This is a genomic window from Pseudomonas sp. 18173 (assembly GCF_050432945.1).
Taxonomy (GTDB): Bacteria; Pseudomonadota; Gammaproteobacteria; order Pseudomonadales; family Pseudomonadaceae; genus Aquipseudomonas.
Genome location: NZ_JBKFTN010000017.1, coordinates 1 through 56,696 on the forward strand (window position 1 = coordinate 1; position 56,696 = coordinate 56,696).

Here is a 56,696-nt window from a genome sequence, read left to right on the forward strand (position 1 = left end):
AAAGTGAGTCGCCGTAAGGGCGAAACCCTAAGTAGCCGTTACCAAAATAATGGATATGTACCCAGTCAGGCCGCCTTCGCGAGCAAGCCCGCTCCCACAGTAAATTAGGTACACCCACCAAATTCCGGTCGATTATCGCCCAACAAAAATGCCCCGATCTCTCGACCGGGGCATTGGATGTCAGTGCAACTTATATATAAAACCTTGAAGCCTTAGTGCGAAACAGCCCCACTCGCCCCCAACCCGGTCTGCGAACGAACAAACTGCGGGAAGAACAACGCCCGCTCATTGTCAGCCGCCGTGGACTTGTCGGTAACCGAGAAGAACCAGATCCCGACAAAGGCAATCATCATCGAGAACAACGCCGGATACTCATACGGGAAGATGGCTTTCTCGTGATGCATGATCTGCACCCAGATGGTTGGACCAAGGATCATCAGCCCTACCGCACTGATCAGCCCCATCCAGCCGCCGATCATCGCACCGCGAGTGGTCAGCTTTTTCCAGTACATCGAAAGCAGCAGCACCGGGAAGTTGCAGCTCGCCGCGATGGAGAACGCCAGGCCCACCATGAACGCAATGTTCTGGCTTTCGAACAGGATGCCCAGAATGATGGCCAGCACACCCAGGGCAACAGTGGTGATCTTCGAAATACGAATCTCATCCTTCTCGTTGGCCTTGCCCTTCTTGATCACGCTGGCATACAGGTCATGGGACACCGCCGAAGCACCGGCCAGGGTCAGGCCGGCCACTACCGCCAGAATGGTCGCGAACGCCACCGCCGAGATGAAGCCCAGGAAAATGCTGCCACCGACCGCATTGGCCAGGTGCACCGCCGCCATGTTGTTACCACCGAGCAACGCGCCGGCCGCGTCTTTGAAGGCCGGGTTGGTGCTGACCAGCAGGATCGCGCCGAAACCGATGATGAAGGTCAGGATGTAGAAGTAGCCAATGAAGCCGGTTGCGTACAGCACGCTCTTGCGAGCTTCCTTCGCGTCACTCACGGTGAAGAAGCGCATCAGGATATGTGGCAGACCCGCAGTACCGAACATCAGGGCCAGGCCCAGGGAGAACGCTGAAACCGGATCCTTCACCAGGCCGCCCGGGCTCATGATCGCCTCACCTTTAGGGTGAACCTTGATCGCCTCGGAAAACAGGACGTTGAAGTCGAAGTTGACGTGCTTCATCACCATCAGCGCCATGAAGGAAGCGCCGGACAGCAACAGGACAGCCTTGATGATCTGCACCCAGGTGGTCGCCAGCATGCCGCCGAACAACACGTAAAGGCACATCAGCACGCCCACCAGGATCACCGCAACGTGATAATCAAGGCCGAACAGCAACTGGATCAGCTTGCCGGCACCAACCATCTGGGCGATCAGGTAGAACGCCACCACCACCAGCGAACCGCAGGCGGACAGCGTACGGATCTGGGTTTGCCCCAGGCGATAGGACGCCACGTCGGCAAAGGTGTATTTACCCAGGTTACGCAGGCGCTCGGCGATCAGGAACAGAATGATCGGCCAGCCCACCAGGAAGCCGATCGAATAGATCAGCCCGTCATAGCCCGAAGCGAACACCAGCGCGGAAATCCCCAGGAACGAGGCAGCCGACATGTAGTCGCCGGCAATCGCCAGACCGTTCTGGAACCCGGTGATCTTGCCACCGGCCGCATAGTAGTCGGCAGCCGACTTGTTGCGCTTGGAGGCCCAGTAGGTAATGCACAGGGTGGCCCCCACGAACACAACGAACATCAGGATCGCGGCGACGTTGAGAGGTTGTTTATGCACTTCACCGGTCAGGGCGTCAGCCGCCCAGGCGCCCGGTGCAAAAGCCGCGATGCTCAATAGAGCCAGTAGACGCCGGATCATTGCTGAGCCTCCTTGAGAATCGCATTGTTCAGGTCGTCGAACTCGCCATTGGCACGTCGTACGTAGATACCGGTCAGGACGAAGGCCGAAACAATCAGCCCGACGCCAATCGGTATGCCCCAGGTAATCGAAGACTCGGGACTGATTTTCGTCCCCAGCACTTGCGGCCCATAGGCGATCAAAAGGATGAATGCGGAGTAAAGCCCAAGCATGATCGCCGAAAGAATCCAGGCGAATCGCTCCCTCTTGCTCACCAGCTCCTTGAAGCGCGGGCTGTTTTGTATAGAGAGGTAAATGCTGTCGTTCATTGTTTTTATCCTCGCAGCACAGATTTAGTTGGAACGGTATCCACTCTATGCGGCTGCGGGGCAGGTTCCAGACGACCTTAGTCTTAGAACCACATGGTGTTTTCGCCAATCTCCAGCACACCATAAACAAGTGTGGGAGCGAGCCTGCTCGCGAAGGGGCCATAACATTCAACAACATTGTTGTCTGTTACACCGCCATCGCGACCAGGCTCGCTCCCACAGGGTCAAGCACGCTCTTTGCTATTACTTGGTCCAGTCAGCAACACGCTCAGGGTGTTTGGCAACCCAATCCTTCGCAGCGGCTTCAGGCTTGGCACCGTCCTGAATCGCCAGCATGACCTGACCGATTTCGTCCTTGGATTCCCATTGGAAGTTCTTCAGGAACTTCGCCACTTCCGGCGCCTTGGCCTCCAGGCCTTTGCTGCCGATGTTGTTCACGGTTTCAGCCGCGCCGTACACGCCTTTCGGGTCTTCGAGGAAGCGCAGTTTCCACTTGGCGAACATCCAGTGCGGCACCCAACCGGTCACGGCGATGGATTCGTTTTTCTTCTCGGCACGGGTCAGCTCGGCGATCATGCCGGCGCCGGAACTGGCCTTGTTTTGATACCCGGTCAAGTCATAGTCCTTGATGGCCTGGTCGGTCTTGATCATCACACCTGAACCGGCGTCGATGCCAACGATGCGTTTCTTGAAGCTGTCGTCGGTTTTCAGGTCCTCGATGGACTTGGCTTTAACGTACTCCGGCACGATCAGGCCGATTTTCGCGTCCTTGAAGTTCGGGCCGTAGTCGACGACCTGATCCTTGTTCTTCGTCCAGTATTCGCCATGGGTAACCGGCAGCCAGGCCGACAGCATGGCGTCAAGTTTGCCGGTGGCCACGCCCTGCCACATGATCCCGGTAGCGACCGCTTGCAGCTTCACGTCGTAACCGAGTTTCTGCCGGATCACCTCTGCGGCCACGTTGGTCGTGGCGACGCTGTCCGACCAGCCGTCGACATAACCGATAGTCACTTCCTTACCGGCGGCACTGGCCACGGTAGCGCTGATCGCCAGCACCAAAGCGGCACCTGCGCCCAAGAGTCGTCGCATCTTCATCGTTACTTCCCCGAAAGTGCTGCGCTCGACGGATGCCGAGTCGCTTAAACGTATTGTTATGGTGCACAGCGCCCCCATCACGCCGACCGCAAACTCGTTCGTTCATCAGCGGAGTACTGACGCCTCCGATAATCAACCTGACGCTCATCGCGACCTGCTCTATCAGCGACCTCAATCCATCGAGAAACGACATCAGAAAGCCATTAATCTTCAACGCGACCAACGCACCGCAGGTTCCGCCCGAACTTTGCATGTCAAAATCATGCAGGCCACCAAGCACAGGGTAAATGCAGGTAACATGCGCCGCTTTGTTCCCACACGGCCTGACCATGTCCGCGACATCACGCTTTCCATTTCCTGCTTATCTATTCGCCTGCCTGCTGGGGCTTTTTGCCCTCTGCGGTTTCTGGTACGGCATTGGCAAACCGGTGATCCTGCCGGATGTCGCCAGCGCCACGCACAAGCTGCAATGCGCGTCCTACACGCCGTTCGACAAGGACCAATCGCCGTTCGACGTGCCATTCAACTTGCGCCCCGAACGCATGGACGCCGACCTCGCGCTGCTGTCCAAAAGCTTCGAATGCATCCGCACCTATTCCATGACCGGCCTCGAAGCCCTGCCGGACCTGGCGCGCAAGCATGGCTTGAAGCTGATGATCGGCGCCTGGGTCAACAGCAACCCGGTGGACACCGAAAAAGAAGTCGACCTGCTGATCGCCTCGGCCAACGCCAACGCGGATGTGGTGAGCGCGGTGATCGTCGGCAATGAAACCCTGTTACGCAAGGAAGTCACCGGTGCGCAATTGGCGAAGCTGATCAACAAGGTCAAAAGCCACGTCAAACAGCCTGTCACCTATGCCGACGTCTGGGAGTTCTGGCTCAAGCATCCGGAAATCGCCCCCGCCGTGGATTTCCTGACCATCCATTTGCTGCCGTATTGGGAAGATGATCCATCGAACATCGACGCAGCCCTTCAACATGTGGCCGAAGTACGCCAGGTGTTCGGCAACAAGTTTGCGCCCAAGGATGTACTGATCGGTGAAACCGGCTGGCCAAGCGAAGGTCGCCAGCGCGAAACGGCCCTGCCGAGCCGGGTCAACGAAGCCAGGTTCATTCGTGGTTTTGTCGCCATGGCCGAGCAACAGGGCTGGCACTACAACCTTATCGAAGCCTTCGACCAGCCATGGAAACGCGCCAGCGAAGGTGCGGTCGGAGGTTACTGGGGACTGTTCGATGCCGATCGCCAGGACAAGGGCGTGCTGGCCGGGCCAGTGACAAACGTACCCTACTGGTCGCAATGGCTGGCGGTGGGCGGATTGATCTTCATCGGCACGTTGCTGCTTGGCGGCCGGGTTCGCACGACGCGCTCGGCGCTGGTGCTGCCCCTGCTCGGTGCATTGGCGGCGTGCTCGATTGGCGCCTGGGGTGACCTGGCACGGGTCACCACGCGTTTTACCAGTGAGTGGTTGTGGGTCGCATTGCTGACTGCGCTGAATCTGCTCGTGCTGGCCCATGCCGCGCTGTCATTGAGTGCTCGTAGCGGTTGGCGCGGACAGGCTTTCAACTTGCTCGAACGCCGTGCTGGCTGGCTGGTCGCAACAGCCGGTTTCGCGGCAGCCGTGATGATGCTGGAACTGGTGTTCGACCCGCGCTACCGCAGCTTCCCGAGTGTCGCATTCATCGTGCCGGCGCTGGTGTATCTGTGCCGCCCGGTGAATGTGCCGCGCCGCGAGATTGCGTTGCTGACTTTCATCATCGGCGCCGGCATTGCGCCGCAACTGTTCCGTGAAGGCCTGCAGAATCAGCAGGCCTGGGGCTGGGCGCTGGCGAGTGGGTTGATGGTGGCGGCGTTGTGGCGTTGCTTGCGGGTTCGCAGGGCTTGATTTTGCATTGACTTGACTGGCCTCTTCGCGAGCAAGCCCGCTCCCACAGGTTCTTCGGCGAACATCTACTTTGTGTTCGACAACGATCAAATGTGGGAGCGGGCTTGCTCGCGAAGACGGACTTTTAAACGCCGCGAGACTCCCTGACCAACCGCAACCCCGCTATCACCACTGCGAACACCGCCAGCGTCGTGTTGTACAACGCCAGCGCCGGAAACCCGAACACCAGCGCCAGCACCGCCAGCCACCAGCCGGCCCGGCCCGGTACGACAAAGCCCAGGATCGCCGCGCCCAGCGCAGCCCAGCCCGGAATCGCGAAGTGGATCATCAGCCCCAGGTTCGAACGCACCTGGCATTCCCAGCGGCTTGCTTCATCCACGCAAATGCCGACCCACTGCGCATCCTCCATGAAGCCATAACGCGCGCCATAACTGGCGGCCAGCCAAACCGGCAGCAACACAAGCAGCAAAATCACGGGCAAACGGCGGGACATGTAACACTCCAATAGGCGAAAAACGGCGGCCAGCTTAATCGCACGACAGCCTTAGGCAAGCACTAACAACTGTTAACTGGTCATTCAATCGCTGCAAAGTGTATCGTCCAGCTACTATTACTTCGAAATCAGGCCAGTTTGGTGTCGATGCGTGGCACTTTGGCGCAATTGCAGCGGTCATAGCCTGCGAAATTCATTCGGCACCTTCCTCTAAGGGATTTAGTCATGCTCCGTTCCTTGCGCTTCGCCGCCCTGTTTGGCGGCCTTATATTGAGTGCGTCCGCACTGGCGGTCGAGATTGACGCCGCCAGTTATGGCTACCCCCTGACCAACCCGTTCGAGGCGACCATCGCGACCACGCCGCCGGACCTGCGTCCGGAGCTGCCCCTGGACGATGACATCGATCAGGCGGTGCGCAGCGTCACCTTGCGTCCGGAACGGGAATTCGATTTGCCGGACAATTTCTGGGCGGTCAAGAAACTCGACTACCGCATTGCCACGCAGGATCACGCCGCGCCGCTGATTTTCCTGATCGCCGGCACCGGTGCGCGCTATGACGCCAGCCTGAACGAATACCTGAAGAAGCTCTATTACAAAGCCGGCTACCACGTGGTGCAGCTGTCATCGCCCACCAGCTATGACTTCATGAGTGCCGCATCGCGCTTCGCCACGCCGGGCATTTCCAAGGAAGACGCCGAAGACTTGTACCGGGTAATGCAGGCCGTGCGGGCGCAAAACCCGAAAGTGCCGGTCACCGATTACTACCTGACCGGGTACAGCCTGGGCGCACTGGATGCCGCTTTCGTTTCGCACCTGGATGAAACCCGCCGCAGCTTCAACTTCAAGAAAGTCCTGCTGCTCAACCCGCCGGTCAACCTCTATACCTCGATCACCAACCTCGACAAGCTGGTCCAGACCGAGGTCAAGGGCATCAACAACAGCACCACATTCTATGAACTGGTGCTGAACAAACTGACCCGCTACTTCCAGCAAAAGGGCTACATCGACCTCAACGATGCCCTGGTCTACGACTTCCAGCAGTCCAAACAGCAGCTGAGCAACGAACAGATGGCCATGCTGATCGGCACCTCGTTCCGCTTTTCGGCGGCCGACATCGCCTTCACTTCGGACTTGATCAACCGTCGCGGCCTGATCACCCCGCCCAAGTTCCCGATTACCGAGGGCACCAGCCTCACGCCATTCCTCAAGCGCGCATTGCAATGCGACTTCGACTGCTACATCACCGAACAGGTGATCCCGATGTGGCGTGCCCGCACCGACGGCGGCAGCCTGCTGCAACTGATTGACCAGGTGAGCCTGTACGCACTGAAGGACTATCTGCACGAAAGCCCGAAAATCGCCGTGATGCACAACGCCGACGACGTGATCCTCGGCCCTGGCGACCTTGGCTTCCTGCGCAGGACCTTCGGTGATCGCCTGACTGTTTACCCGCTCGGTGGCCACTGCGGCAACATTAACTACCGCGTCAACAGCGACGCCATGCTGGAGTTCTTCCGTGGCTAAATATCTCCTGCTTATCGCAGCGCTACTCTGTGCAGGCGTCGCCAATGCCGACAACAGCAAGGCCAACGCTCCCGTGGTCGTCGACAGTGACGGCTTCAAGGAACCGCTGAGCAAACTCAAATTCAACCCGGGCCTGGATCAGCGCGAGTTCGAGCGTTCGACGCTCAGCGCACTGGCGGTCTACGACCCGCTGGAAGAGTGGAACCGGCGCGTGTATCACTTCAACTACCGCTTCGACCAATGGGTGTTCCTGCCGGTGGTCAACGGTTACCGCTACGTCACCCCAAGCTTCCTGCGTACCGGCGTCAGCAACTTCTTCAACAACCTGGGTGACGTCCCCAACCTGTTGAACAGCCTGCTGCAACTCAAGGGCCAGCGCTCGCTGGAAACCACCGGGCGACTGCTGCTCAACACCACGATCGGCATCGCCGGCCTGTGGGATCCGGCCACCGCCATGGGCCTGCCGCGCCAAAGCGAAGACTTCGGCCAGACCCTGGGCTTCTACGGTGTGCCGGGCGGCGCTTACTTCGTCCTGCCGATCCTCGGTCCGTCCAACCTGCGTGATACCGGCGGCCTGGCGGTGGATTTCACTGCCGAGAATGCAATCAACTTCCTCAACGTGGCCGAGGTCAGCTCCAACCATCCGGAAGTCTGGATCCTGCGCAGCATCGACAAGCGCCACCAGACCAGCTTCCGCTATGGCCAGCTGAACTCACCGTTCGAGTACGAGAAAGTGCGCTACGTGTACACCGAAGCGCGCAAGTTGCAGATCGCCGAGTAAACAGTCCCCAAAAAACACTGTAGGAGCGAGCTTGCTCGCGATGGACTCGAGAGCGCCGCGTTTAACCAGTAAAGGCGCGTCATCGTTAACGACCATCGCGAGCAAGCTCGCTCCTGCAGTTGTTATATGTTGGCTTTAGCCTTTGAGCGCTTTCCAGATTTTGCCGGCAGCCAAAACCCCAACCAGCACCACCGCCCCCGCCACAATCCCCGCCACCCCATTAAGCAACGTCGGCACGATAAACCCGGCACCGCCTGCCGCCGCACCGACACTTTCGATCCAGTGATGCACCACCGGCACGCCGTGGGTCAGGATGCCGCCGCCGACCAGGAACATCGCCGCGGTGCCGATCACCGACAGGCTTTTCATCATGTACGGAGCCGCACGCAAAATCCCGCCGCCGATGCTCCTGGCCATCTGGCCAGGCTTCTGGGTCAGCCACAGCCCCAGATCATCGAGCTTGACGATGCCCGCGACCAACCCGTAGACACCGATGGTCATGACGATGGCGATCCCCGACAGCACGATGACTTGCTGGCTCAGCGCCGACTCAGCCACGACACCGAGGGTGATGGCAATGATTTCTGCCGAGAGAATGAAGTCGGTGCGGATCGCGCCCTTGATCTTGTCCTTTTCAAACGCCACCAGATCTACCGCCGGGTCTGCTACTGCTTCGACCAATTCGGCATGTTCAGCCTGATCTTCTGCCTTGCTGTGCAGGAATTTGTGGGCGAGCTTTTCGAACCCTTCGAAGCACAGATAGGCGCCACCGAGCATCAACAGCGGCGTGACCAGCCACGGAATGAACGCACTGATGGCCAGCGCCGACGGCACCAGGATCAATTTATTGATGAACGAACCCTTGGCGACCGCCCAGACCACCGGGATTTCCCGCTCGGCCCGCACACCGCTGACTTGCTGGGCATTGAGTGCCAGGTCGTCACCGAGTACGCCGGCCGTTTTCTTGGCGGCCATTTTGGTCATCAACGACACGTCGTCCAGCACGGCCGCGATGTCGTCGATCAGCACCAGCAAACTGCTTCCTGCCATGAATCGGGTTTCCTTCTGTAATGAATGCGCAGCAGCATAGCGCGGCATCAAGGGCTGCGGTGCATTCTTGAGCGCCGCGCGAGGCCGGTGATACCATGCGCAACCGCCAGAACAGGCAAGGAATCACCTGGGTTATGAGCACTATCCGCGAGCGCAACAAACAACTGATCCTGCGTGCCGCCAGTGAGGAATTTGCCGACAAAGGCTTCGCTGCGACCAAAACCAGTGACATCGCAGCCAAGGCGGGATTGCCCAAGCCCAACGTCTACTACTACTTCAAATCCAAGGAAAACCTCTACCGCGAGGTTCTGGAAAGTATCATCGAGCCAATCCTGCAGGCTTCGACACCGTTCAATCCGGACGGCGAGCCCGGTGAAGTGCTCAGCGGCTACATTCGCTCGAAAATCCGCATCTCCCGCGACCTGCCTTTCGCCTCCAAGGTGTTCGCCAGCGAAATCATGCACGGCGCGCCCCACCTGAGCAGCGACCTGGTCGAACAGCTCAATGGCCAGGCCAAGCACAATATCGAGTGCATCCAGACCTGGATCGACCGCGGGCAAATCGCCCCCATCGACCCCAACCACCTGATGTTCAGCATCTGGGCCGCGACCCAGACCTACGCCGACTTCGACTGGCAGATCACCGCCATCACCGGCAAGGCCCGGCTGGATGAAGAGGATTACGAAGCGGCGGCGCAGACGATCATCCGGTTGGTGCTCAAGGGGTGTGAGCCGGGTTGAAAGACCGCAGCGCGGCTATTCGCGAGCAAGCCCGCTCCCACAGGGGATCGGTGGGCGCTGAAGATCCATTGTGGGAGCGGGCTTGCTCGCGAATGGCGACAACCCGGTTTTAGATCAAACCCAGATCGCATCCCACAACGGATAGTCTCCAATCTTCTCGACCAGCCCCGCCCGCAATGGGTTAGCAACAACATACCGAGCCAGCTTCACCAGATCTTCTTCTTTTCTTAAAGCATGGTCATGGAAACCTTGCTGCCAGAGGCTACCTGTTCTTCCAGTAGCCGCATTGAATGTTCGGGTACTCAAGGATTTGGTTTGGCACATCAACTGGCCCAATGAGCCTTTGTTCAACTGAATCAACCAATGAAAATGATCGGGCATGACTACCCAGGCCAAGGAATCGGCGAAGCCATCACTCTGCGCTTGCCTGAATTGATGGACCACCAAGCGACCCAAGGTGTAATCCCTGAAAACAGGTTCTCGCTTCAGGGTATTGGCAGTCAGCAGGTAGATGCGATTTTGCTCGGCATAACGGCCGATGCGCAGGCGGTGTGAAGCTGACAGTTCAGGCATTCCCTTGCCCTCTCTCATGATGAAATCATCAAAAGGCTAGACCGGGGAATATGGGAGAGTGGGCCAGACTTTTAGCTGGATGTGTCTGAGAAATTGCCTTCGCGAGCAAGCCCGCTCCCACAGGGGACTGGTGGGCGCTGAGGATCCAATGTGGGAGCGGGCTTGCTCGCGAAAGCGGTTAATCTGTCGCTACATCATCAAGCAGCCACCCCCGCATCCGCCACCAACCCCAACGCCTCGATCGCATTGATCGCGCACTGCTCATCGACATCCGACAAATCGCCGCTGATCCCCACCGCCCCCAGCACGTTCCCGTCCTGATCCCGAACCAGCACACCACCCGGTGCCGGCACGACGCTGCCCTGCCCCAGGCTGTTCAACGCGGCGATGAATGCCGGGCGCTGCTGGGCGTCCAGCGCCAGCAGGCGTGAGCCCTTGCCCAGTGCTATGGCGCCCCAGGCCTTGCCGATGGCGACGTGCGGGCGCAACAGGCTGGCGCCGTCTTCGCGCTGCAGGGTGATCAGATGCCCGCCGGCATCCAGTACCGCAATGGTCAAGGGCGCTGCCGAGATGGCCCGCCCTGCACTGATGGCCTCGTTGACCAGGTTGACTGCGACTTTCAAGGTTAAAGCGCTCATGGTGCCGTCCTCATTTTGTTTTTCGGAAAGCCGTTGGGCTGCGCCGTTGTGCCGCAGCCCGATACAACAAATAGAACACAATGAATTATTTTTTTGTATACAATAATTCTCGAAAGGCGCCACATGCGACGAAAAGCCACAGTAGATTGGGCTTCCGACGAATGAAACGAGCGCTTGAGAAAATGGATTGACCTGCGCCGTCCGCCGTGAATACACTCTGCGCAAAGCCACTTGTATACAATTACAAAACGTAAAGAGGCACAAAACCATGAGCAAAATGAGAGCAATCGAAGCCGCCGTTCTGGTGATGCGCCGTGAAGGGGTCGATACCGCTTTTGGCATCCCGGGTGCCGCCATCAACCCGCTGTACTCCGCCCTGCAAAAGGTTGGCGGCATCGATCACGTACTCGCTCGCCACGTTGAAGGCGCCTCGCACATGGCCGAGGGCTACACCCGCACCAAGGCTGGCAACATTGGTGTGTGCATCGGCACTTCCGGCCCTGCCGGCACCGACATGGTCACCGGGCTCTACAGCGCCTCGGCCGACTCGATCCCGATCCTCTGCATTACCGGCCAGGCACCCCGCGCCCGTATGCACAAGGAAGACTTCCAGGCTGTCGACATCACCAGCATCGTCAAGCCAGTGACCAAGTGGGCAACCACCGTTCTGGAACCGGGCCAGGTGCCTTACGCGTTCCAGAAGGCCTTCTATGAAATGCGCTCCGGCCGCCCAGGCCCGGTGCTGATCGACCTGCCGTTCGACGTGCAGATGGCCGAAATCGAATTCGACATCGACGCCTACCAGCCACTGCCGCTGGCCAAGCCGAGCGCTACCCGCGTGCAGGTTGAAAAGGCCCTGGCCATGCTGGATCAGGCCGAGCGCCCATTGCTGGTGGCCGGTGGCGGCATCATCAATGCCGACGCCAGCGATCTGTTGGTGGAGTTCGCCGAGCTGACCGGTATCCCGGTGATCCCGACCCTGATGGGCTGGGGCACCATTCCCGACGATCACCCGCTGATGGTGGGCATGGTTGGCTTGCAGACCTCGCACCGCTACGGCAACGCGACCATGCTCAAGTCCGACGTTGTGCTCGGCGTGGGCAACCGCTGGGCCAACCGTCACACCGGTTCCGTTGACGTGTACACCGAAGGCCGCAAGTTCATTCACGTTGATATCGAACCGACCCAGATCGGCCGCGTGTTCACTCCGGACCTGGGCATCGTGTCCGACGCCGCTGCCGCGCTGACCGTGTTCATCGAAGTTGCTCGCGAATGGCAAGCCGCCGGCAAGCTGAAGAACCGCAGCGCCTGGCTGCAAGACTGCCAGCAGCGTAAAGCCAGCCTGCAGCGCAAGACTCACTTCGACAACGTGCCGGTCAAGCCGCAACGCGTCTACGAAGAGATGAACCAGGTGTTCGGTAAAGACACCTGCTACGTCAGCACCATCGGTCTGTCGCAGATTGCCGGCGCGCAGTTCCTGCACGTCTACAAGCCGCGTCACTGGATCAACTGCGGTCAGGCCGGCCCGTTGGGCTGGACCATTCCGGCAGCGCTGGGCGTGGTCAAGGCTGATCCGAACCGTAAAGTCGTGGCCCTGTCGGGGGACTATGACTTCCAGTTCATGATCGAGGAATTGGCGGTGGGCGCGCAGTTCAAGCTGCCGTACATTCATGTTGTGGTGAACAACTCGTACCTGGGTCTGATCCGTCAGGCACAGCGCGGTTTCGACATGGACTACTGCGTGCAGCTGTCCTTCGATAACCTCAACGCTCCGGAGCTCAACGGTTACGGTGTCGACCACGTCGCGGTGGCCGAAGGCCTCGGCTGCAAGGCGCTGCGTGTGTTCGAACCGGCTCAGATCCAGCCTGCCCTGCGCAAGGCCCAGGAACTGATCGAGGAGTTCAAGGTTCCAGTGATCGTCGAGATTATCCTGGAGCGCGTGACCAACATTTCCATGGGTACCGAGATCAACGCCGTCAACGAATTCGAAGACCTGGCGCTGGTCGGCGACGACGCACCGACTGCGATTTCGCTGCTTGATTGATAGCTGACCGCTCCTGCTGTGGGAGCGGGCTTGCTCGCGAAGAGGGAGTGTCAGTCGATAACAATGCTGACTGAACCACCGCCTTCGCGAGCAAGCCCGCTCCCACAGGGGACCTCAAACACATACGGGAGACCACCATGCCGCGTTTCGCAGCCAACCTGTCCATGCTGTTCACCGAACAGGACTTTCTTGCCCGTTTCGAAGCGGCCGCCAAAGCCGGCTTCAGTGGTGTCGAATACCTGTTTCCGTACGACTTCAGCTCCGCCGAAATCAAGGCCCAGCTCGACGCCAACGGCCTGACCCAAGTGCTGTTCAACCTGCCGGCCGGTGACTGGGCCAAGGGCGAACGCGGTATCGCGTGCCTGCCGGACCGGGTTGAAGAGTTCCGTGCCGGTGTCGACCTGGCCATCGCTTACGCACAAGTGCTGGGCAACACCCAGGTCAACTGCCTGGCCGGTATTCGTCCGCAGGGTTTTGACGATGCCACCGTGGAGAAAACCTTCGTCGCCAACCTCAAGTACGCGGCCGACAAGCTGCAAGCGGCGGGTATCAAACTGGTGATGGAAGCGATCAACACCCGTGACATTCCAGGTTTCTACCTGAACAACACGGCGCAAGCCCTGTCGATTCGCGAGCAGGTCGGCAGCGCCAACCTGTTCCTGCAATACGACATCTACCACATGCAAATCATGGAAGGCGACCTGGCCCGCACCCTGCAATCGCACCTGGGCGAGATCAACCATGTGCAGCTCGCGGACAACCCGGGGCGCAACGAACCAGGTACCGGTGAAATCAACTACCGCTTCCTGTTCGAACACCTGGACCGCATCGGTTACCAGGGCTGGGTCGGTTGCGAATACAAGCCGCTGACCACGACTGAAGCGGGCCTGGGCTGGCTCAAGACCCATAACGCTATTTAACGCAGCTCCCTATGTAGGAGCGAGCTTGCTCGCGATAAGCGTCAACGATAACGCGTACTGCCTGGATGGACGCGGCGCCAAATCGTTCATCGCGAGCAAGCTCGCTCCTACAAAAGACAAAAACAAGAGGATTTTCTCATGGCTAAAATCGGATTTATCGGCACCGGCATCATGGGCCACCCAATGGCAGCGAACCTGCAGAAAGCCGGTCACAGCCTGTTCCTGTCGGCGCACCACGACCCTGCGCCTGCCGACCTGGTCGCCGCTGGCGCCGTTGCCCTGGCGAACCCGAAGGAAGTGGCTCAGGAAGCCGAATTCATCATCGTCATGGTCCCGGATACCCCGCAGGTCGATGACGTGCTGTTCCGCGCTGACGGCGTTGCTGCCGGTGTTGGCAAAGGCAAAGTGGTGATCGACATGAGCTCGATCTCGCCGACCGCCACCAAGGCTTTCGCGGCAAAGATCAACGAAAAAGGCGCGCAATACCTCGACGCCCCGGTCTCCGGCGGTGAAGTCGGCGCCAAGGCTGCGACCCTGAGCATCATGGTCGGCGGCGATGCCGACGCCTTCGAACGCGCCCTGCCGCTGTTCCAGGCCATGGGCAAGAACATCACCCTGGTCGGTGGCAACGGCGACGGTCAAACCGCCAAGGTGGCCAACCAGATCATCGTGGCCCTGAACATCCAGGCCGTGGCTGAAGCCCTGCTGTTCGCTTCGAAAAACGGTGCTGACCCTGCCAAGGTGCGTGAAGCACTGATGGGCGGTTTCGCCTCCTCGAAGATCCTCGAAGTGCACGGCGAGCGCATGATCAAGGGCACCTTCGATCCGGGCTTCCGCATCAGCCTGCACCAGAAGGACCTGAACCTGGCCCTGCAAGGCGCCAAGGAGCTGAACATCAATCTGCCGAACACCGCCAACACCCAGCAAGTGTTCAGCACCTGCGCGGCCATCGGTGGCAGCAACTGGGACCACTCGGCGCTGATCAAGGGCCTGGAACACATGGCGAACTTCTCGATTCGCGACAAGAAGTAAGCCCTGCCCCAAACCGGTTCAAACCTGTGGGAGCAGGCCTGTGGCGAGGGGGCTTGCCCCCGTTGGGTTGCGAAGCAGCCCCAAAATCTGTGATGCACTGAAGATCTTGTGAGTGCTGCGCACTCAAACGGGGGCAAGCCCCCTCGCCACAGAGTCGCTCCCACTGGGTCCGCGACAAACCCAATAACAAGAATTCCGGGAGCCCGCCATGTCGGTCGATCCGCAACAATTGCTGCGCGAGCTGTTTGCCACAGCCATCGACGCGGCGCATCCGCAACAAGTGCTCGAAGCCCATCTGCCTGCCGACCGCAGCGGCCGCGTGATCGTCATTGGTGCCGGCAAAGCTGCAGCCGCCATGGCCCAGGTGGTCGAGCGCTGCTGGCAGGGTGAAGTATCCGGCCTGGTGGTGACCCGTTACGGTCACGGCGCCCCTTGCGAAAAAATCGAAGTGGTCGAAGCCGCGCATCCGGTACCGGACGCTGCCGGCCTGGCCGTGGCCAAACGTGTGCTTGAACTGGTCAGCAATCTCAGCGAAAACGACCGCGTGATCTTCCTGCTCTCCGGTGGCGGCTCTGCCCTGCTGGCATTGCCGGCCGAAGGCATCACCCTGGCCGACAAGCAGTCGATCAACAAAGCCCTGCTCAAGTCCGGCGCCACCATCGGCGAGATGAACTGCGTGCGCAAGCACCTCTCGGCGATCAAGGGCGGCCGCCTGGGCAAAGCCTGCTGGCCTGCCACGGTCTACACCTATGCGATTTCCGATGTACCGGGCGACCTCGCCACGGTCATCGCCTCCGGCCCTACCGTGGCCGACCCGAGCACGTCGGCCGAAGCGCTGGCGATCCTCAAACGCTACGCCATCGAGGTTCCGGCCTCGGTGCGCAACTGGCTGCAAAGCCCTGAATCGGAAACCGTCAAACCCGGTGACCCGAGCCTGGCGCGCAGCCATTTCCAGTTGATTGCCCGCCCGCAACAGTCCCTCGAAGCGGCAGCGGTGAAATGCCGTCAGGCCGGATTCAGTCCGCTGATCCTCGGCGACCTCGAAGGCGAATCCCGCGAGGTGGCGAAAGTCCACGCCGGCATCGCGCGGCAGATCGTGCTGCACGGTCAGCCGCTGGCGGCGCCCTGCGTGATTCTCTCGGGCGGTGAAACCACCGTCACCGTGCGCGGCAATGGCCGTGGCGGGCGCAACGCCGAGTTCCTGCTGAGCCTGACCGACAGCCTCAAGGGCCTGCCCGGCGTCTACGCACTGGCCGGCGACACCGACGGCATCGACGGTTCGGAAGACAACGCCGGCGCAATCATGACCCCGGACAGCTATGCCCGTGCTGCAGCACTGGGCCTGAGCGCCAGCGACGAGTTGGACAACAACAATGGCTACGGCTACTTCGAGGCACTCGACGCCCTGATCGTCACCGAGCCGACCCGTACCAACGTCAATGACTTCCGCGCCATCCTGATCCTTGAGAGCACTAACCATGACGCCTGACAAAAAGGTCAAAATCCTCGCCACCCTGGGTCCGGCCATCGACGGCATCGACGCCATCCGTGAACTGGTGCGGGCCGGGGTCAACATCTTCCGCCTGAACTTCAGCCATGGCGATCACGCCGACCACGCCATGCGTTTTCAATGGATCCGTGAAGTCGAGCGCCAGCTCAATTATCCACTGGGCATTCTGATGGACCTGCAAGGCCCGAAACTGCGGGTCGGCAAGTTCGCCGAAGGCAAGGTGCACCTGATCCGCGGCCAGGCCTTGCGCCTGGACCTCGATGCCACGCCAGGCGATGAGCGCCGGGTCAACCTGCCACACCCGGAAATCATCGCCGCGCTGGAACCGGGCATGGACCTGCTGCTGGACGACGGCAAGCTGCGCCTGCGCGTCGTGACCAAGTACGCCGACGCCATCGACACCACCGTGCTCAATGGCGGCGAACTGTCGGACCGCAAAGGCGTGAACGTGCCGCAAGCGGTACTCGACCTGAGCCCGCTGACCGCCAAGGATCGTCGCGACCTGGCCTTCGGTCTGGAGCTGGGCGTGGACTGGGTGGCGCTGTCGTTCGTACAACGTCCCGATGACATCCGCGAGGCCCGCACCCTGATCGGCGACAAGGCCTTCCTGATGGCCAAGATCGAGAAGCCCTCGGCCGTCGAACAATTGCGCGAGATCGCTGAATTGAGCGATGCGATCATGGTTGCCCGTGGCGACCTGGGTGTGGAAGTGCCGGCCGAAAGCGTGCCGCAGATACAGAAGAACATCATCAGCACCTGCCGCCAGCTCGGCAAACCGGTGGTGGTGGCGACCCAGATGCTGGAGTCGATGCGCTTCTCACCGGCGCCCACCCGCGCCGAAGTCACCGATGTGGCCAACGCCGTGGCCGAAGGTGCGGACGCGGTGATGCTGTCGGCGGAAACCGCGTCCGGCGAATACCCGCTCGAAGCCGTGCAGATGATGAGCAAGATCATCCGCCAGGTGGAAAACGGTCCGGACTATCAGACTCAACTCGACGTCAGCCGACCGAAAGCCGAGGCGACGGTTTCCGACGCGATCAGCTGCGCCATTCGCCGCATCAGTAACGTGCTGCCGGTAGCGGTGCTGGTGAACTACAGCGAGTCCGGCGCATCGAGCCTGCGCGCGGCGCGGGAGCGGCCGACGGTGCCGATCCTCAACCTGACACCGAACCTGCAAACCGCCCGTCGCCTGAGCGTGGCGTGGGGTGTGCACTCGGTGGTCAACGATCGCCTGCGTCAGGTCGATGAAGTCTGCTCGACGGCCCTGGAGATTGCCCAGGCCCAGGGCATGGCGCAGCGCGGCGACACGTTATTGATCACCGCCGGTGTGCCCTTTGGGCAGCCGGGGTCGACTAACTCTTTGCGTATCGAGACATTGATCTAGCGCCTGAACTGGCCTCTTCGCGAGCAAGCCCGCTCCCACACTGGTTTTGTGTCGTTCACAGAACCAGTGTGGGAGCGGGCTTGCTCGCGAAGCAGGCGACACGATTCACTGGATACACCACAGACTTCATCATGCCTGCCAACCATTTCAACACCCACTGCCCTGACTGGGCCGAAGCGTTGCTCAACGGCTTCAGCCAGATCTTTCTCCAGCGCAATCCGCTGTGCGGCCTGCTGTGCCTGCTGGCCATTCTGTTCACGGCGCCCGCCTTGCTCGGCGGCGCTTTGCTCGGCGGTGTCGCCGGGCTGCTCACCGCGCAACGTCGCAACTATGCCAAGGCTGATCGGCAAGCCGGACTGTTCAGCTACAACGGCGTTCTGCTCGGTCTGTTGCTGAGCCTGTATTTCCCCTGGTCGGCGATGATGCCGCTGCTGATTCTGGCCGCCGGAGGCCTGAGCGCGATGATCACCCAGCAGTGGCTCAAGCGCGTCCGGGTCAGCCAATACCTGCCTGCCTACACGGCGCCCTTCGTCGGCTTGGGCTGGTTGCTGCTGTGCTTCGCCACGCCCTCGACACAAGCGCACTTGATCGAAGTCAGCACGCTGAACATGCTCGCCGCCCCCCTCAAAGGCCTCGGCCAGGTGATGTTCCTCGGCCACCCGCTGGCCGGTGCGATGATTGCCGCCGGTTTGCTGATCGCCGATCGCCGCGCATTCGGCTGGGCGTTGCTGGCGTCTGTCGCCGGCATGGGCTGGAGCCTGCTGAACCATGACGTCTACAGCGCATTGCTCGGTCTCGGTGGCTATAACGCCGTACTCGCCGCCCTCGCCTTCAGCTCGCAGCGTCGCCAACCCTGGCTGCCGCTGGTTGGCATCGGTCTGGCGCTGGTGCTGACGCCGGTCTTTGCCGCCATCGGTCTGCCCACACTGACCGCGCCATTCATTCTTGCCTGCTGGCTGATCCGCAGCGTTATGCAAATGCTCGGCAAAGCCGCCGTCGAAAGCGCGCCTTGCGCTACCGGGGAGAATCAACCTAGGCTGCGTTGATTTACGGCCAAGGCGATGGGCATGAACAGCAACGACACGTGGCGTAATCGCCTGTACGTGATTATTTTCCAGACCGACACCTTTGCCGGGCGGCGCTTCGATACCGCCCTGCTGCTGATCATCTTCGCCAGCCTGGTGGTGGTGATCCTCGACAGCATCGATGAAGTCCACCAGAACTACGCCAACTTGCTGGCGCTCATCGAGTGGGGCTTCACGGTGATCTTCCTCGGCGAGTACATCCTGCGCCTGTACTGTTCGCCCAAGCCCCTGCGCTATGCCTTCAGCTTCTATGGCCTGGTGGACCTGCTGGCCATCGTGCCCGGCGTCCTCGCGCTGTACTACAGCGATGCCCAGTACCTGCTGATCATCCGGGTGATCCGGATGCTGCGGATCTTCCGCGTACTCAAACTGGGCCCCTACCTCAAGCAAGCCCATTACCTGCTCGATGCCCTGCGCGGCAGCAAGCAGAAAATCCTCGTGTTCCTGCTCAGCGTCTGCACCCTGGTGACAGTGTTCGGCACCCTGATGTACGTGGTCGAAGGCCCGGAGCATGGCTTCACCAGCATCCCCAAGGGCATTTACTGGGCGATCGTTACCCTCACCACCGTCGGCTACGGCGACATCGTGCCCAAGACCGCACTGGGCCAGGTTATTTCATCGATGGTGATGATCACCGGTTACTCGATCATTGCCGTGCCCACCGGGATCTTCACCGCCGAACTGGCCACGGCCATGCGTGGCGGCCAGTTGCAGCACGACTGCCCGGTGTGTGCGAAAAACAGCCACGAACAGGAAGCGTCGTTCTGTTCCCGTTGCGGCAATGCACTATTCAAAAAAGTGGAATAAGCAAAGAGCTTTTTAATATTTAAAGGACTAAAAGAGCCCGGTTATAGTCGCTGGCAAAATCGTATCGACCGCACCACCTGCAGGAGCGAGTTCACTCGCGAAAAACGCCAGGACAACACGGGCACTTAGACAGCCCGCGTCATCGTTAGCGTCCATCGCGAGCAGGCTCGCTCCTACAGTGTTGGTGCGGCGACTCCTACACAAAGAACAAGGACTGCGCAGTGAAAAAACTCTTTGGCGCCTCACTTCTCGCCGCTGGCCTGGCCCTGGGCAACATCGCCCAGGCTGCACCGACCCTGCTCAACGTTTCCTACGACGTGATGCGCGATTTCTACAAGGACTACAACACTGCGTTCCAGAAACACTGGCAAGCCGAGCACAACGAAAACATCACGCTGCAAATGTCCTTCGGCGGCTCCAGCAAACAGGCACGTTCGGTCATCGACGGCTTGCCGGCTGACGTGATCACCATGAACATGGCCACCGACATCAACGCCCTGGCCGACAACGGCAAACTGGTCCCGGACAACTGGGTCACGCGCCTGCCGAACAACAGCGCGCCATTTACCTCGGCCACCGTGTTCATCGTGCGCAAGGGCAACCCGAAAGCCCTGAAGGACTGGCCGGACCTGCTCAAGGACGGCGTCCAGGTCGTCGTGCCGAACCCGAAGACCTCCGGCAACGGTCGCTACACCTACCTCTCGGCGTGGGGCTACGTGCTGAAAAACGGCGGCGATGAGAACAAGGCGAAGGAATTCGTCGGCAAGCTGTTCAAGCAGGCGCCGGTACTCGACACCGGCGGCCGTGCCGCCACCACTACCTTCATGACCAACCAGATCGGCGACGTGCTGGTGACCTTCGAGAACGAAGCGGAAATGATCGCCCGCGAGTTCGGCCGTGATCAGTTCGAAGTCATCTACCCAAGCGTCTCCGCCGAAGCCGAACCACCGGTGTCGGTGGTCGACAAATCAGTCGACAAGAAAGGCACCCGCGCCGCCGCCGAGGAGTACCTGAAGTACCTGTGGTCGCCGGAAGGCCAGGAGATTGCAGCAGCGAACTACCTGCGCCCGCGTGACCCTGCGGTGCTGGCCAAGTACACCGACCGCTTCCCGAAAGTGGACTTCCTGTCCGTGGAGAAGACCTTCGGTGACTGGCGCACCGTGCAGAAGACCCACTTCAATGATGGCGGGGTTTTCGACCAGATCTACAGCGGTCAGTGATGATCTGAACACTGCAACGCCTGTGGGAGCGGGCTTGCTCGCGAAGAGGCCATCACATTCAACATTGATGTCGACTGTTGCGCCGCCTTCGCGAGCAAGCCCGCTCCCACAGTTTTTTCACCTGCTGTTTCAGCTCAGGTTGCCGCAGAAAATAGCCTGGTGACCATCGGCCGGGTTTTCACGCACCACCAGGGCATAGCCGCCGGCTCGAAGAGTCTCGACGGCGACCGGTGCGCTTTTCCAGAAATACTGGTGCGCCGCCGCCGAATAGAACCGTGCATTGGGTCCGTCGTTCATGTCATAGGCCGGCTTTGCGCCCAGGTTCTCGCAACTGCCGGGGTAGATGTAAGCCAGCAGACGACCCGGTAACGCACTGCCCATGGGCTCGCCACTGACCGCAAACCAGAACACGGTGTCATGCCCACTGGGCATCATGATCGGCCGGCCGATGTTCCCGACATTGGCCGAGGTGCCTTTCAGGGGAACATTGGTGACCTGGTTGTCAGGCACTGTCGAACATCCACAGAGCCCGCCGACTGCTACGACTAACGCCAGCGAAGATACGATTTTCATCGTGATACTCCCGCTTGTAAGGACACATTGAAGTGATCCCCCCTGTAGATTCTAGCTATCGGGGCGCTGCGGGTTTTTCTTCGGATGGTCGGTCGCCACGTACCGGCTACATCGGCGGAGTCACGCCATCCTTGCCCGCCGAGATGGATTGAGCGGTAAGCGTGCCGTCAGCACCCTGCGTCACAAAAGTCACGATCTTCACGCCTGCCTTCAACAGGCTGCGATCGGCTGGCGTCAGGTTGACGATGGGTACGTCCTCGGGCACCAGGATCTTCTGTTGGCCGCCCTTGTAGTTGACGGTCAACACCCGACCATTGCTCACCACCAGGTCGCCGACGCTGCCGTTGGTCATGCTGCTGCCCTTGACCAGGTCAAACGGCCGATGACCGTCGCCACTGCCGGCCAGTTCCGGCGGGAAAACGTGGACCTCCAGGGCCTTGAGAGTGCCATCCTCCTGAGGAATGGCTGCCGAGCCAATGTAGCTGCCGGGCTTGATGTCTTCGATGTTGGCCAAGGTCACGGCGCGGACCTTGGTGTCCTTGGTCAGATTGATCACCACGTTGTCGCCGCTGTTGGCATGGACATTCAGAACGTCCTGGCTGACGCCGGTGATCTCGCCGCGCACACCGATGCGCGTGCCCGGTGCGTCTTCGGCCTGGACCAGGCCTGCGTTGAAGAGGCTGATCAAGGAGACAACTGAAACGCAGCGAATCAGCTGACGGAACATCGCATTCATGGAGCGCCCCTCCGGTTATATGACTTGGAGTGAGAACATAAGCACGCTATCGAACAAGATGTAAGTGAATGTATCATTCACCTTCGATGTTTTGACGCAAGGCACTTCGGCGCACGACACAAGCGTCCGTCAATCATTCCGCAACGGAATGATTACTATCACTCCAATCCCGCTTCCGCCGTTTCAGTCAGCCCATTAGCCTGCGCGCAATCCTTTCCGTACAGCGAGACCCGTTATGAACCCAGCGACCCAGGTACCCCACGGCACCGCGACTATGACCCGAGGCATGGTGCTGCTGTTCGCCTTCTGCTGCGGCGCCATTGTCGCCAACATCTACTACGCCCAGCCGATCATCGGCCTGATCGCTCCGGACATCGGCCTGAGCAATGCCATGGCCAGCCTGATCGTGTCCCTGACTCAGATCGGCTATGCGCTGGGTCTGTTTTTCCTGGTGCCGTTGGGAGACTTGCTGGAGAACCGCCGGTTGATGATCATCACCACGCTGGTGGCGATTGTCAGCCTGCTGGGTGCGGCGTTCACCGATCAACCGAACGTGTTCTTGCTGATTTCGCTGTTGGTGGGGTTCAGTTCGGTTTCGGTGCAAATCCTGATTCCGTTGGCCGCGCATCTGGCGCCGGAGGAAACCCGTGGCCGTGTGGTGGGTGCAATCATGGGCGGTTTGTTGCTTGGCATCCTGCTGGCCCGGCCGGTGTCCAGCGTGGTGGCCGATCACTTCGGCTGGCGGGCGATGTTTGTGATTGCCGCGCTGTTGATGGCGGCCATCAGCATCGTGCTGGCACTGACCATTCCCAAGCGGGAACCTGATCACAGCGCGTCCTATGGCCAATTGCTGGGCTCGCTGTGGACGTTGTTGCGCAAGCAGCCGGTGCTGCGCCAGCGCGCGTTTTACCAGGGCTGCATGTTTGCCACCTTCAGCCTGTTCTGGACCGCCGTGCCGCTGGAGCTGGCGCGCAATCACGGTTTGTCGCAAAGCGAGATCGCGATTTTCGCGCTGGTGGGCGCCATCGGCGCCATTGCCGCCCCGATCGCCGGACGCCTGGCCGATGCCGGGCACACCCGCATCGCGTCATTGCTGGCCCTGCTGTTCGCCAGCCTGAGTTTTCTGCCGGCGTTCATCCATCCGGCCTACAGCGTCATCGGCCTGGCCGTGACCGGCGTGGTGCTCGACTTCTGCGTGCAGATGAACATGGTCCTCGGCCAGCGTGCGGTCTACGCCCTCGACGGCAAAAGCCGCAGCCGCCTGAATGCGCTGTACATGACCAGCATCTTCATCGGCGGCGCCTTTGGCTCTTCGGTGGCCAGCGCGGTGTACGAACACGGTGGCTGGTTGTGGATCGTGATCGTCGGCAGTGCGTTTCCATTGTTGGCACTGCTGCGGTTCCTGAGTGTTTCGCCAAAGGTTTCGCTGGCAACGGCGTAAGCCGCAAAACCCGGTCGGACCGCCGCCTGGAGCAAGCTCGCTTGTATGCCAGGACTTGTAGGGAGGAGGAAGGACTGGGTACTGCTGGGTGTTATTCGTCAATGCAACCCAGCAACCGTTCGACCGTTTGCTCAAGTGGTCCGGAGTTGTCGAGCACGTGCACGGCCGGGTCCTGCGCCAGCAATTGCTCGCTGAATCGGGCATTGCGCGCCAGCCGCTGATCGATCTCGATCGGCGATTCCCGCCCGCGCTCCAGCAAGCGCTGGCGCAGTACCGCCTGATCCACCGTCAACAGCAGCACCAGCGCGTTCGGATAGCGCAGGCGCGTGTTCTGCAAATGCCCGCGAGAGCCATTGACCAGTACGTTTTGCCCGGCGGCCAGCCAATCGTCGATTTCCCGCGGGATGCCATAGGACAAGCCATTGGCGTGCCAGCTCAAGGCAAACGCGCCCAGGGCCTCCATATCGGCGAACTGCTGTGCACTGACGCCCAGCGCCGCTTCTCCCACGGCTTCGGCCGAGCGCGTGATGACCCGCCGAACAATGCGACAGCCGCGTTCGGCCAACCGTGCTCGCGCAGCATCCAGCAGGCTGTCCTTGCCCGAACCTGAAGGCCCGATGAGATAGATCAACCTGCCCGCCATCAAACCCACCTCTTCAATTTTCACCTTGTTTGCCGTAGCCACGGCGACTGTCTGATTGCGCTTGCATCAGATCGGCCCGCAGGCCCGGCGTATGATCCATCACCGATACCGGTTGCACCAGCGGGTTTTCCAGCGGATCACGGTATAGGCAGCGCAGGTCAATCCGATGTCGGGTGTTGGGCGATGTGTTTTTTTCCGGTGTACATATCCGTTTCTTCGGTAACGGCGGCTAGCGGTTCCGCCTTTACGGCGGGTCACTTTGGAAAAGCCTGCGCGGCCCGGCGCAAAGTAACCAAAACGCTCTGCCCCTGACGTTCGGTGCCTCGCCAAGGCTCGGCATTCCCTCGCTCCGGTCCTGCTCCGTGGGCCCGCCGCGATCGGCCATCCATGGCCGTACGCGGCTAACCCGGCATCCATGCCGGGTTGCCCACTGCGCAGAACCGGAACGAAGCCTCTCGAGGGGGCGTACACCTCAAAAGCCAAAGCAAAAGCGAGGCGGCCTGACAGCCGACCTGACCAAAATTGACCGCGCCCCCCTGTAGGAGCGAGCCTGCTCGCGAAAAACGCCGGGACACCGCGGGGATTCAGACAGCCCGCGTCATCGTTGACGACCATCGCGGGCAAGCCCGCTCCCACAGAAGAGCAAAAGCAGAGCAAAAGCAGAGCAAAAGCAGAGCAAAAGCAGAGCAAAGGCAGACCGGCGTACACCCACGCCCTTCACCACTCAACAGGCCGAGCGTTAGCTCGCCTGCCGCTCTTGATCTTGATCCACCCGCCCCCTCGGCAGGCTGAGCGGAGGTGTTCATCCGGGGACTGGCGCGCAGCGCCATTCGGCGCAGCCGAACACATTGCAGGGAGGTGCAGCGAAGCAAACCGTAGGGCAATGCCCCCGGATGAATGCCGGAGCGAAGGAACCCCGAGCCCTGGCGAGGGGCCGGACGTTCGGGGCGAGCGTTTTTTTGCTTACTTTTTTAAGGCGCTTGTTAAAAAAGTGAGTCGCCGTAAGGGCGAAACCCTAAGTCGCCGTTACCCGCAAAATGGATATGTACTCAGTCAGGACGCCTTCGTCGGAACGCCGCCCGGAGCAGGCTCGCTCCCACAGGACCCAACAGCGACCCGTCAATCACCAGCAGGCACAAAAAAGGCGACCCGAAAGTCGCCTTGATCCGTTACTGCCCGAACTGCCGCCCGAGGCCACCCGGCACACCGTGAATGTCCGTCTCTTCCCAGGGCCCCTTCGGACTGATCGACCGGCTCCAGCCGTTATCCCAGCGATAATAGGTACGCTGGCGATAGAAGGTATTGGGCTGATCATCCAGCACATAGACCCCAAGCTTCGGATCCCAGTGACTGTTGCCCCCCGGAGGCGGCGCGAAGCTGGCCGAAGTACGTGGCAACGGTTTCGCCGGCTTGGTCGGCGTGGCTGGCTTGCCCGGCACCGTCGACGGCGCTGGCTTGGTAACCGGCTGCGACGGCGTGATCGGCGGGGGTGCCTCATGTTCCGCTGGTTGCTGGACCGCACAAGCGCTTAACCCCATAACGACGCTGAGCAGGGTGATACGAGCGAATGCGGTCATGATTGCGTTTTCCTGTTATTTGTCCGGGCTGTCGATGGTCAGTGTTTGCGGCGCGGTGGTGCTGCTGGCCAGGGGCTGGCTGCGACCGATCCATTCCCCAGCGGTGGGTTTGCCGGCACGGGAAATACGCGCAACCAGTTGGACTTCAGGGAAGTTCGACAGTTTCAATTGCGGCATCATCGCGTCGGCATCCCCCAGTTCGACGGTCACCGGCAGGTCGGCCACGGTCATGCGCTTGACCGCCAGCGGAGCCGGAGGACCGGAGATCGCACGGGCGAAGATGAACACGCTGTCGCCGGGCTGGACCTTGGCCTTGAGGTCCGCTGCAAGATCAACGCTGACCTTGAGCAACGCCGAGGCCTTGGCCGCCGGTGCCTGCGCAACCTTGCCGCCACTGGCCACCAGCTTCTGCGTGGCCCGGACAATCCCGCCTTGCAGCGCCTCGCGGGACTTGTCGTCCGGCGGCAACTGCGCCAGCAGGCGATTCCAGTAATCGATGGCGTCCTGATAACGCTCGCCCTCAAACGCGGCGATGCCCAGCAGGCCAAGGCTGGTGACTTCGTTCGGATCGGCCTTGAGCGCTTCGTCGGTCAGGGCCTGGAGCTTGTCCGACCACTTCTTGCCATCGGCGAAGTACTGGGCCTGGGCCCATTGACCGAGCAGCTCGGGCTGACGACCGGCCAGGTTCACCGTGCGCTCGAACATCTTCGCCGCATCCGCCGGGCGATCCTGAGCCAGGTAGGTGCGACCGAGGAAGTACGTGCCTTCGGCGGAATCCGGTTGAGCGGCGACCGCACGCTCCAGGCGCTGGGTCATCTCCTCCATCGTCTTCGGGGCCTGGGAGAATTCGCGGGTCAGTTCGACCTTGTCGCTGGCACCGTAATGCATGTACAGCCCAAGGCCCAGCACCGGCACCAGAATGGCCGCCAGCAGCGGCAAGGGTTTGCCCAGGCGCGAGACCTGCGGCGCTTCGACGCCTTCGGTGTCCGCCAGCAACTCACGGGCGGCTTCGGCACGACCGGCGTCCATTTGCGCCGCATCGAGCACGCCCTCTTCCTGCTGAGTCTGCAACTCAGCCACGCGCTCCTGATAGAGCGCGACGTTCAGGGCAGTACGATCCTCTTCACGCTGGGCGCGACGGCTGCGCAGCACCGGGATCAACAGAAAACTCAGGGCAACCAGAAGCAGCAGACCTGCAGCGAGCCAGAAATCAATCATTCTTGGTGTTATCCAACAAGTGGTCGAGGCGCGAGCGCTCCTCGGCAGAAAGCGAGCCCGGGGTGTCGGCACGTTGCACGCGACGACGGCGGACGATCACCGCGATGATCACCACACCGCCCAGCAACAGGCCGGCGGGGCCGAACCAGAGCAAGGCGGTCTTGGCATTCAGCGCCGGTTTGTAGCGGACAAAATCACCGTAGCGATCGACCATGAAGTCGATGATCTGCTGGTTGTCCTTGCCCTCGCCGAGCATGCGGAAAATCTCTTTGCGCAGGTCGGCGGCAATCGGTGCGTTGGAATCGGCGATGTCCTGATTCTGGCACTTGGGGCAACGCAGCTCCTTGGTCAGCTCGCGAAAACGCTCACGATCACCTTCCTTGGCAAACTCGTAGGTGTCGATGGCCGCGTGGGCCACGCCCGACATGCTCAAGCCCAGAACGGCGGCAGCAATCCAGCGCTTCATGGCTTGGCCTCGTCGACCAGCGCCTGGTACTTGGCCGCCAGCTTTTCGCGCCAGACCTGCTCGTCGATCACACCGACGAACTTGTCACGGATGATGCCCTTGGCGTCGATGAAGAAGGTTTCCGGCGCGCCGTAGACACCGAGGTTCAGGCCCAGCGAGCCTTGGTCGTCACGGATATCCAGCACATACGGGTTATGAAAATCCGTCAGCCACTTCAAGGCATCGGCGTTGGTGTCCTTGTAGTTGATGCCGTAGATCACCACGCCCTGTTGGGCCAGCTTGTTCAACACCGGGTGTTCGACCCGGCAGGAAATGCACCAGGTGCCCCAGACGTTGACCAGCGCCGGTTTGCCGAGAATGTCAGCGCGGGTCAAGGTCTTGTCGCCCTGCACCGCCGGCAGGGAAAACTCCGGGAACGGCTTGTTGATCATCGCCGAGGGCAGCTCGGCCGGGTCGAGGTACAACCCGCGATACAGGAAAACAGCAACCACCAGAAAAATCGCCAGTGGCAACAACATCAACCAACGCTTCATGCAGTGGCTCCCGACATGCCCAGTGCTTCGCGCACGCGGCTTTTTACCTTGACCCGATAACGCCGATCCAGCGCCGCCAGCAACCCGCCTGCACCTGTCAGCAAACCACCGAACCAGATCCAGCGCACGAACGGCTTGACGTGCACACGCACCGCCCAGGCGCCGTTACCCAGCGGTTCACCGAGGGCGACGTAGAGGTCGCGGGTAAACCCGGCGTCGATCCCGGCTTCGGTCATCACCGAGTTCTGCACGGTGTACAGGCGTTTTTCCGGATGCAGCACGCTGACTTCCTTGCCGTTGCGGATCACCCGGACGGTGCCCTTGTCGGAAGTGAAGTTCGGGCCTTCGAAGTGTTTGGCACCTTCGAAGATGAAGTGATACCCCGCCAGGTCCATGGACTCGCCCGGCGCCAGGCGCAGGTCACGCTCGGCACTGTTCTGGCTCGACAGCACGACTCCCAGCGCGCACACGGCGATGCCCAGGTGCGCGATCTGCATGCCCCAGTAGCTGCGGGTCAGGGTTGGCAGGCCTTTGATCAGGCCCTTGTGTCGGGTCTTGTCGACGATGTCGCGCGCGCCGGCCAGCAGTACCCAGGCAGCGAGCATGAAGGTCGCGAGCACTGCCCAGTTGAAATCGCCGTACGCGACGCCAGCCACCACGGCCATGGCGGCGCTGCCCAGCAACACCGGAGTCAGCATGCTCACCAGCCATTTCACCGGGGTGTCTTTCCAGCGCACGATCACGCCGACCGCCATCACCACCATCAGCAATGCCATCAACGGAATGAACAGCGCGTTGAAGTACGGCGGGCCGACCGACAGCTTGGCGCCGGTCATGGCGTCCAGAATCAGCGGGTACAAGGTGCCGAGCAGAATCATCGACGCCGCCACCACCAGCACCAGGTTGTTGCCCAGCAACAGCGTTTCCCGGGACCAGAGGTTGAAGCCCACCTGGCTCTTGACCACCGGCGCGCGCAGGGCGAACAGGGTCAATGAACCACCGACCACGAACAGCAGGAAAATCAGGATGAACACCCCGCGCTCCGGATCGGAGGCAAAGGCGTGCACCGACGTCAGCACGCCGGAACGCACCAGGAATGTACCCAACAGGCTCAGCGAGAACGCAGCGATGGCCAGCAACACGGTCCAGCTCTTGAACACGCCACGTTTTTCCGTGACCGCCAACGAGTGAATCAGTGCGGTGCCCACCAGCCATGGCATGAACGAGGCGTTTTCCACCGGGTCCCAGAACCACCAGCCACCCCAGCCGAGTTCGTAGTACGCCCACCACGAACCCAAGGTAATGCCGATGCCGAGGAACGCCCAGGCGACAATGGTCCACGGACGCGACCAGCGCGCCCACGCCGCATCCAGGCGACCGCCCATCAGCGCAGCGATGGCGAAGGCGAAGGCCACCGAGAAACCGACGTAGCCCATGTACAGCATCGGCGGGTGCACGATCAGGCCGATGTCCTGCAGCAACGGGTTGAGGTCGGCACCGTCGCCGGGCACTTGCGGCAGGATGCGCTTGAACGGGTTGGAGGTCATGATCAGGAACAGCAGGAAACCGGTGCTGATCATGCCCATCACCGCCAGCACACGGGCCAGCATGACCTGCGGCAGCTGCCGGGAAAACACCGACACCGCGAAGGTCCAGCCACCGAGAATCAAGGCCCACAACAGCAAGGAACCTTCGTGGGCACCCCACACGGCGCTGAACTTGTAGTACCACGGCAACGCGCTGTTGGAGTTGTTGGCCACATAGGCCACGGAGAAGTCATCGACCATGAAGGCGTAGGTCAGGCAACCGAAGGCAAAGACCAGAAAGGTGAACTGCCCCCACGCGGCCGGCTGGGCCAGGCTCATCCACAGGCGATCATTGCGCCACGCACCGAGCAGCGGCACCACGGCCTGGGCCAGGGCGAAGCACAGGGCCAGGATCATCGCCAGATGACCCAGTTCGGGAATAAAGATGCCGGATGTCATGGATCAACCCTCCTTCGCGGGCGTTGGAGCCGATTGACCGCTGTCTTTCAACGCCTTGGTCACTTCCGGCGGCATGTACTTCTCATCGTGTTTGGCCAGCACTTCATCGGCCACCACCACACCATCGGCATTGAGCTTGCCCAGGGCGACGATGCCCTGCCCTTCGCGGAACAGGTCCGGAAGGATGCCACGATAGGTGATGGTCACGGACTTGTTGAAGTCGGTGACAACGAACTTGACGTCCAGGGAATCGCTGGAACGCTCCAGCGAGCCTTTCTCGACCATACCGCCGGCGCGAATGCGCGTGTCCAGCGGGGCTTCGCCGTTGGCGATCTGGGTCGGTGTGTAAAACAGATTGATGTTCTGCTGCAGCGCGCTCAGGGCCAGGCCGACGGCAGCGCCGACCCCGACCAGGATCGCGAGAATGATGATAAGACGCTTTTTGCGCAGCGGATTCACTTGCCGTTCTCCCGGCGCAAACGACGCGCCTCTTGTTGCAGATACCGCTTGCGGGCCAGGATCGGCGCCGCCACGTTGAGGGCCAGTACCGCCAGGCAGATGCCATAGGCTGACCAGACATACAGGCCATGATGACCCATGGCGATGAAATCGCCGAATGAAGCAAAACTCATCGAGCGACCTCCAGGCTGTTTTCCACTTCGGCCTTGACCCAACTGGCCCGGGCCTCGCGCTTGAGCACTTCAAGACGCATGCGCAGCAGCAACACCGCGCCGAAGAAACAATAGAAGCCCAACACCGTCAGCAGCAATGGCAGCCACATTTCGGCGGGCATCGCCGGTTTTTCGGTGAGGGTGAAGGTCGCGCCCTGGTGCAGGGTGTTCCACCACTCCACCGAGTACTTGATGATCGGGATGTTGATCACGCCGACGATCGCCAGTACCGCGCAGGCCTTGGCCGCGCTGTCACGATTGCTGATCGCGTTGCCCAGCGCAATCAGACCGAAGTACAGGAACAGCAGGATCAGCATAGACGTAAGGCGTGCATCCCAGACCCACCACGAGCCCCAGGTCGGCTTGCCCCAGATCGCACCGGTGACCAATGCTACGGCGGTCATCCAGGCGCCAATCGGGGCGGCGCATTGCAGGGCAACGTCGGCCAGTTTCATTTTCCACACCAGCCCGACGATGCCGCACACCGCCAGCATCACGTAGATGGACTGCGCCAGCATGGCGGCCGGGACGTGGATATAGATGATGCGAAAGCTGTTGCCCTGCTGGTAGTCCGGCGGCGCGAAGGCCAGGCCCCAGACCACGCCAACGCTGATCAGCAGCAACGCCGCAACGCTCAGCCAGGGCAACATTTTGCCGCTGATGCCGTAAAACCATTTGGGCGAGCCAAGCTTGTGAAACCACGTCCAGTTCATACTGTTTCCATCACGGTTGCTCTTTACTGTGAAGAGCCAGGGTCTTTACTGGTCATTTTTTAACCAGACCTCATTATTCGCCGACGCTGATCTTCAGGCCAGCAGCTATTGCAAAAGGTGTCAGGGTTATCGCCAGGGCGGTCAGGCTACCAAGCCACAGGAGATAACCGGTCGCCGGCATGCCCTGCAAGGCCGCCTGCAAGGCGCCACTGCCAAGGATCAATACCGGGATGTACAACGGCAGAATCAGCAGTGCCAGTAACAGGCCACCACGCTTCAAACCCACCGTCAGTGCCGCACCCACCGCACCGAGCAGGCTCAGTACCGGTGTACCGAGCAGCAGCGAAAGCAGCAACACCGGCAGACAGGCGGCAGGCAAACCGAGCATCAGCGCCAGCAAGGGTGCGAGCAAAACCAGTGCCAGGCCGGAAAAAGCCCAGTGTGCCAGCACTTTGGCCAAAACCAGAAGAGCCAGGGGGTGCGGCGAAAGGACCCACTGCTCAAGGGATCCGTCCTCGAAATCACTGCGAAAAAGCCCGTCCAGCGAGAGCAAAACCGATAAAAGTGCCGCGACCCAGACCAACCCCGGAGACAAGGTTTGCAACAATTGAGACTCAGGGCCGACCGCCAACGGGAACAGGGAAACCACGATGGCAAAAAACACCAGCGGATTGGCTAGCTCCGCGGGACGGCGGAACAGCAGACGGGCCTCACGGGCGACCAACAGGCCAAAGACACTCATACGGCCCAATTCCCCAGGTCGATGTCGCGATAAGCGGCCGGCATCCGGCCCAGCGTGTGGTGGGTGGTCAACACCACCATGCCGCCACGTTCGCAGTGAGCGGCCAGGTGTTCTTCGAGTTGCGCCACGCCCTGCTTGTCGAGGGCGGTAAAGGGTTCATCGAGGATCCACAGCGGCGGGCTGTCCAGATACAAGCGCGCCAGTGCGACGCGACGCCGCTGGCCAGCGGACAGGGTGTGGCAGGGAACGTCTTCGAAACCGCGCAATCCGACCGCTGCCAGGGCTTGCCAGATCGCTTCATGGGAGGCCGGTTGATGCAGGGCGCAGAGCCAGCTCAGGTTCTCTTCCGGTGTCAGCAAATCCTTGATTCCCGCCGCATGGCCGATCCACAGCAGGTTGCGCGCCAGCTCGGTGCGCTGCTCATCAAGGGGCTTGCCATTGAGCAACACTTGACCGGCGGTCGGGTGCATCAAACCTGAAAGCAGGCGCAGCAGGCTGGTCTTGCCACTGCCGTTGGGGCCGCTGATTTGCACCATTTCGCCACTGGCCAGTCTCAAATCGAGATTTTCGAAGAGCAGCCGAAGGTCTCGCTCACAGGCAAGGGCAACGGTTTGCAGGACTGGACTGGTCAAGGGTTCACGGGCCTTATACGGTTCAAGTCGGCACTGGCGCGGCCGTTAAAGAGATGCAGCATAGATGCAATGACGTCTTGTTCTAGAGAGCTGCGTCAAACAATTGCAAAATTTTCGCCATTTTTGGATACAACGGCGCGGCATTATACATGCCAGACCTTACTCTAAAGAGTGCATTTTCCTCAGGTTGTGACCGCGTATGACAGGCGAAATGAACATCCTCCCGCTACCGCAAACCGTCCCGGTGGCTTCGCGTGTGCAAGTGATCAGCGGTGAGTTGCTCAAATTGCTGACGCCGGTGGAGGGGTTGATCAGCGTCGGTCAAACCGCCCAGGCCGAAGTGTTGTCGCTCAAGCAGGCGGATCAGACTTTCCAGATGCTGCTCAAGGTCACCCTCGACAGCGGCCGCCAGACCACGGTCCAGACCACCGGCAATCAACCGCTGGCCCAGGGCACCACGCTGGTGGTCAGCCAACCCTCGGCCGGTAACCTGGCGGTGACGGTGCAACAGGCCATTGCCTCCAGCGTCGCCACCCTCACCCGCCTCGACACCGCGCAATTGCCCGCTGGCACCCTGCTGCAGGGCAAGGTATTGACCTCGCAGGTTCTGCCGCAGGTACCCGGCCAGCCGTTGGTGTTCCGCTCGATGGTGAGCCTGCTCAATACCGCACTGAGCGGCAGTACCCTGAGCATCGACAGTCCCCAGCCCTTGCGCATCGGCACCTTGTTGAGCGCGCAGGTGCAGGACGCCCAGACCCTGAGTTTCGTGCCACTGAGCAACCGCCAGGAACAACTGGCCGTGACCCGGCAACTGGTCGACCAGCAAAGCCGCCAGGGCTCGCTGGACGGCTTGCTCAAGGTCCTGCAGGACTTGCCGGCCTCGGACCAGACTTCCGTTGAATTGCGCAGCGCCGCTACCCGGCTGCTCGCCGGCCTGCCGGATGTCCAGCAACTGAGCACCCCCAAGGGCCTGGCCCAGGCGTTGGCCAGCAGCGGCGTGTTTCTCGAAAGCAAGCTGCTGACCGGGCAAAACCCGACACTCGCACCGGACATCAAAGGCGACCTGCTCAAACTGGTTGCACAACTGAGTCAGGGGTTGCCGGCCAATACCAGCCTCGGCGCGATCATCGCCGCCAATACCCTGGTCCAGGCCATGCCGAATTTTGTCCGCAATGCCTTGGGCATGCTCGGTCAGGTCAGTGCCAAACCGTCGCCAACCGGATTCCCGCTGCCTGAACGCCTGTTGCAAAGCGCGGAAGGCGAAGACGATCTTGAGCACCTGCTGCGTTTGGCCGCCGCTGCGGTTTCACGCCTGCAAAGCCACCAGCTGTCGAGCCTGGAACAAACCGGCGTCACCGCCGACGGACGGCTGATGAGCACCTGGCAGCTGGAAATCCCGATGCGCAACATGCAGGACATCGTGCCATTGCAGGTCAAGTTCCAGCGTGAGGATGCGCCCGAAAAAGAACAGCCAAAGGAGCGTCGCGAAGAACGCGAACCCAAACAACAGCTGTGGCGTGTGGAGTTGGCCTTCGCCATGGAGCCTTTGGGGCCGCTGCAAATTCAGGCGCAACTGATCAAGGGCAGCCTCTCCAGCCAGCTCTGGGCAGAGCGGCCTTACACCGCCAGCCTGATCGAAAAAAATCTGGGCGCGCTGCGTGACCGCTTGCTGTCCGCCGGCCTGAACGTCGGCGACCTCGATTGCCACCTCGGCACACCACCCCAAGGCCCGCAAACCCGCCTCGAACAACGCTGGGTGGATGACACCGCATGAAAAACCCCAACGCCCCACGCCAGGCCATCGCCCTCAAATACGACGGCACCCACGCCCCCACCCTCACCGCCAAGGGCGACGAAGAGCTGGCCGAAGAAATCCTGCGGATCGCCCGCGACTGCCAAGTGCCAATCTACGAAAACGCCGAACTGGTGAGACTGCTGGCGCGCATGGAACTGGGGGACAGCATTCCGCAGGAGCTCTATCTGACGATTGCCGAGATCATTGCGTTTGCTTGGAATCTGAAGGGGAAATTTCCGGCGGGGATGGGGACGGATGCGTTGATGGTGGAGAAGGACATTACCGAGCGCGGGGAAGACTACTGAGGATTCGAGGCCGCCATCGCGAGCAGGCTCGCTCCCACAGATGAACTCTTATTCCATGTCCGACATGGAACAACTGTAGGAGCGAGCTTGCTCGCGATGGAGGCACGAGCGCCGCGTCTCTCCAGGAAGCCCGCGTCATCGTTGACGTCCATCGCGAGCTGGCTCGCTCCTACAGTGTTCTAGCCGCTCTTGTGCAACTTGCTCATCAACTCCGCCTCAGCCTGGGTCAATCCGCAGGACTGGGTCAGCCCATGCCCACCATCACGTGCAGTTGCAGGAGCAGCATTAATTACAGGCTCCTGGTGGATTTTGGCAGCGGCAAGCCCGTGGCGGGATCAAGTCCCTTTTCGGCGCTGAGTTTTTCGATCAACTCTGCTGATGGAATGATGGGTACAGCCGAGTCACGCTCTCGTTTCCATTGGAAGGTACCGTCCCATTCGGGGAGGGCCGCAGGTGGGAGTGGGACGATGTCATCCAGATCTGGAATTTTTGCGCCTAAATGTTCATGACGTGTCAGGAAATCGCTGATTTTATTGTATCGATCAACACGTTCGTCATCTTGCTGCAAAGCCAGATAGCTTAATTCATTAGAAGCAGGTGGTCCCTTGAATGCATTAGCGAGACTATACGCACTCAGATCGTCGCCATTTCGGGTAGCTGCTTGGTAGCCTTGCTGTGCCTCTTGATAATGCCCGGTGACTTTCGAGTAGCTTGAGTAATTTCTTCCCGCCAATCGATTGCCTTGCTCCAGCGCACACTTGTACATCGCCTGCATGATATCAGCAGTATTGGGTACATAGGACAAAAGTCTGCCTATGTAATACTGAGCGTCCGGATTTCCCAAGTCGGCCGCCCGACGAAAGTAGGCTCTGGAGGCCGCGATATCCTGTTTGACACCGTAACCCAACTCCAGGTAATGCGCCATGTCGTAATAAGCCCCGGGGATGCCTTGAGCAACATAATACTCGGCCAGATCGATGACCTCTTTATTCGCGTCAGGAGAGCGAGCTTGTCCGGTTGACAGCAGGAACTGCAGATTGGTCGCGGCCTTATAGTGGTCATGCGCAGCCGCGATACGATAATAGCGGGCGATCTCGTCGTAATCCTTCTGTCCTTTACGCTTTTCCAGATAAAGGCCATACCGATAGAAAACGTCCGCATCCTGGCTCAACACAGGCAACGAATTGCGCTCATATGCGCACTTGAATTCCAGCCTGCTGTAGGCAAAGTCCACCGACGCGGCATCAGGCACCTGCTCTTCTTTTTTTGAGCAGGCCATGACCATCAAGAAACTGAACAATGCCAGTAGCAGCTTAATAGCCCCTATCCGATTATTTATTAAGTTTTCCTGCATAACTTCACTCGATTATTAACAACTTATCCATCATCAACCCTCTTCCTGCGAACTGCCCAACCGGACGCATCCCCCCGACGGCAATGGTCAGGTGTTCCCGGTGGGTTTTGGCAGCGGCAAGCCCATAGCGGGATCAAGTCCCTTTTCGGCGCTGAGTTTTTCGATCAACTCTGCTGATGGAATGATGGGTACAGCCGAGTCACGCTCTCGTTTCCATTGGAAGGTACCGTCCCATTCGGGGAGGGCCGCAGGTGGGAGTGGGACGATGTCATCCAAATCAGGGACTTTTGCCCCGAGGTGTTCGTGTCGCGTCAGGAAATCGCTGACTTTATTGTATCGATCAACGCGTTCATCATCTTGCTGAACAGCCAGATAGTACAGCTCATCGGACGCTGGCGGTCCTTCAAAGGCACTCGCAAGTTGACTAGCACTACTGTCATCGCCATTGCGAATTGCTATTTGGAAGCCTTGTAGAGCTTCTTGGTATAGCTCTGAACCTTGCGAATAAATTGCGTATTTTCTTCCCGCCGAGCGATTACCTTGTTCCATCGCACACTTGTACATCGCCAGCATGATTTCGGCCGTATTGGGTACATAGGATAGAAGTCTGCCTATGTAGTATTGGGCGTCCGGATTCCCCAAGTCGGCCGCTCGCCGAAAATAGGCTCTGGAGGCCGCGACATCCTGTTTGACGCCATAACCCAACTCCAGGTAATGCGCCATGTCGTAATAAGCCCCCGGGATACCTTGAGCAATATAAAATTCGGCCAGATCGATGACCTCTTTACTCGCGTCAGGAGAGCGGGCTTGTCCGGTTGACAGCAGGAATTGCAGATTGGTCGCGGCCTTGTAATGATCGTGTGCAGCCGCGATCCGATAATAGCGGGCGATCTCGTCGTAATCCTTCTGCCCTTTACGCTTTTCCAAGTAAAGGCCATACCGATACAAGACGTCCGCGTCCTGACCCAACACCGGTAATGAATCGCGCTCATATACGCACTTAAATTCCAATCTACTGTAGGCAAAATCTGTCTGTGAGGCATCCAGCATACTTTCATCCTTTTTTGAACAACCCAAGATGGAAAAACACAAAAACAAAATAACAAATTGTTTTTTCATCACTTAGTCCCAATTCTTCCTGACAGGACTCTCTTGCAAAAATTCAACCAATGATGCGATCGGAGACTTTGAATCCATTACAGTTTTTCTTTGCAAGCTACGCGTTCTTCGCTCATCGTTTTTGCCAACGATTTGTTTCCATTTATCGTATACATTTTTCATATCACTCCCCGTCGCCCTCCCCCCCGTATGCACCCCAAACAAATGCTCCCTCAACGGCCTCGTCACCGCAGGATCCTCAATACAAATATTCAACTCGCTGTCCACCTGCATGCTGCGTGTATTGATGTTGGCGGAACCCAGCGTGGTGAACACGTCATCGATAATCATCAACTTGCTGTGCACATACACATCCATCCAGTTTCCTGGCGGGGAATCTGGTGCCACCAGGGTACAAATGTGCACTTTCAGGCCGGGAATTTCCGTGGGTGAAATGACGGACTGGTCCTTCTTGTGAAACTCTTTTTCAAGCTGCGCCACTTTGGCGCGTGCACGCTCCAGGTTGTCATTCAGGTTTTTGTAGTAACTGGCCGCCGCCTGGTCATGATCGGTATCGCGTTGATCCTTGAAAATGCGTGCGTTGATGAAAGCCAGGCGCTCGGCCAGCCTGGCTTGAGCAAGTTCGGCCAGCAGATCGTCACGCCGCTCGGCCTTGGCAACACCCGGCATCAGCTCAGGACGGCCCAACTGCTTCAACATGCGGAAAGTATTGACCGAGCCATCGCCCATGGCCTCGCTGGAGGAGTTGGTCACGACGAACAGGTACAGCGGCCCGTCTTTTTCAAGATCGCGGCCCCCATTGAGCAGGTTCTGCACGACGCTCTTGATCTTTTCCGCCAGCGGTGGCCAGCGAAAGTACTGGTTCTCGATGTAGATGAATCGGGTCGCGTTGTTGACGGCCTTCAGGTAGACCTTCTCGATGTCCCGGATGTTTTCCTGGCTTTGGGTCCTGAGTATCTGCGCCATGACGGGAGGCCCGTAGCCTGGCCGCACGCGCAGTTGTTCGGCGATGTGCTGACGAGCGCCCAGCAGGTCGATGCGGGTTTCCTTTTTCCAGGCGGTGCAGAAGTTGTCGTTCAAAAACTCAAGCACCGGACCGGTCACTCGGCTGGAAATATCCTGCCGGGGCGTTTCGCCATTGCGTCCGAACTTCGCATGGTGTCGCTCGTGACTGTGATCATCATTGTCCCAATAGGCATCCAGCGTGTTGTGCCCCATCACAAACCCGACAGCGACCTCCGGTTGCTCGTAGTCCACCAGCACCATTTTCTGGTGGTGGCTCGGTTCGGCAACCATGGCCACCGAACTCATGACTTTGTTGGTCGTGTCGCGATCCTTGTCTAGCGCCCTCAAGGTCAGCCGCCAGGCAATTTCCGCACAATCCAGCAAGCCGAAGTCGCGAGTGACGAATTCGATGTTCTTGATGCTCAGAGAGGGATCGTTGCCCCATTGCATCAGGCGAAAGAAACGCTGGCCCAGTTCGATGGGGCCGGTTTCGGCGCCTGTGTAGGCCAGCCGGATCTGGCGATACCACATCTTGTCATATTCGATTTGTGCATCGTTGCGGTTCTGCCTGTACCTGCCGAACCAGTTGGAGACGTTGTCGCCAGGCGTCGGGTTTTCCGAAGTCTGGGCAAGGCGTAACGTGTCGTACCAACACAGGATCCGCACTTGAACGCCTTCCTGGGCTTTCTTGATCAGCAGATCGCCAATGCACAGCGAACTGGCGTTCCCGCGCTTGAAGTACATCGACGGCTGGAAACCCCAACAGATGATTTCCACGCTGCTTCTGGCGCAAGCGATAGCGTCATAAACCGAACCGAAAGCGCGCTCGCCGTTCACCAGCGGCTCGAAGGTGGCAGGCACCGGGTCGTATTCGGTGCACGGCACGAACCACGGCAGGTTGAGCTGGCAGGAACTGGTCTTGCTCGTGGCGATCGGGACAGTGATCGTGGGTCTGGTCATCTTCAAGCCTCCGATTCTGGTGTGTTCAATCGGGTGTAGGCCAGGCAGAACCGGCTAGCGCTGTCCAGCGGCGTGTCGCCCGGTTGAGGTTGGCGCTCATGACGGTGGAAACCCTGGTTGGCCCGTTCGGCATTGCCCGGTTCTCCCAGGTAATCGCCGCCCACCGGCACCTCGTAGCTGATGCCGTTGGCCAGTTCGATGTGATAACGGCTGGTGGTGACGTGGTGCTCGACAGCAATCCGGCCACTGCCGTCCATGACGCCGCTCGCGGCCTGAACCCCATCGGCAAAGAGCGTGTAAGGCATGCCCACCCAAGGCTGAAAACCTGCGGCACTGCTTTGCCCGACCGCCAACATCAGTGACTGCCTGACCGAGCCTGCCGGCCATGCAGGGTGATCGCGGTTGAGTTGTGCCGGGCCCTTGAAGGACTTTTTCACGCCCCTCACATCAACGGTGCCGGGCGCATGGATGTCGATGTTGCCGTCCTTGATGCGGATGTAGGCGCCACCGCTGGTCAGCAGGATTTCATCCTGGGCGGCAATCTCGACGGAGCGCGCGGTCGATGTGATACGCACGCTGTCCTGGGCAGTGAGCTCGATGGCATCGCTCTGAGCCTGTATTTCAATCTTGCCCTTGGCCGCAAACAGCCTGGCGCCAGCGGCCTTGGCGAACAGGCTGATGCTCTGGGCAACACTGGCCAGCAATGACTGGCCGCTGGCCAGGTTGATGTCCTCTCCGCTCGAGAAGGTCAACTGTTTGCCGCTATGTACGTGGGTATTTTGCGGGGTCGCAGTGACGATGTCGGCAGGCGCTGAAGCGATCAATAGCGGCTTGTGAAAGCCGGCCGTTCGGCCACGGCCACCACTGTTGATCGCCGCATCGGTGTCGCCGCCATTGCGGGGTTGCCGGGGAGTATTGGCGAGGTACTCGTCTTCGCTGCCATAGTCCAGCCGGGTATCGACTTCAAGCTGATCGAGGCTATCGACACTTCCCTGCATCGGCAGGGCGTTGTGCTGTCGAGCGGCCTCGGACAATGCCTTGACCCGCTCTTGTGCGTTCGTCAGTTGCGTCCGGGCTTCCTGGACATCGACCTGGCCACCTTGCGCATTGGTGCGTGGCCAGGTGCTGAGATACAAACCTTGCTGCGCGCGCAAGGCACCGTAGGCATCGGTGCGCAACTCAAACCCCGTGCCCCGCAGGGCGCCACGCTGATTGCCCTGCTGGTCGATCAGATAACCGAGGTTCAACTGGCTGTGACCATGACTGCTGTGGATCTGGGTCCGTACCTGGCCGGTGGAATCGTCCATCACCCATTGGTTGTAGCCCCGCCCTTTGATCTCCTGGCTCTTGTAACCACTCATCAACCCGCTTGAGTGCCAGGCCGGCTTGTGTCCGCCATAGACCTGCCCCATCACCAGGGGACGGTCGATGTCGTTGTCGAGGAACGTCACCACGACCTCCTCCCCCGAACGTGGCACGTTCACACTCCCCCAGCCCTCACCACTGCTGGCCTGCATCATGCGCAGCCAGCATGACCCCAGCTCACCGTCCTTGAGCAAACGGTCCCAATGAAAGCGCACGCAGATACGGTTGAGTTTGTCGGTAAAGACCTCGCGACCGCTCGGGGTCACGACGACGGCGGTCTGTGGGCCGGGGTTGGCCGGTTTGGCATGGGCGAAAGGGCTGCGATAGGCAATGCCCAGGTGTTGGCTTTCAAAGCGGTTCAGGTAGAAACCTTCGCTACCCACTGCATGCAGCGCATGACTCTGCTCAGCATCAAAAAGCGCTTTCAGGCTACCGGGCGGGCTGACGCGCTGCGTGCCGACCGGCAGATTGCTCTGGGCAAAGAACTCGACTGCGATGATCAGGAACTGGCGCTCCTTGACCGTCCTGAATTCGTACAGGGGATGTTGGGTCAGCTCGAAACCATGACCGGGTTGCATGTGGCGCACGCCACCTTGCCCATGGATACGTCTGGCAGCCGATTCGTCCTGTTCAATCTGCACGCGGCTCAGCCAGTCACCATGGTCCGGGTTTTGCCAGGCATATTGCCCACGGTATTGATAACGCTCGAGGTCTGGTGGCGCCGAAGATGCAGGCAACGCCGGGGTCCGGGTCATTTGTGATCGGGCATGACAGAGGTAATCATTGCTGCTTGATTGCACCACGCCATTGAGCAATCGGGCACCCGGGCTCCATTGGGTAATGCTGTCTTGCCGGTCAGCGGCCTGTTGCGTATGAAAACGCAGGGCCGACGGGTTCAGGGTCGGTAAAAAGATGACATGGTCGGTGAAGACGATGCAGTGGCTATCGAGCGCATGCTCCACATACCAGAACAAACCTTCCTGTTCGCACCAGCGCTGCACGAAATGGGCATCGGTCTCGTTGAACTGGGTGACGTAGGACAGTGGCGGATATTCCCGTACCAGTTCGAAGCGGTACGCGCCACGTGCCTGGCTGTAATGCTGGAACACTTCAGCGAGGATGTCGGGAAGACTCAATTGCTGCCAGATCCGGCAATCCACACGGTACTCCAGCAAGCTGAACCAGGGAGCGAAGACCAGTTGCCAGTCGTCCAGACCGCCATCACTCCCCAGGTATCGCACGCTTTCCACCCAGCCATGCCTGGGGCTCAAACTACCGTCGTCCAGTTTGATGCCCAGTTGCACGGCCTGGCCGATGAGATGTTCCGGATCGAATTCCGTGGCCTGGTTGATCACGTCAACCGTATAGCGAGGCACCCGGCCCAATCGTTCCCGGGCATGGGCTCGCAACGCGAACAGTTCCTGCCCTTGGGGCGTCGTCAGTTGCAACAAGCGTTCAGCCTGGCTCAACGGCTGGGCAAACGTGGCCAATGCGGCGTCTGTGATTGAATTCACCGTTCATACTCCCTGCATCTCAAGTCCATGAGGCTTCAACCGATCAGCCAGCCCCGGGTCTGGTCGGGTAACGTGCGATCCAGTATCCACACGGCGAAGCCAGGTTCAGCGCTTGCGATCATCCAGGCGAGGCCGATTTGCACCCATTGTTCGGTCACAGGCCCGAACCGGGCGGCTATTGTGTTGAGTCGAACCTGGCGCTCGAAGTCCAGGCCAGGCAAGAAATTCCGGGCGTATTCGCCGAGCTGGGTGAGGCGGTTGCCACCCAGTGCACCCTCCCCGATCAGCGCGCCGACGCGTGCCGGATCGATGGCCGTGAGCTCGCATAGCTTTGCCATCAACAGCTCAAGGGTTTGCGTGTCGGTACGCGACTGTGCAGTGCGCGCCTGGTGATCCAGCTGGATCGGCGCAAACAGTTTCAGAGCGCTGTCGGTCCGCGGGTCGGCAAGCTTCGGCTGGCGACGCAGCAACACCGCGCTGACCGCTTCGCCAGCCATCTCGTCAGGTGCGCAACACAACGCCTGCTCCTTGCAGACCCATGTGTCCAGACTCAGGCACAACAGGTATTGCGGCCCGGCACTGTGACCAAGGACCTCGGGCAACCACTGCCCCGGAGCTCGGGTCTGCAGGTCAAAACCACGCAGAGGCATCAGCTCCCGAGGCCACAGGTTCTCGGCTCGATCAATCCAGTCCGTCGCATCGACAGCGTCTGGAGCGAACAACACGACGCGGGTGTTCGACCAGTCGATTGCATCCCGGAATGCCGGCGCCCATTTATTCAGAGCGCCCTGCAGGATTTGACTGGAACGCTCAAACGCCTCGACCGCTGGCCATCCCGCGGCGGGAGTGGCGAGACGGCAAATCGGTCGTCGCAGTCCGCGTGCATCAAGCAGGCGTGGGTCGTGAGAGAAGTCGGTACGCATCCCTGCCAGTTCGCTCACGGGCAACGGTGCGTCAAAAACGCCGCACGGTAGCCAGACCCAGGTCCGCGCAATGCTGACGCAGCTGGAGGTGAAATCCCCCGCGGGAAATGCCGCGTCCGCCAGACGTTGCGCCTCCTGCGCTGCCAACCGCCGTTCGGAGATCCGATCGTAGATACTTCTTCGATATTCCATCTCTGTTCCTTAGAGAAGGCCAGTGTCCTTTTGCGTAGCTGACAGCCTTGCACCGCAGGAAGTCAGGTCACCGTCACGAGCAACTGCCCTGTCATCGACCAGCAGTGTTTCATCACCACTTTCGATCATGCATTCCCCGTGCGGACACAAGACTCGATCACCGACTCTCGCAACCGCGAAACCGTTGATATCCGTCCAGGGCGATCCTTCACACACTCGCCCTCCATCAGAGGTCGGGTCGTTGATTACGATGATCGGTCGCATGGTGATCTTCCGCGCTGGAACATGGGCAGGTCATCAGCCCAAAACCAAGAGTAAATACAAGAAGCGCACGGTACTGACGGAACCCGACCGCCTCAAGTCGGCACATTCCTCAAATCAAGTAGTCCGAGTCCTAGGATCACGTGGGCCGCTTCCTAGGCACAAACCTGCCCAAGATCACGAAGATGGATACTCTGGGGTTGCAGTCGTGGATGCGGGGCTGGATCCGGATGTGCTGATGGTGGAGAAGGACATCACCAAGCGCGGGGAAGACGACTGCGAATTCGAGGACGCCATCGCGAGCGCCGCATTTCTCCAGGAAGCCCGCGTCATCGTTGACGTCCATCGCGAGCAGGCTCGCTCCTACAGGTTTCCAACCGTTTTTGTGCAATGTCTTCTTTTTCAACCTTGAAAAAACGCAAAAGCCTGAGACTGCGGCCAACAATCAAGCCATTGATAAGGCCTGCCCCCAGCGCAGCCCCTGCCACCGTTGACACTTCATTGGCCAGTTCCGGATACATGGCCGCCTGGTAGCCGCCGTAATAACGCCAGGCAAAGAAGACCCAATACACAATCAGCACCCTGATCGTGCCTGGCAGAACCAGGCGCTCCCCTTCGCGCTTGATATTGCAGTACGAAAAAAAGCGTAGCGCCCACCACCACCCCACCAGTAAACCCACCGCACAGGATGAAAACTGGATTGCAACGTCCTGGGAGGGATTCAGGGATGCGAGGGACAGGGCCACGAATATCACTGGTGATATCTGCAAGGACCTTTTCGAAACATGGCTCCTGAAACAGGCGATGACACCGTAGTAACTCAGAATAAGAAATACCGCATAAACCCACAGCGGTGTACCGCGCAGAATGTCGATCATAAGCCTCCCTGGCACTGAATATTTGAACTGGATGATCAAACTACTGATGGCGGGCTGCGATCACAAGACGGCGGGATCTGAGAACGCCATAGGCAGGAGACTACGACGGCGTACTACCTGTCTGAGGATGATGGGGATGCGTTGGATCGCGGGGATGATCGCTGCGGATTCGAGGACGCCTTCGCGAGCAGGCTCGCTCCCACAGTTGATCTTCAGTGAACACATCTTTTGTGTCCGACATAGAACTACTGTGGGAGCGAGCCTGCTCGCGAAAGTGATTTCAGCCAGATCGCAAAACTCAGTTCCTGTGCAACTTGCTCATCAACTCCGCCTCAGCCTGGGTCAGGCCGCAGGACTGGGTCAGTTCGTCGACGCTGGCGCCCATCCCGACCAGTCGTGCCGCCTGGGCAAACGACAGGCTGGAAGGATCACGCTGTTCCAGCTGGGCGAGTTTGTCCGGCAATGGCGCGACGATTGCGCGCAGTTCATGCAGGTCTTCACCCATGCGCACATTGCCGCTCTGGTAGTCCTCGACGCGTTTGCCCAGGTCCTTGATGCGCTGATCGCGCAGCGCATCACCCTGGGCCAGTTGCACGGCGATCTGTTTTTGACTGCGAATGTACGCCAGGAACATTGCCAGCGTGCCTGCCCAGAACAGGAACAGGACAATGACCGCAACCTCGAGAATCAATCAGATACTCTCCAGTTCCGACCATTCTTCTTCGCTCATCATCTTGTCGAGCTCGACCAGGATGAGCAATTCGTTGTTCTTGTTGCACACGCCCTGGATGAACTTGGCGGACTCTTCGTTACCCACGTTCGGCGCGGTTTCGATTTCCGACTGACGCAGGTAAACCACTTCGGCCACGCTGTCGACCATGATCCCGACCACTTGCTTGTCGGCTTCGATGATGACGATACGGGTGTTATCGCTGATTTCGGCATTCATCAGGCCGAAGCGCTGACGGGTGTCGATCACGGTGACGACGTTGCCGCGCAGGTTGATGATGCCCAGCACGTAGCTCGGTGCGCCCGGGACCGGGGCGATTTCGGTGTAGCGCAGGACTTCCTGAACGCGCATCACGTTGATGCCGTAGGTCTCGTTGTCCAGCTTGAAGGTGACCCATTGCAGGATCGGATCTTCGGAACCTTTTGCCGCCGTCGCCTTATCATTCATACCCTGACCCCTCAAGAAACCGCCCTGGCGGTGTGTGTTCCGTGCAACGCCATCGAGTGGCGCCGCCTGTTGTTTATTTAATGTTTGTCGGTTTGTGGTTCGGCTTGTTGCCGGACATGTGCCTGGCCCCGCCACTGGCGATCAACTCGGCCAGGGAGGCAACGTCGAGCAAGGCGCACATGTGTTCGATCACCGTGCCGGCGAGCCATGGCCGCTGACCTCGATGACTTCTCCATTTGATTTCATTCGGGTCCAGTCGCAACGAGCGGCTGACCTGATGCACGGCCAGGCCCCATTCGTAGCCCTGGACCGAAATCACGTATTGCAGGCCCTGCTTGAAGTCGTCGCGGTAACGGTCGGGCATGACCCAACGCGCGGTATCGAGCACCTTGAGGTTGCCGGCCTGGCTCGGCAGGATGCCAAGGAACCATTCCGGCTGGCCGAACAACGGCGTCAGCTCGTGACCGGCCAGGGAGTAAATCGACCCCAGGCACACCAGCGGCACCGCCAGGGTCAAGCCGGCGACATCGAACAGCAGGCACTCGAACGGTTCGGCGGCCCAGGACGGACGACCATCGGTGTCCACCGGTGGCGGCGTATTGCTCGGCGGCAAATGAACTTCAACGACGGGCGGCACCAGCGCCTGAGGCGCCTCGACAACCGGAGCCTCCAGCACTTCAGGCGCTTCAATGACTGGAACCGCCAGTGTTTGCAACAGCGGCGCAAGGGTCGATACCGATGCCAGTACGGCTTCCGGCGCTTCGACCACGGCTAGGGGCGTCTTCGCCACAGGCGCGGGCGCCGGAGCGGCAACCACTGCGGTTTTCTGTGCATCACGGGCCTGCTCTTCGAGCACGGCTGCCTGGAACTCGTCCAGCATGCCTTGCTCTTCAACCACTCTCACCGTTTCGACAACGTCGGCAAGCACCTCGATCTGGGGCGCCAACTCCTCGGTTGCGTCCTGCAGCAAGTTATCCAGATACGACTGCAGCGCCAGTTGCGGGCGCGAGGTGGTCTTCATCGGCCGGTTCATGACAGCCGCCCTGCGGGGATTGGATTCATCTCAAGCCACCTGCGCAACGAGTTGCGCCGCCAGCAGATGCTTGAGCAAGGCACGGTAAGCCAGAACGCCACGGCTCTTGCCGTCGAACTGCGAAGGCGTCAGCCCGGCACGACTGGCATCGCGCAGGCGCGTGTCCACCGGGATATAGCCTTGCCAGATTTCGTCGGGGAATTTGTCGCGCAGTACGCGCAAGGTTCCGAGGGACGCCTGGGTGCGCCGGTCAAACAGCGTCGGCACGATGGTAAACGGCAACGCCTGTTTGCGAGAGCGGTTGATCATCGCCAGGGTGTTGACCATGCGCTCGAGGCCTTTGACCGCCAGGTGCTCGGTCTGCACCGGGATCACCAATTGCTGGCTCGCCGCCAAGGCGTTGACCATCAGCACGCCGAGCAATGGCGGGCTGTCGATCACGGCGTAATCGAAGTCCTGCCACAGTTGCGCCAGGCTCTTGGCAATCACCAGGCCCAACCCGCTCTGCCCCGGCGACTGGCGCTCCAGGGTGGCCAGTGCGGTGCTGGAAGGCAAAAGCGAGATGCGTTCGTCACTGGTCGACAGCAGCAGTTGACCCGGCAGGCCTTGCGGCACATTGCCCTTGTGCAGGAACAGGTCGTAGTTGCTGTGCTCCAGGGTGTCGGGGTCGTAGCCGAAGTAGCTGGTCATGGAGCCATGGGGATCGAGATCGACCACGACCACGCGCTTGCCCGCCTCCGCCAGTAAACCGGCTAAAGCGATGGAAGAAGTGGTTTTACCGACACCACCCTTTTGATTGGCGACTGCCCAGACTCTCATTCGGATTGTTCCTCCCGGCCGAATGGATCGACCGAGAAATAGCTCAACGTGTTAATGCCGGTGACGGAGAATTGACGGCGCTCTCCCGTACCGGCGACTTGACCGGGGTCGGTGCAGTTTGTGTGCCAGCACGCTTCAATGCGGCATCCGGTTGCGCATGAGCGGTTCCGGTGCCAGTCAGGCTGCGGCGAACATCGAGGTTGCGCGACACCACCAGCACCACCCGACGGTTGCGTGCGCGGCCTTCGGCGGTGGCGTTATTGGCCACCGGCTGAAACTCGCCGTAGCCCACCGAAGCCAGGCGACCGGGGTTCACTCCCTGCATCGCCAGCATGCGCACGATGCTCGCCGAGCGGGCCGAGGACAGCTCCCAGTTGGTCGGATACTGCGCAGTGCGGATCGGTTGATCGTCGGTGAAACCTTCGACATGAATCGGGTTGTCGAACGGCTTGAGGATCGCGGCAACCTTGTCGATGATGTTGAACGCGATGTCGCTGGGCATGGCATCACCGCTGCCGAACAACAGGCTGGAGTTGAGCTCGATCTCGACCCACAGCTCATTGCCGCGCACGGTCATCTGGTTGGAGCTGATCAGGTCACCAAAGGCCGCGCTGATGTCGTCGGCGATGCTTTTGAGTGGATCGCTGGCGCCGGCAACACCGGCATCGACCTGGTCGCTGTCCTTGACCAGCGGCTTGGCCGGGGTCACGGTCTTCGGCCGCTCGTCACCGATGGGGATCGGCTTGAGCGAACGGTCGGAGTCGGTAAAGACCCCGATCAATGCTTCGGAAATGACCTTGTACTTGCCTTCGTTGATCGAAGAGATGGAGTACATCACCACGAAAAAGGCGAACAGCAAGGTGATGAAGTCGGCATAGGAAACCAGCCAACGTTCATGGTTTACATGCTCTTCATGCTGGCGACGACGTGCCATGAGCTTATTCCCTTAATCCATGAAGCCCTGAAGCTTCAACTCAATGGAGCGAGGGTTTTCACCTTCGGCGATCGACAGGAGTCCTTCCAACAACATTTCGCGATAACGCGACTGGCGCAACGCGATGGATTTGAGTTTGGCGGCAATCGGCAGCAGCACCAGGTTGGCACTGGCCACGCCGTAGATAGTCGCGACGAAGGCCACGGCGATGCCGTTACCCAGTTGCGACGGATCACCCAGGTTGCCCATGACGTGAATCAGGCCCATCACCGCACCGATGATGCCGATGGTCGGCGCGTAACCGCCCATGCTTTCGAAGACCTTGGCCGCTTCGACGTCGCGGCTTTCCTGGGTGTAGAAGTCCACTTCCAGAATGCTGCGGATCGCTTCCGGCTCGGCGCCGTCGACCAGCAGTTGCAGGCCTTTGCGCGCGTAGTTGTCGGGCTCGGCGTCGGCGATGCCTTCCAGGCCGAGCAGGCCTTCCTTGCGGGCGGTCAGGCTCCAGTTCACCACGCGGTCGATACCACCGGCCAGGTCAACGCGAGGCGGGAACAGGATCCAGGCGAGGATCTGCATGGCGCGCTTGAAGGCGCTCATCGGCGATTGCAGCAGCGCGGCGCCGATGGTGCCGCCGAGCACGATCAGCGCTGCCGGGCCGTTGGCCAGGGCGCCGAGATGACCGCCTTCCAGGTAGTTGCCGCCGATGATGGCGACAAAGGCCATGATGATGCCGATCAGGCTTAGGACATCCATCAGATACAGGCCTCGACCAGGTGCTTGCCAATGTCGTCGAGGCTGTACACCGCGTCGGCCAGCTCAGCCTTGACGATGGCCATCGGCATGCCGTAGATCACGCAGCTGGCTTCGTCCTGTGCCCAGATCGAACTGCCGCCCTGCTTGAGCAGGCGCGCGCCCTCACGGCCGTCGGCGCCCATGCCGGTCAGGACCACCGCCAGAACTTTGTCGCCGTAGGACTTGGCTGCCGAACCGAAGGTGATGTCCACGCACGGTTTGTAATTCAGACGTTCGTCGCCCGGGAGGATTTTCACCGCACCGCGGCCGTCGATCATCATCTGCTTGCCACCCGGCGCCAGCAGCGCCAGGCCCGGACGCAGGATATCGCCATCCTCGGCTTCCTTGACGCTGATGCGGCAGAGCTTGTCCAGGCGTTCGGCGAAGGCCTTGGTGAAGGCGGCCGGCATGTGTTGAACCAGCACGATCGGGGCCGGGAAGTTGGCTGGCAATTGGGTCAGGACCCGTTGCAGCGCTACCGGGCCGCCGGTCGACGTACCGATGGCCACCAGTTTGTAGGCTTTGCGTTTCGGCGCGGGCGACGACGCAGTGGCCGCGTGCGTACGCGCAGCAATGGGTGTCGGTGCCGGACGCACGGGTGCGCTGCTGCCATAACCGCCGACGCTGGAAGGCGCAGGCGTCGGGGCTGACGCAGCGACAGGCGCCGGAGCGCTGTAGGTGCTGACTCGACGATTGCTGCGCGAAATGCTGAGAATCTTCTCGCACAACAGTTGCTTGACCTTCTCGGGATTGCGCGAGATGTCTTCGAAATTCTTCGGCAGGAAGTCCACCGCACCGGCATCCAGCGCATCGAGGGTAACCCGGGCGCCTTCATGGGTCAGCGAGGAGAACATCAGGACCGGGGTCGGGCAGCGTTGCATGATGTGCCGCACGGCGGTGATGCCGTCCATCATCGGCATCTCGTAGTCCATGGTGATCACGTCGGGCTTGAGGGCCAGCGCCTGATCAATCGCCTCTTTGCCGTTGGTCGCCGTGCCGACGACCTGGATATTGGAATCCGCTGAAAGAATTTCCGAGACGCGGCGGCGGAAAAACCCCGAATCGTCCACCACCAGGACTTTGACTGCCATAAACACTCCGTTAGATGGAGCGGGGCCAGGCGCCCCGCTCCACCAGAATCAAATACGCCGTGTGGCGTAACGCTTGAGCATGCTCGGAACATCGAGAATCAGCGCGATGCGGCCGTCACCGGTGATGGTGGCGCCGGACATGCCCGCCGTTCCCTGGAGCATTTTGCCCAATGGCTTGATGACCACTTCTTCCTGGCCCACCAGTTGATCGACGACAAAACCGATCCGCTGTGTGCCCACCGAAAGGATCACCACATGTCCCTCGCGCTGCTCTTCATGAGCGGCGGAGCTGACCAGCCAGCGTTTGAGGTAGAACAATGGCAGTGCCTTGTCCCGCACGATCACCACTTCCTGGCCGTCCACGACGTTGGTGGTCGACAGGTCGAGGTGGAAGATTTCGTTGACGTTCACCAGCGGGAACGCAAACGCCTGGTTGCCGAGCATGACCATCAGCGTCGGCATGATCGCCAGGGTCAGCGGCACCTTGATGACGATCTTCGAACCCTGGCCCTTGGCCGAGTAGATGTTGATCGAACCGTTGAGCTGGGAGATCTTGGTTTTCACCACGTCCATGCCCACGCCACGACCCGAGACGTCGGAGATCTCGGTCTTGGTCGAGAACCCCGGGGCGAAGATCAGGTTGTAGCATTCGGTGTCGCTCAGGCGATCGGCCGCATCCTTGTCCATCACACCGCGCTTGACCGCGATGGAACGCAGGACGTTCGGGTCCATGCCTTTGCCGTCATCGGAGATCGACAGCAGGATGTGATCGCCCTCCTGCTCTGCCGCCAGGATGACCTTGCCGCCACGGGCCTTGCCCGAGGCTTCGCGTTCTTCCGGGGACTCGATGCCGTGGTCGACCGCGTTGCGCACCAAGTGGACCAGCGGGTCGGCCAGGGCCTCGACGAGGTTCTTGTCGAGGTCGGTTTCTTCGCCGACCAGTTCCAGGTTGATCTCTTTCTTGAGCTGGCGAGCCAGGTCGCGAACCAGGCGCGGGAAGCGCCCGAAGACTTTCTTGATCGGTTGCATCCGGGTCTTCATGACCGCGGTTTGCAGGTCGGCCGTGACCACGTCGAGGTTCGACACGGCCTTGGACATGGCTTCGTCGCCGCTGTTGAGGCCCAGGCGGACCAGGCGGTTACGCACCAGCACCAGCTCGCCGACCATGTTCATGATCTCGTCGAGACGCGCGGTATCGACGCGTACGGTGGTCTCGGCTTCGCTCGCCGGCTTTTCCGCCGGTGGCGCGGCCGGCGCACGGGCGGCAGCCGGTGCAGCAGCGGCGACCGGGGCCGGCGCTTCGGCTTTCGGCTCGGGTGCCTTGGCCACAGGTTTCGGCGCAGCAGCCTTGGCCACCGGTGCAGCAACAGAAGCGTTCGAACCGTTGGCCACGGTTGCGGTGCCGACTTCGCTGAACTTGCCTTTGCCGTGCAATTCGTCGAGCAGCGATTCGAATTCGTGATCGGTGATCAGGTCGCTACCGGCCGCCGCCGCGCTTGGCGCTGCGGGTGCTGGCACCGAAGCGATGGCCGACTCCAGTGCCTCGACGGCAAAGTTACCCTTGCCGTGCAACTGATCGAGCAAGGCCTCGAATTCATCGTCGGTAATGTCGGAGCTGTCGCCGGCCGCTTTCGGCGCTTCTGGCGCGGCGGGCGCAGGGACCACCGCATCGACGGCGAACTGGCCCTTGCCGTGCAGTTGATCGAGCAGCGACTCGAACTCGGCATCGGTGATTTCATCGCTGGCAGCAGCATCGCTGACCGGCGCAGAAACAGCTGCCGGCGCCTCGGCCTGAGCTTTGACGGCATTGAGCGAGTCCAGCAGTTGTTCGAATTCATTGTCGGTGATATCGCCCGACTCGGCTTCTGCCTCAGGCGCTTCGACCGCAGCGACAACGGGTGCAGACACCACCTCGTCAGCCGATTGCGGCTCGGCCAGACGGGCCAGCGCCGCAAGCAGTTCAGGTGTCGCCGCCGTGATCGGGCTGCGCTCGCGGACTTCGCTGAACATGCTGTTCACCGCGTCCAGCGCTTCGAGAACCACGTCCATCAGTTCCGAATCGACGCGACGCTCACCCTTGCGCAGGATGTCGAACACGTTCTCGGCGATGTGGCAGCACTCCACCAGCTCGTTGAGCTGGAGGAAGCCGGCGCCCCCTTTTACAGTGTGAAAACCGCGAAAAATTGCATTGAGCAAGTCCGCATCATCCGGACGGCTTTCCAGCTCGACCAGTTGTTCGGACAGTTGCTCTAGAATTTCGCCGGCCTCAACCAGGAAATCCTGAAGGATCTCTTCATCGGCGCCGAAGCTCATTAAGGGTGTGCTCCTACAGGTCTAAAAACCCAAAAACCTAAAGTTCTAAAATTCTAAAAACCCAGGCTGGATAACAAATCGTCCACATCGTCCTGACCGGACACAACGTCTTCTCTTTTATCGGCATGAATCTGCGGACCTTCACCCTGAGAGAGATGTTTTTGTGGATCTTTTTCAGCAAGCATCGCTTCACGGTCATGTTCGATGCCCGCAAAGCGATCCACCTGACTGGCCATGAGCACGAGCTTGAGCAGGTTGCTTTCAACTTCGGTGACCAGTTGGGTCACACGCTTGATCACTTGCCCGGTGAGGTCCTGGTAATCCTGGGCGAGCAGGATGTCGTTCAGGTTGCCCGACACCGCGCGATTGTCCGTGCCGCTGCGCGCCAGGAACCCGTCGACCCGCCGGGCCAGTTCACGAAACTCTTGCGCACCGACTTCGCGACGCATGAAGCGCCCCCAGTCCGCGCTCAAGGCCTGGGCTTCATCCGCCAGGCCATTGACCAGCGGCGTGGCACTTTCCACCAGATCCATGGTGCGGTTGGCCGCGGCTTCGGTCAGCTTGACCACATACCCCAGGCGCTCGGTGGCATCGGTGATCTGCGACACTTCTTCGGCTTGCGGCATGTGCGGGTCAATCTGGAAATTGACGATCGCGCTATGCAGCTCGCGAGTGAGCTTGCCCACTTCCTGATACAGGCCGCGGTCACGGGTCTGGTTGAGCTCATGGATCAATTGCACGGCGTCGCCGAACTTGCCCTTTTCAAGGCTTGCGACCAATTCGACGGCGTGTTTTTTCAGGGTCGATTCGAAATCGCCCAATGAAGTTTCGTTATTGCCCATAGCTCCCCCGTGGCGCACTCATCAACCGATGCGTTCGAAAATCTTCTCGATTTTTTCTTTCAACGCCTGGGCCGTGAAGGGTTTGACCACATAGCCGTTAACGCCAGCCTGGGCCGCTTCGATGATCTGCTCGCGCTTGGCTTCAGCGGTCACCATCAACACCGGCAGGTGCTTGAGCTTTTCATCGGCACGCACGTGGCGCAGCAGGTCGATACCGGTCATGCCAGGCATGTTCCAGTCCGTTACCAGAAAGTCGATGCTTCCGCTGTTGAGCACCGGAATGGCGGTAGTGCCATCGTCGGCCTCGACGGTGTTGGTGAACCCAAGGTCACGCAGCAGGTTCTTGATGATCCGCCGCATCGTTGAGAAGTCATCAACGATGAGGATTTTCATGTTCTTGTCCAATTCGACCTCCAAGCAGTCTTAAACGCGCCCAGCACCTGGACGCGCCATTTCAATCAATCCGGCAAAGCACTCAATGACTGTCTGGAGCACAACAGATCGCGACCGGTGCAGTTCAGCACCACACCAGCCTCGTTCGCAGTGTCCCCACACTGCCTTCAGCGCGCTCGCCACTCCCCCAAACGCCCCCGCAAACGGGCCGCGCACTGGCTGTGTAACTGGCTGACCCGCGATTCGCTGACCCCCAGGACCTCACCGATTTCCTTGAGGTTCAACTCTTCGTCGTAGTACAGCGCCAACACCAGTCGCTCACGCTCCGGCAAATTGGCAATCGCATCCGCCAGCGCAGCCTGGAAGCGTTCATCTTCCAGATCGCGTGACGGCTCGAGATGAGCACTCGCGCCATCCTCGTGCAGCCCTTCGTGTTCGCCATCCTGCAACAGATCGTCGAAACTGAATAAGCGGCTGCCCAGGGTGTCGTTCAAAATTCCGTAGTAATCGTCGAGACTCAATTGGAGTTCGGCCGCAACCTCGTGATCTTTAGCGTCACGGCCGGTTTTCGCTTCAATCGAGCGGATGGCGTCGCTGACCATGCGCGTATTGCGGTGAACCGAACGTGGCGCCCAATCCCCCTTGCGCACTTCATCGAGCATGGCGCCGCGGATTCGAATGCCCGCGTACGTCTCGAAACTGGCGCCTTTGCTGGCGTCATATTTGGTCGACACTTCAAGCAGGCCGATCATCCCGGCCTGGATCAGGTCTTCGACCTGGACACTGGCCGGCAAGCGCGCCAGCAAGTGGTAGGCAATGCGTTTAACCAGCGGCGCGTAACGCTCGATCAGCTCGTACTGCGCATCACGGGCCGATTTTTTATAGAGGTTGTAACCGCTTGCTGTCATAGCACGGGTCCTGCTGTCTGTTGCACGAGGCGCTCGACGAAAAACTCCAGGTGCCCGCGCGGGTTGGCCGGCAGCGGCCAGGTATCGACTTTCTGCGCGATGGCCTTGAACGCCAGCGAGCACTTGGAACGCGGGAAAGCCTCGTAGACGGCGCGCTGTTTCTGCACGGCCTTGCGCACGCTTTCGTCGTAGGGCACGGCGCCGACGTATTGCAGGGCGACGTCGAGGAAACGATCCGTGACCTTGGTCAACTTGGCGAACAGGTTGCGCCCTTCCTGCGGGCTCTGGGCCATGTTGGCCAGGACCCGGAAGCGGTTCATGCCGTAGTCGCGATTGAGCAACTTGATCAACGCGTAGGCATCGGTGATCGAGGTCGGCTCGTCACACACCACCAGCAGCACTTCCTGGGCGGCGCGAACGAAACTGACTACCGAGTCACCAATGCCCGCAGCGGTGTCGATCACCAATACGTCGAGGTTGTCGCCGATATCACTGAAGGCCTGGATCAGGCCCGCGTGTTGCGCAGGGCTCAGATGCACCATGCTCTGAGTGCCCGATGCGGCCGGAACGATACGGATGCCGCCAGGCCCCTGCAGCAGTACGTCGCGCAGTTCGCAGCGGCCCTCGATCACGTCGGCCAGGGTACGTTTGGGTGTCAGGCCCAGCAGAACGTCGACGTTCGCCAGTCCCAGGTCGGCGTCCAGCAGCATGACGCGCCGGCCAAGCTCAGCCAAAGCCAGGGACAAGTTCACTGACACGTTAGTTTTCCCGACGCCACCTTTGCCGCCGGTCACCGCGATCACCTGTACGGGATGCATGCTGCCCATGTTATTTCTTTACCTTGTCTTGCATAGACGGAGGCCACATTACTGGCTGCGCGTTCGCTAACGGAACAATGCATGGCAGACCATCGATGTAGGTACAAAAACTATTCATTAATTACCTCAGCCAACCTGCTTGGTCGGGCTGTGGTAGATGTCAGCGAACATGTCAGCCATGGCTTCTTCGCTGGGTTCTTCCTGCATTTGCACGCTGACGGCGCGACTGACCAACTGATGACGGCGCGGCAGATGCAAATCATCCGGGATCCGCGGGCCATCGGTCAGGTAGGCCACGGGTAACTCATGACTGATGGCCAGGCTCAACACCTCGCCCAGACTCGCCGTTTCATCCAGTTTAGTCAGGATGCAGCCAGCGAGCCCGCAACGCTTGTAACTGTGATAAGCGGCCGTTAGAACCTGTTTCTGGCTGGTGGTTGCCAATACCAGATAATTTTTCGAGCGGATGCCACGACCGGCCAGGCTTTCGAGCTGCATGCGCAGGGCCGGGTCGCTGGCCTGCAGGCCCGCGGTATCGATCAGCACCACGCGCTTGCGCAGCAATGGATCCAGCGCCTGCACCAGGGACTGGCCCGGATCGACGTGGGTCACCGAGACATTGAGTATGCGCCCCAGGGTCTTGAGCTGCTCCTGGGCACCGATGCGGAAGCTGTCCATGCTCACCAGCGCAATGTTCTGCGCGCCGTACTTGAGCACATAACGGGCGGCCAGCTTGGCCAGGGTGGTGGTCTTGCCCATGCCGGCAGGGCCGACCATGGCGATCACTCCGCCCTCTTCCAGCGGCTCGACTTCCGGGGTAGCGATCATGCGTGCCAGGTGCGCCAGCAACATGCGCCAGGCCTGACGGGGTTCCTCGATGTCGGTGATCATTGCCAGCAGGTCGCGCGACAGCGGACCCGACAGGCCGATGCGTTGCAGGCGACGCCAGAGGTTGGCCTGGTCCGGACGGCTGCCTTGCAGCTGATTCCAGGCCAGCGAGCCAAGCTGTACTTCCAT

55 protein-coding genes and 1 pseudogene (1 of these 56 running past the window's edge) are annotated in these 56,696 nt (G+C 60.2%); 15 read left to right on the forward strand and 41 right to left on the reverse strand.

Annotated features, from left to right (window positions below):
- Positions 1–212 precede the first annotated feature (212 nt).
- The 3 genes from ACLD1X_RS19040 to ACLD1X_RS19050 all read right to left on the reverse strand — a co-directional run bounded on the left by ACLD1X_RS19040 (position 213) and on the right by ACLD1X_RS19050 (position 3,274).
- Positions 213–1,871 carry a cation acetate symporter gene (locus ACLD1X_RS19040; RefSeq protein ID WP_429370270.1) on the reverse strand — a complete coding sequence of 553 codons (1,659 nt, stop codon included), beginning with the start codon at positions 1,869–1,871 and terminating at the stop codon, positions 213–215.
- Positions 1,868–2,179: a DUF485 domain-containing protein gene (locus tag ACLD1X_RS19045; RefSeq protein WP_008020577.1), complete on the reverse strand. Its 312-nt coding sequence runs from the start codon at positions 2,177–2,179 to the stop codon at positions 1,868–1,870. Before ACLD1X_RS19045 ends, ACLD1X_RS19040 begins: the two co-directional genes overlap by 4 nt.
- 243 nt (positions 2,180–2,422) lie before the next feature.
- A complete protein-coding gene (locus tag ACLD1X_RS19050) occupies positions 2,423–3,274 on the reverse strand; it encodes a glycine betaine ABC transporter substrate-binding protein (protein ID WP_429370272.1) in 852 nt (283 codons plus the stop codon).
- A gap of 287 nt (positions 3,275–3,561) precedes the next feature.
- Between ACLD1X_RS19050 and ACLD1X_RS19055 the strand changes: the two genes are divergently transcribed.
- Complete coding sequence (locus ACLD1X_RS19055; protein ID WP_429370274.1) at positions 3,562–5,157, forward strand: beta (1-6) glucans synthase; 1,596 nt, start codon at positions 3,562–3,564, stop codon at positions 5,155–5,157.
- Positions 5,158–5,281: 124 nt separating this feature from the next.
- Here ACLD1X_RS19055 and ACLD1X_RS19060 read toward each other — a convergent pair whose 3' ends face one another.
- A complete protein-coding gene (locus ACLD1X_RS19060; RefSeq protein ID WP_429370276.1) occupies positions 5,282–5,650 on the reverse strand; it encodes a hypothetical protein in 369 nt (122 codons plus the stop codon).
- A 225-nt stretch (positions 5,651–5,875) separates the two neighbouring features.
- On the opposite strand from ACLD1X_RS19060, the gene ACLD1X_RS19065 reads away from it, so the two are divergent.
- Complete coding sequence (locus tag ACLD1X_RS19065) at positions 5,876–7,174, forward strand: serine/threonine protein kinase (protein WP_429370278.1); 1,299 nt, start codon at positions 5,876–5,878, stop codon at positions 7,172–7,174.
- Positions 7,167–7,955, forward strand: a complete 789-nt coding sequence (locus ACLD1X_RS19070; RefSeq protein ID WP_429370280.1) for an MlaA family lipoprotein — start codon at positions 7,167–7,169, stop codon at positions 7,953–7,955. Before ACLD1X_RS19065 ends, ACLD1X_RS19070 begins: the two co-directional genes overlap by 8 nt.
- A gap of 135 nt (positions 7,956–8,090) precedes the next feature.
- On the opposite strand, the gene ACLD1X_RS19075 is transcribed toward ACLD1X_RS19070, so the two are convergent.
- Positions 8,091–9,005 (reverse strand): DUF808 domain-containing protein, encoded by a 915-nt coding sequence (locus tag ACLD1X_RS19075; RefSeq protein WP_429370282.1) that lies wholly within the window; start codon positions 9,003–9,005, stop codon positions 8,091–8,093.
- Between the two features lie 134 nt (positions 9,006–9,139).
- On the opposite strand from ACLD1X_RS19075, the gene ACLD1X_RS19080 reads away from it, so the two are divergent.
- On the forward strand, positions 9,140–9,745 hold the full coding sequence (locus tag ACLD1X_RS19080; RefSeq protein WP_032829822.1) for a TetR/AcrR family transcriptional regulator: 606 nt from the start codon (positions 9,140–9,142) through the stop codon (positions 9,743–9,745).
- A 114-nt stretch (positions 9,746–9,859) separates the two neighbouring features.
- Here ACLD1X_RS19080 and ACLD1X_RS19085 read toward each other — a convergent pair whose 3' ends face one another.
- Positions 9,860–10,318 (reverse strand): REP-associated tyrosine transposase, encoded by a 459-nt coding sequence (locus ACLD1X_RS19085; RefSeq protein ID WP_429370284.1) that lies wholly within the window; start codon positions 10,316–10,318, stop codon positions 9,860–9,862.
- A 197-nt stretch (positions 10,319–10,515) separates the two neighbouring features.
- The gene (locus ACLD1X_RS19090) at positions 10,516–10,956 is read right to left on the reverse strand and encodes a GlcG/HbpS family heme-binding protein (protein ID WP_103394780.1); all 441 of its coding nucleotides are present in this window, start codon (positions 10,954–10,956) and stop codon (positions 10,516–10,518) included.
- 268 nt (positions 10,957–11,224) lie between these two features.
- On the opposite strand from ACLD1X_RS19090, the gene gcl reads away from it, so the two are divergent.
- From gcl to ACLD1X_RS19130, 8 genes are all read left to right on the forward strand, one after another.
- Positions 11,225–13,000, forward strand: a complete 1,776-nt coding sequence (gcl, locus tag ACLD1X_RS19095) for a glyoxylate carboligase (protein WP_007991778.1) — start codon at positions 11,225–11,227, stop codon at positions 12,998–13,000.
- 137 nt (positions 13,001–13,137) lie between these two features.
- Positions 13,138–13,920, forward strand: a complete 783-nt coding sequence (gene hyi, locus ACLD1X_RS19100) for a hydroxypyruvate isomerase (protein ID WP_090453874.1) — start codon at positions 13,138–13,140, stop codon at positions 13,918–13,920.
- Between the two features lie 138 nt (positions 13,921–14,058).
- Positions 14,059–14,952, forward strand: coding sequence for a 2-hydroxy-3-oxopropionate reductase (locus ACLD1X_RS19105; RefSeq protein ID WP_429370287.1), 894 nt, complete (start codon positions 14,059–14,061; stop codon positions 14,950–14,952).
- A gap of 208 nt (positions 14,953–15,160) precedes the next feature.
- Positions 15,161–16,441 (forward strand): glycerate kinase type-2 family protein, encoded by a 1,281-nt coding sequence (locus ACLD1X_RS19110; protein ID WP_429370289.1) that lies wholly within the window; start codon positions 15,161–15,163, stop codon positions 16,439–16,441.
- Positions 16,431–17,846 (forward strand): pyruvate kinase, encoded by a 1,416-nt coding sequence (gene pyk / locus ACLD1X_RS19115; protein ID WP_429370291.1) that lies wholly within the window; start codon positions 16,431–16,433, stop codon positions 17,844–17,846. The genes ACLD1X_RS19110 and pyk overlap by 11 nt, the downstream gene beginning before the upstream one ends.
- Positions 17,847–17,977: 131 nt before the next feature.
- Positions 17,978–18,892 (forward strand): urea transporter, encoded by a 915-nt coding sequence (locus ACLD1X_RS19120; protein ID WP_429370293.1) that lies wholly within the window; start codon positions 17,978–17,980, stop codon positions 18,890–18,892.
- 21 nt (positions 18,893–18,913) lie between these two features.
- Entirely contained in the window at positions 18,914–19,738 is an 825-nt protein-coding gene (locus ACLD1X_RS19125) for an ion transporter (RefSeq protein ID WP_429370295.1), read from the forward strand.
- Positions 19,739–19,959: 221 nt separating this feature from the next.
- Positions 19,960–20,958, forward strand: coding sequence for a sulfate ABC transporter substrate-binding protein (locus tag ACLD1X_RS19130; RefSeq protein WP_413428523.1), 999 nt, complete (start codon positions 19,960–19,962; stop codon positions 20,956–20,958).
- Between the two features lie 129 nt (positions 20,959–21,087).
- Here ACLD1X_RS19130 and ACLD1X_RS19135 read toward each other — a convergent pair whose 3' ends face one another.
- A complete protein-coding gene (locus ACLD1X_RS19135) occupies positions 21,088–21,531 on the reverse strand; it encodes a hypothetical protein (RefSeq protein ID WP_429370297.1) in 444 nt (147 codons plus the stop codon).
- Positions 21,532–21,637: 106 nt separating this feature from the next.
- Complete coding sequence (locus tag ACLD1X_RS19140) at positions 21,638–22,267, reverse strand: hypothetical protein (RefSeq protein WP_429370299.1); 630 nt, start codon at positions 22,265–22,267, stop codon at positions 21,638–21,640.
- A gap of 235 nt (positions 22,268–22,502) precedes the next feature.
- Between ACLD1X_RS19140 and ACLD1X_RS19145 the strand changes: the two genes are divergently transcribed.
- On the forward strand, positions 22,503–23,708 hold the full coding sequence (locus tag ACLD1X_RS19145) for an MFS transporter (protein ID WP_429370301.1): 1,206 nt from the start codon (positions 22,503–22,505) through the stop codon (positions 23,706–23,708).
- A gap of 91 nt (positions 23,709–23,799) precedes the next feature.
- Here ACLD1X_RS19145 and phnN read toward each other — a convergent pair whose 3' ends face one another.
- The 11 genes from phnN to ccmA all read right to left on the reverse strand — a co-directional run bounded on the left by phnN (position 23,800) and on the right by ccmA (position 32,888).
- Entirely contained in the window at positions 23,800–24,351 is a 552-nt protein-coding gene (phnN, locus tag ACLD1X_RS19150) for a phosphonate metabolism protein/1,5-bisphosphokinase (PRPP-forming) PhnN (RefSeq protein WP_429370303.1), read from the reverse strand.
- Between the two features lie 1,169 nt (positions 24,352–25,520).
- Positions 25,521–25,928, reverse strand: a complete 408-nt coding sequence (locus tag ACLD1X_RS19155; protein ID WP_429370305.1) for a hypothetical protein — start codon at positions 25,926–25,928, stop codon at positions 25,521–25,523.
- Positions 25,929–25,943: 15 nt separating this feature from the next.
- Positions 25,944–27,146 carry a c-type cytochrome biogenesis protein CcmI gene (ccmI, locus tag ACLD1X_RS19160; RefSeq protein WP_429370307.1) on the reverse strand — a complete coding sequence of 401 codons (1,203 nt, stop codon included), beginning with the start codon at positions 27,144–27,146 and terminating at the stop codon, positions 25,944–25,946.
- A complete protein-coding gene (locus ACLD1X_RS19165; protein WP_429370309.1) occupies positions 27,139–27,612 on the reverse strand; it encodes a cytochrome c-type biogenesis protein in 474 nt (157 codons plus the stop codon). The genes ccmI and ACLD1X_RS19165 overlap by 8 nt, the downstream gene beginning before the upstream one ends.
- Positions 27,609–28,145 (reverse strand): DsbE family thiol:disulfide interchange protein, encoded by a 537-nt coding sequence (locus ACLD1X_RS19170; protein ID WP_429370311.1) that lies wholly within the window; start codon positions 28,143–28,145, stop codon positions 27,609–27,611. The genes ACLD1X_RS19165 and ACLD1X_RS19170 overlap by 4 nt, the downstream gene beginning before the upstream one ends.
- On the reverse strand, positions 28,142–30,130 hold the full coding sequence (locus ACLD1X_RS19175) for a heme lyase CcmF/NrfE family subunit (protein ID WP_429370313.1): 1,989 nt from the start codon (positions 30,128–30,130) through the stop codon (positions 28,142–28,144). Before ACLD1X_RS19175 ends, ACLD1X_RS19170 begins: the two co-directional genes overlap by 4 nt.
- Positions 30,131–30,133: 3 nt before the next feature.
- Positions 30,134–30,589, reverse strand: coding sequence for a cytochrome c maturation protein CcmE (gene ccmE, locus ACLD1X_RS19180; protein WP_008020317.1), 456 nt, complete (start codon positions 30,587–30,589; stop codon positions 30,134–30,136).
- The gene (ccmD, locus tag ACLD1X_RS19185; protein ID WP_007980758.1) at positions 30,586–30,762 is read right to left on the reverse strand and encodes a heme exporter protein CcmD; all 177 of its coding nucleotides are present in this window, start codon (positions 30,760–30,762) and stop codon (positions 30,586–30,588) included. The genes ccmE and ccmD overlap by 4 nt, the downstream gene beginning before the upstream one ends.
- A complete protein-coding gene (locus ACLD1X_RS19190; protein ID WP_008000403.1) occupies positions 30,759–31,514 on the reverse strand; it encodes a heme ABC transporter permease in 756 nt (251 codons plus the stop codon). Before ACLD1X_RS19190 ends, ccmD begins: the two co-directional genes overlap by 4 nt.
- Before the next feature lie 73 nt (positions 31,515–31,587).
- Entirely contained in the window at positions 31,588–32,256 is a 669-nt protein-coding gene (gene ccmB, locus ACLD1X_RS19195; RefSeq protein WP_007980754.1) for a heme exporter protein CcmB, read from the reverse strand.
- On the reverse strand, positions 32,253–32,888 hold the full coding sequence (ccmA, locus tag ACLD1X_RS19200; protein WP_429370317.1) for a cytochrome c biogenesis heme-transporting ATPase CcmA: 636 nt from the start codon (positions 32,886–32,888) through the stop codon (positions 32,253–32,255). The genes ccmB and ccmA overlap by 4 nt, the downstream gene beginning before the upstream one ends.
- A gap of 199 nt (positions 32,889–33,087) precedes the next feature.
- Here ccmA and ACLD1X_RS19205 point away from each other — a divergent pair, with 199 nt between their 5' ends.
- Complete coding sequence (locus ACLD1X_RS19205) at positions 33,088–34,662, forward strand: flagellar hook-length control protein FliK (protein WP_429370319.1); 1,575 nt, start codon at positions 33,088–33,090, stop codon at positions 34,660–34,662.
- On the forward strand, positions 34,659–34,988 hold the full coding sequence (locus ACLD1X_RS19210) for an EscU/YscU/HrcU family type III secretion system export apparatus switch protein (RefSeq protein WP_429370321.1): 330 nt from the start codon (positions 34,659–34,661) through the stop codon (positions 34,986–34,988). The genes ACLD1X_RS19205 and ACLD1X_RS19210 overlap by 4 nt, the downstream gene beginning before the upstream one ends.
- Positions 34,989–35,167: 179 nt before the next feature.
- On the opposite strand, the pseudogene ACLD1X_RS19215 reads toward ACLD1X_RS19210, so the two are convergent.
- The 21 genes and pseudogenes from ACLD1X_RS19215 to flhF all read right to left on the reverse strand — a co-directional run.
- Positions 35,168–35,236 (reverse strand): annotated as a pseudogene (locus ACLD1X_RS19215) (DUF2802 domain-containing protein); the annotation flags it as partial.
- A 41-nt stretch (positions 35,237–35,277) separates the two neighbouring features.
- A complete protein-coding gene (locus ACLD1X_RS19220) occupies positions 35,278–36,342 on the reverse strand; it encodes a DUF6396 domain-containing protein (RefSeq protein WP_429370323.1) in 1,065 nt (354 codons plus the stop codon).
- Positions 36,343–36,429: 87 nt separating this feature from the next.
- A complete protein-coding gene (locus tag ACLD1X_RS19225) occupies positions 36,430–37,461 on the reverse strand; it encodes a DUF6396 domain-containing protein (RefSeq protein WP_429370325.1) in 1,032 nt (343 codons plus the stop codon).
- 3 nt (positions 37,462–37,464) lie between these two features.
- Positions 37,465–39,426 carry a phospholipase D-like domain-containing protein gene (locus tag ACLD1X_RS19230; protein ID WP_429370327.1) on the reverse strand — a complete coding sequence of 654 codons (1,962 nt, stop codon included), beginning with the start codon at positions 39,424–39,426 and terminating at the stop codon, positions 37,465–37,467.
- Between the two features lie 2 nt (positions 39,427–39,428).
- Positions 39,429–42,305, reverse strand: a complete 2,877-nt coding sequence (locus ACLD1X_RS19235) for a type VI secretion system Vgr family protein (RefSeq protein ID WP_429370329.1) — start codon at positions 42,303–42,305, stop codon at positions 39,429–39,431.
- A gap of 35 nt (positions 42,306–42,340) precedes the next feature.
- Positions 42,341–43,420, reverse strand: a complete 1,080-nt coding sequence (locus ACLD1X_RS19240; protein WP_429370331.1) for a hypothetical protein — start codon at positions 43,418–43,420, stop codon at positions 42,341–42,343.
- A 9-nt stretch (positions 43,421–43,429) separates the two neighbouring features.
- On the reverse strand, positions 43,430–43,684 hold the full coding sequence (locus ACLD1X_RS19245) for a PAAR domain-containing protein (protein WP_429370333.1): 255 nt from the start codon (positions 43,682–43,684) through the stop codon (positions 43,430–43,432).
- A 326-nt stretch (positions 43,685–44,010) separates the two neighbouring features.
- Positions 44,011–44,559 carry a hypothetical protein gene (locus ACLD1X_RS19250; protein WP_429370335.1) on the reverse strand — a complete coding sequence of 183 codons (549 nt, stop codon included), beginning with the start codon at positions 44,557–44,559 and terminating at the stop codon, positions 44,011–44,013.
- Positions 44,560–44,857: 298 nt separating this feature from the next.
- Positions 44,858–45,250, reverse strand: coding sequence for a DUF2802 domain-containing protein (locus tag ACLD1X_RS19255; RefSeq protein WP_429370337.1), 393 nt, complete (start codon positions 45,248–45,250; stop codon positions 44,858–44,860).
- Complete coding sequence (locus ACLD1X_RS19260) at positions 45,251–45,736, reverse strand: chemotaxis protein CheW (RefSeq protein WP_007980742.1); 486 nt, start codon at positions 45,734–45,736, stop codon at positions 45,251–45,253.
- A 73-nt stretch (positions 45,737–45,809) separates the two neighbouring features.
- Positions 45,810–46,769, reverse strand: coding sequence for a chemotaxis protein CheW (locus tag ACLD1X_RS19265; protein WP_429370339.1), 960 nt, complete (start codon positions 46,767–46,769; stop codon positions 45,810–45,812).
- Positions 46,770–46,799: 30 nt separating this feature from the next.
- Entirely contained in the window at positions 46,800–47,588 is a 789-nt protein-coding gene (locus ACLD1X_RS19270) for a ParA family protein (RefSeq protein WP_085723329.1), read from the reverse strand.
- 43 nt (positions 47,589–47,631) lie between these two features.
- Positions 47,632–48,522 carry a flagellar motor protein MotD gene (gene motD, locus ACLD1X_RS19275; RefSeq protein WP_085716991.1) on the reverse strand — a complete coding sequence of 297 codons (891 nt, stop codon included), beginning with the start codon at positions 48,520–48,522 and terminating at the stop codon, positions 47,632–47,634.
- 12 nt (positions 48,523–48,534) lie between these two features.
- Positions 48,535–49,275 carry a flagellar motor protein gene (locus ACLD1X_RS19280; protein WP_085716992.1) on the reverse strand — a complete coding sequence of 247 codons (741 nt, stop codon included), beginning with the start codon at positions 49,273–49,275 and terminating at the stop codon, positions 48,535–48,537.
- The gene (locus tag ACLD1X_RS19285; protein ID WP_429370343.1) at positions 49,275–50,405 is read right to left on the reverse strand and encodes a protein-glutamate methylesterase/protein-glutamine glutaminase; all 1,131 of its coding nucleotides are present in this window, start codon (positions 50,403–50,405) and stop codon (positions 49,275–49,277) included. The genes ACLD1X_RS19280 and ACLD1X_RS19285 overlap by 1 nt, the downstream gene beginning before the upstream one ends.
- Positions 50,406–50,453: 48 nt before the next feature.
- Positions 50,454–52,718 carry a chemotaxis protein CheA gene (locus tag ACLD1X_RS19290; RefSeq protein ID WP_429370345.1) on the reverse strand — a complete coding sequence of 755 codons (2,265 nt, stop codon included), beginning with the start codon at positions 52,716–52,718 and terminating at the stop codon, positions 50,454–50,456.
- Positions 52,719–52,771: 53 nt separating this feature from the next.
- Positions 52,772–53,560 (reverse strand): protein phosphatase CheZ, encoded by a 789-nt coding sequence (locus tag ACLD1X_RS19295; RefSeq protein WP_429370347.1) that lies wholly within the window; start codon positions 53,558–53,560, stop codon positions 52,772–52,774.
- Between the two features lie 21 nt (positions 53,561–53,581).
- The gene (locus ACLD1X_RS19300) at positions 53,582–53,953 is read right to left on the reverse strand and encodes a chemotaxis response regulator CheY (RefSeq protein ID WP_003183998.1); all 372 of its coding nucleotides are present in this window, start codon (positions 53,951–53,953) and stop codon (positions 53,582–53,584) included.
- A 167-nt stretch (positions 53,954–54,120) separates the two neighbouring features.
- Positions 54,121–54,861 carry an RNA polymerase sigma factor FliA gene (gene fliA, locus ACLD1X_RS19305; RefSeq protein ID WP_007894214.1) on the reverse strand — a complete coding sequence of 247 codons (741 nt, stop codon included), beginning with the start codon at positions 54,859–54,861 and terminating at the stop codon, positions 54,121–54,123.
- The gene (gene fleN, locus ACLD1X_RS19310; protein ID WP_008001746.1) at positions 54,858–55,688 is read right to left on the reverse strand and encodes a flagellar synthesis regulator FleN; all 831 of its coding nucleotides are present in this window, start codon (positions 55,686–55,688) and stop codon (positions 54,858–54,860) included. The genes fliA and fleN overlap by 4 nt, the downstream gene beginning before the upstream one ends.
- Before the next feature lie 117 nt (positions 55,689–55,805).
- Positions 55,806–56,696 carry the 3' portion of a flagellar biosynthesis protein FlhF gene (gene flhF / locus ACLD1X_RS19315; protein ID WP_429370351.1) on the reverse strand. Its footprint extends 438 nt past the window's final position, so the window shows 891 of its 1,329 coding nt (coding positions 439–1,329); its start codon lies off the right edge, out of view; the stop codon is at positions 55,806–55,808.

Coding starts and splice junctions, on each gene's coding strand:
- gcl (WP_007991778.1), top strand. CDS start 11,225: ATGAGCAAAATGAGAGCAATCGAAGCCGCCGTTCTGGTGATGCGCCGT.
- ACLD1X_RS19295 (WP_429370347.1), bottom strand. CDS start 53,560: ATGGGCAATAACGAAACTTCATTGGGCGATTTCGAATCGACCCTGAAA.
- ACLD1X_RS19065 (WP_429370278.1), top strand. CDS start 5,876: ATGCTCCGTTCCTTGCGCTTCGCCGCCCTGTTTGGCGGCCTTATATTG.
- ACLD1X_RS19165 (WP_429370309.1), bottom strand. CDS start 27,612: ATGAAGCGCTGGATTGCTGCCGCCGTTCTGGGCTTGAGCATGTCGGGC.
- ACLD1X_RS19170 (WP_429370311.1), bottom strand. CDS start 28,145: ATGAAGCGTTGGTTGATGTTGTTGCCACTGGCGATTTTTCTGGTGGTT.
- ACLD1X_RS19040 (WP_429370270.1), bottom strand. CDS start 1,871: ATGATCCGGCGTCTACTGGCTCTATTGAGCATCGCGGCTTTTGCACCG.
- ACLD1X_RS19300 (WP_003183998.1), bottom strand. CDS start 53,953: ATGAAAATCCTCATCGTTGATGACTTCTCAACGATGCGGCGGATCATC.
- ACLD1X_RS19245 (WP_429370333.1), bottom strand. CDS start 43,684: ATGCGACCGATCATCGTAATCAACGACCCGACCTCTGATGGAGGGCGA.
- ACLD1X_RS19290 (WP_429370345.1), bottom strand. CDS start 52,718: ATGAGCTTCGGCGCCGATGAAGAGATCCTTCAGGATTTCCTGGTTGAG.
- ccmI (WP_429370307.1), bottom strand. CDS start 27,146: ATGATTGATTTCTGGCTCGCTGCAGGTCTGCTGCTTCTGGTTGCCCTG.
- ACLD1X_RS19120 (WP_429370293.1), top strand. CDS start 17,978: ATGCCTGCCAACCATTTCAACACCCACTGCCCTGACTGGGCCGAAGCG.
- ACLD1X_RS19140 (WP_429370299.1), bottom strand. CDS start 22,267: ATGAATGCGATGTTCCGTCAGCTGATTCGCTGCGTTTCAGTTGTCTCC.
- ACLD1X_RS19145 (WP_429370301.1), top strand. CDS start 22,503: ATGAACCCAGCGACCCAGGTACCCCACGGCACCGCGACTATGACCCGA.
- ACLD1X_RS19125 (WP_429370295.1), top strand. CDS start 18,914: ATGAACAGCAACGACACGTGGCGTAATCGCCTGTACGTGATTATTTTC.
- ccmB (WP_007980754.1), bottom strand. CDS start 32,256: ATGAGTGTCTTTGGCCTGTTGGTCGCCCGTGAGGCCCGTCTGCTGTTC.
- ACLD1X_RS19225 (WP_429370325.1), bottom strand. CDS start 37,461: ATGAAAAAACAATTTGTTATTTTGTTTTTGTGTTTTTCCATCTTGGGT.
- ACLD1X_RS19105 (WP_429370287.1), top strand. CDS start 14,059: ATGGCTAAAATCGGATTTATCGGCACCGGCATCATGGGCCACCCAATG.
- ACLD1X_RS19080 (WP_032829822.1), top strand. CDS start 9,140: ATGAGCACTATCCGCGAGCGCAACAAACAACTGATCCTGCGTGCCGCC.
- ACLD1X_RS19280 (WP_085716992.1), bottom strand. CDS start 49,275: ATGGATGTCCTAAGCCTGATCGGCATCATCATGGCCTTTGTCGCCATC.
- ACLD1X_RS19285 (WP_429370343.1), bottom strand. CDS start 50,405: ATGGCAGTCAAAGTCCTGGTGGTGGACGATTCGGGGTTTTTCCGCCGC.
- ACLD1X_RS19135 (WP_429370297.1), bottom strand. CDS start 21,531: ATGAAAATCGTATCTTCGCTGGCGTTAGTCGTAGCAGTCGGCGGGCTC.
- ACLD1X_RS19210 (WP_429370321.1), top strand. CDS start 34,659: ATGAAAAACCCCAACGCCCCACGCCAGGCCATCGCCCTCAAATACGAC.
- phnN (WP_429370303.1), bottom strand. CDS start 24,351: ATGGCGGGCAGGTTGATCTATCTCATCGGGCCTTCAGGTTCGGGCAAG.
- ccmD (WP_007980758.1), bottom strand. CDS start 30,762: ATGAGTTTTGCTTCATTCGGCGATTTCATCGCCATGGGTCATCATGGC.
- ACLD1X_RS19060 (WP_429370276.1), bottom strand. CDS start 5,650: ATGTCCCGCCGTTTGCCCGTGATTTTGCTGCTTGTGTTGCTGCCGGTT.
- ACLD1X_RS19240 (WP_429370331.1), bottom strand. CDS start 43,420: ATGGAATATCGAAGAAGTATCTACGATCGGATCTCCGAACGGCGGTTG.
- ACLD1X_RS19050 (WP_429370272.1), bottom strand. CDS start 3,274: ATGAAGATGCGACGACTCTTGGGCGCAGGTGCCGCTTTGGTGCTGGCG.
- ACLD1X_RS19155 (WP_429370305.1), bottom strand. CDS start 25,928: ATGACCGCATTCGCTCGTATCACCCTGCTCAGCGTCGTTATGGGGTTA.
- ACLD1X_RS19205 (WP_429370319.1), top strand. CDS start 33,088: ATGACAGGCGAAATGAACATCCTCCCGCTACCGCAAACCGTCCCGGTG.
- ACLD1X_RS19110 (WP_429370289.1), top strand. CDS start 15,161: ATGTCGGTCGATCCGCAACAATTGCTGCGCGAGCTGTTTGCCACAGCC.
- ACLD1X_RS19075 (WP_429370282.1), bottom strand. CDS start 9,005: ATGGCAGGAAGCAGTTTGCTGGTGCTGATCGACGACATCGCGGCCGTG.
- ACLD1X_RS19085 (WP_429370284.1), bottom strand. CDS start 10,318: ATGCCTGAACTGTCAGCTTCACACCGCCTGCGCATCGGCCGTTATGCC.
- ACLD1X_RS19260 (WP_007980742.1), bottom strand. CDS start 45,736: ATGAATGATAAGGCGACGGCGGCAAAAGGTTCCGAAGATCCGATCCTG.
- motD (WP_085716991.1), bottom strand. CDS start 48,522: ATGGCACGTCGTCGCCAGCATGAAGAGCATGTAAACCATGAACGTTGG.
- ACLD1X_RS19190 (WP_008000403.1), bottom strand. CDS start 31,514: ATGAACTGGACGTGGTTTCACAAGCTTGGCTCGCCCAAATGGTTTTAC.
- ACLD1X_RS19090 (WP_103394780.1), bottom strand. CDS start 10,956: ATGAGCGCTTTAACCTTGAAAGTCGCAGTCAACCTGGTCAACGAGGCC.
- ACLD1X_RS19055 (WP_429370274.1), top strand. CDS start 3,562: ATGCAGGTAACATGCGCCGCTTTGTTCCCACACGGCCTGACCATGTCC.
- ACLD1X_RS19265 (WP_429370339.1), bottom strand. CDS start 46,769: ATGAACCGGCCGATGAAGACCACCTCGCGCCCGCAACTGGCGCTGCAG.
- ACLD1X_RS19175 (WP_429370313.1), bottom strand. CDS start 30,130: ATGACATCCGGCATCTTTATTCCCGAACTGGGTCATCTGGCGATGATC.
- hyi (WP_090453874.1), top strand. CDS start 13,138: ATGCCGCGTTTCGCAGCCAACCTGTCCATGCTGTTCACCGAACAGGAC.
- ACLD1X_RS19250 (WP_429370335.1), bottom strand. CDS start 44,559: ATGATCGACATTCTGCGCGGTACACCGCTGTGGGTTTATGCGGTATTT.
- fleN (WP_008001746.1), bottom strand. CDS start 55,688: ATGGGCAGCATGCATCCCGTACAGGTGATCGCGGTGACCGGCGGCAAA.
- ACLD1X_RS19220 (WP_429370323.1), bottom strand. CDS start 36,342: ATGCAGGAAAACTTAATAAATAATCGGATAGGGGCTATTAAGCTGCTA.
- pyk (WP_429370291.1), top strand. CDS start 16,431: ATGACGCCTGACAAAAAGGTCAAAATCCTCGCCACCCTGGGTCCGGCC.
- ACLD1X_RS19045 (WP_008020577.1), bottom strand. CDS start 2,179: ATGAACGACAGCATTTACCTCTCTATACAAAACAGCCCGCGCTTCAAG.
- ACLD1X_RS19230 (WP_429370327.1), bottom strand. CDS start 39,426: ATGACCAGACCCACGATCACTGTCCCGATCGCCACGAGCAAGACCAGT.
- fliA (WP_007894214.1), bottom strand. CDS start 54,861: ATGACAGCAAGCGGTTACAACCTCTATAAAAAATCGGCCCGTGATGCG.
- ACLD1X_RS19270 (WP_085723329.1), bottom strand. CDS start 47,588: ATGAGAGTCTGGGCAGTCGCCAATCAAAAGGGTGGTGTCGGTAAAACC.